The organism is Bacillus infantis (assembly GCF_008180445.1).
Taxonomy (GTDB): Bacteria; Bacillota; Bacilli; order Bacillales; family Cytobacillaceae; genus Bacillus_AB; species Bacillus_AB infantis_B.
The window spans coordinates 1-50,541 of record NZ_VTER01000020.1; the positions used below are offsets into that span (position 1 = coordinate 1).

Consider the following 50,541-nt stretch of genomic DNA (forward strand, 5'->3'; position numbering starts at 1 on the left):
AATTTGAGAGGAGCTGTCCTTAGTACGAGAGGACCGGGATGGACGCACCGCTGGTGTACCAGTTGTCTTGCCAAAGGCATCGCTGGGTAGCTATGTGCGGAAGGGATAAGTGCTGAAAGCATCTAAGCATGAAGCCYCCCTCGAGATGAGATTTCCCATAGCGTCAAGCTAGTAAGATCCCTGAAAGATGATCAGGTTGATAGGTCTGAGGTGGAAGCGTGGTGACACGTGGAGCTGACAGATACTAATAGATCGAGGACTTAACCACAWTTGATTACTYTGTCATTCTTCTTCTGCATTATCTAGTTTTGAGGGAACAAAACCTCATCTAAATAGTCTGGTGGCGATAGCGAGAAGGTCACACCCGTTCCCATACCGAACACGGAAGTTAAGCTTCTCAGCGCCGATGGTAGTTGGGGGCTCTCCCCCTGTGAGAGTAGGACGCTGCCGGGCTGTTTAAAAATTTTACTTTTATCGTCGCGGGGTGGAGCAGTTCGGTAGCTCGTCGGGCTCATAACCCGAAGGTCGCAGGTTCAAATCCTGCCCCCGCAATAATCCATTTACATAAGGGTGACAGCAGATTTACGCTCTAATGACTGCTATTACGGTCCCGTGGTGTAGCGGTTAACATGCCTGCCTGTCACGCAGGAGATCGCGGGTTCGATTCCCGTCGGGACCGCCATTTTAATAATTTTGAAGTTTACTAGACGGAACGGAGTTTCGTTTTTTTTATGCCTAAATATGAAGACCCGGCAACCTGCCGGGTCTTATTTTATTGCTGAAAACGTACTTAGGTATCAACAAAAAGGCTGCATCCGGTCTTTTTGCCCAATGCCTTAAAATCATGTACACTTATATAAGATGTAATATATAAGGTCCACCGAATAATTTTTCCGTTATTCATAAACAATTACTTTACTGATAAAGGTGACTATAATATGAAGCAGTTTGAGTTTGTTTCCGGCAGCCCGGAAACGACGATGGATTTTTCGAAAAGACTTGCAGAGCTTCTTTTGCCAGGCGATGTATTGACCCTGGAGGGGGACCTGGGGGCAGGGAAGACTACCTTTACAAAAGGCCTTGCCCAGGGACTGGGCATCCAGCGGAATGTAAGCAGCCCTACTTTTACCATCATAAAAGAATATATGGGCCGTATGCCGCTTTATCATATGGATGTCTATCGTGTAGAGGATTCCTTTGAGGATCTTGGGTTTGATGAGTATTTTGAGGGCAAGGGTGTAACCGTTGTGGAATGGGCCCACCTCATTGAAGATCAGCTTCCGGAAGAAAGGCTTCAGATTGATATCCGGCACGGTGAGGAAGGAAGCAGAAAGCTTATCCTCAATCCGTATGGCAGGAGATATGAGGAATTATGTAAGGAGATATTGGGATGAAGGTATTAGCGATTGACACATCCAATTATGTGCTGGGAATAGCCATAATCGATGATGAGAAAGTTATAGGCGAGTATATAACAAATTTGAAAAAAAACCATTCTGTCCGGATCATGCCTGCCATTGAAACCTTGTTAAGGGACTGTGATTTGACGGCTGCAGATATAGAAAAAGTTGTGGTAGCACAAGGTCCTGGATCTTATACAGGTGTCCGGATCGGTGTTACGATCGCCAAGACATTGGCCTGGTCCCTGCAGGTACCGCTTAGTGGTGTTTCGAGCCTTGCAGTGTCAGCCGTATCTGCAGGACGTTATTTTGACGGGCTTGTATCTCCTCTGACAGATGCCAGAAGGGGCCAGGTATATACCGGCCTTTATCGTTATGAAAAGGGCAATCTGGTGAATGTTGTGGAAGATCAGCTGCTATTATCTGCTGATTGGGCAGAGAGGCTGAAGCAATACGATGAACCGGTGCTATTTACAGGAAATGATGTTCCCCTCCATAAGGAAGTAATAGCAAAAACGCTTGGAGATCAGGCAAGGTTTGCAGGCATGACTGATTATAATCCGCGTCCTTCTGAATTGGCGCTGCTGGGAAAAGATAAAGAAAGCGCCGACGTCCATGCATTTGTGCCAAACTATATCCGCTTGGCAGAGGCGGAAGCAAAATGGCTGGAAAGCAAGAATAAGCCGGAAGCCGGGCAATAAGATCATGGGTTATTCATTTCGTTTTATGGCAGAGGAAGATATCGACCAGGTGCTCGTCATTGAGCACAAGTCATTTACACTCCCGTGGAGCAGGGATGCTTTTATCAATGAAGTGACTAAAAATCAGTTTGCGGTATATCTTGTACTGGAGGATGATGATGCTGTTATAGGTTACTGCGGCGCCTGGATAGTCGTAGATGAGGCACATGTGACCAATATAGCTGTCCTCCCGGAGTACAGGGGAAAGAAGCTTGGAGAGGCTCTGATGAAGAAGATGATGGAAGCAGCCAAAGAGCTGGGGGCTGTGACTATGACGCTTGAAGCAAGAGTTACGAATATTGCTGCACAGTCATTGTATCGAAAGCTGGGATTCCGAAACGGCGGCATAAGGAAAAACTATTATACAGACAATCAGGAAGATGCGATTGTAATGTGGGTGAAATTAGATGAATAAAGATACATTAATTCTAGGAATTGAGACAAGCTGTGATGAAACAGCTGTTGCAGTCATCAAAAATGGGACAGAAATACTGTCAAATGTAGTGGCATCGCAGATTGAAAGCCATAAACGTTTTGGAGGCGTTGTTCCCGAGATTGCTTCCCGCCATCACGTAGAGCAGGTGACACTTGTACTAGAGGAAGCCCTGGAGCAGGCCGGGATTTCCATGAAGGAAATAGACGCAGTTGCCGTAACGGAAGGACCAGGTCTTGTAGGGGCGCTGCTCATCGGAGTTAATGCTGCAAAAGCCCTTGCATTTGCCCATAACAAGCCGCTGATCGGCGTTCACCATATTGCCGGCCATATTTATGCTAACCGCCTGATCACAGAGATGAAGTTTCCGCTTTTATCGCTTGTTGTATCAGGAGGGCATACAGAATTGGTGTATATGAAAGAGCATGGCCATTTCGAGGTAATTGGGGAAACGCGGGATGACGCTGCAGGTGAAGCTTATGATAAAGTTGCCCGCATTCTGGGGATGCCTTATCCCGGAGGTCCCCATATTGACCGTCTCGCTCATGAGGGAAGTCCGGCCATCCAATTTCCGAGGGCCTGGCTGGAGGAAGGGTCTTATGACTTCAGCTTCAGCGGGCTTAAATCATCTGTCATCAATACCGTACACAATGCGGAGCAGAAAGGCATCAAAATTGCGCCTGAAGACCTTGCTGCAAGCTTTCAGGAAAGTGTCATTGATGTACTCGTAACTAAAACGGTAAAAGCAGTCAAAGAATACAATGTAAAGCAAGTGCTGCTTGCAGGTGGAGTGGCTGCCAATAAAGGGCTGCGGGCTGCACTGGAAGGAGAATTCAGCACACTGGAATCCGAGCTGGTGATTCCTCCGCTTTCACTTTGCACGGATAATGCAGCCATGATAGCGGCTGCCGGCACTATTTTATACGAAAAGGGGATCAGGTCAGACCTTGCACTTAACGCCAATCCAGGATTAGACCTCTCTCTTCATAACTAATGATATCTAAGCCGGTTCATAGCCTTTCAAAGGTGCTGAACCGGCTTTTTATGTCTTCAGCAGAAGTTATCAACAGATTTAAATGTCTGAATTATTGTTAACAGAAAGAGATGTGGATAACTGAGATAAATTCTGTTGAAACTGTGTATAATGTGGATAAAAACATCTTTAATTGTGGATAATGTGGAAAACCCTGTGGAATACAGTTAAATATGCACTCTGTCTGTGAATAAATATGTGAATAACAAAAATAAAGAACCAGGCAATGAACGCCTGGTTCTGTTGATTAAAATGAAAGCCTATTCAGCAAGCTCTGCCCATTCTTCCATTAGCAGTTCCAGTTCTTCTTTAGCCTCGCTGTTGTCTTTGGTGATGGCTAAAACTTTTTCATGGTCCTGATAGATTTCCGGCTCGCAAAGCTGCTGTTCATAATCTTCAATAGACGATTCCAACTGTTCAATCCGTGCCTCAATCTCTTCAAGCCTGCGCATTTTCTGCCTCTCAAGCTTCTTTGTCTCTTTATCCTGTATATATGACTGCTTATCTGTTTTTACAGGTGCAGCCTTCTCTGCTTTTGTTGTCTCCAAGGCCAGAAGCTCAGCCTGTTCCTGCTTTTTATCAACATAATAGTCATAATCCCCGAGGAATTCTGTTGCTCCGCTGTTTTCAAGCTCCAGCACTTTTGAGGCAATCCGGTTGATGAAATAGCGGTCATGGGATACAAATAGAATTGTGCCTGGATAGTCTATCAGGGCATTCTCAAGTATTTCCTTGCTGTCAAGATCAAGATGGTTCGTCGGCTCATCAAGGATCAGGAAGTTGGCTTTCTGCATCATCAGCTTCGCAAGGGCGAGCCGCGCTTTTTCCCCTCCGCTCAGAGCGGATACAGGCTTTAGGACATCATCGCCTGAGAAAAGGAAATTCCCCAGTACCGTGCGGATTTCTTTTTCATTATGGAGAGGATAGTCATCCCATAATTCATTCAGGACACGTTTGTTTGATTTAAGCTCAGCCTGTTCCTGGTCATAATAGCCAATCTCCACATTCGACCCGTAATCGATACTGCCGCCGATCGCCGGCAGTTTTTGAATGATGGTCTTCAGCAGGGTAGACTTTCCGACACCATTTGGACCCACAAGTGCAACGCTGTCTCCGCGTGACATGCGGAAAGAAATATTCTCTGAAACCATATTTCCGCTGTAACCGACCTCAAGGGAATTGACCTTCAACACATCATTGCCGGTCTGCTTTAAAATATCAAAGCTGAAGGCAGCTGATTTCTCATCGCCGAGCGGCCTGTCCATCAGTTCCATCCTTTCAAGCTTTTTCCTCCGGCTCTGTGCCCGCTTGGTTGTCGAGGCGCGTGCCAGGTTGCGCTGGATAAAGTCCTGCAGCTTGGCCACTTCCTCCTGCTGCTTCTCATACTGGCGCATATCCCTTTCGTAATTCTCAGCTTTTTTCTCTAAATAGTAGCTGTAGTTGCCAGGGAATTTGGAAATCTGCTGGCGTGTTATCTCATAAACCTGTGTGACCACCTTATCAAGGAAGTAACGGTCATGGGAAACGATGAGAATGGCTCCCTCATAGCCCTGCAGATATTGCTCCAGCCAGGATAGGGTTTCAATGTCCAGATGGTTGGTGGGCTCGTCCAGGATCAGGATATCAGGCCTGGTCAGCAGCAATTTGGCCAAAGCCAGCCTTGTTTTTTGCCCTCCGCTCAGGACAGATATGCTTGTATCATAACTAAAGGAATGGAAATTCAGTCCGTGCAGGATGGAGCGGATATCGGCCTCATACTGATAGCCTCCCTGTTCCTTGAACTGTACCTGCAGCAGATCGTATTCCTTAAGAATCTTTTCATATGAGCCAGGATCATTGAATGCGCCGGGATCTGCCATTCTTTCTTCCAGCCGGCGGAGCTCAGCTTCCATCTCCCTCAGCCCCTTGAAGACCGAAAGCATTTCATCCCAGATGGAAAGGGAAGATTCAAGCCCTGTATTCTGTGCCAGATAGCCGATGGATACATCCTTCGGTTTGATGATTTCGCCTGAATCATGTGACATATGCCCTGCTATTATTTTCAAAAGCGTCGATTTGCCTGCACCGTTCCTGCCCACAAGGGCGATCCTGTCGCGCGTTTGCACCTCAAGCTTTATATTGGATAAAATCATGTCAGCTCCAAAGTACTTTGACAGCTGATTTACCTGAAGTAAAATCATTGTTCTCACCTCTGTATTCTAAAGGTTAGTGTATCCTATTCATTCCCTCACAGCAATAAGATGAAATTTGTGAAACATCATACAATATAGCTTACATACCTATTTAAAATAGTGTATGATTCTTTAGAGAGGTGTTTATGAATGTCAGAATTCACACATTTTAATGATGAGGGCAGAGCCCGCATGGTGGATGTCAGCAGCAAGCCCGAAACTGTCCGGACTGCATCCGCTCACTCAAGTATAACGGTTAACAGTGAAATATACGAAAAAATAACCGGCAACAGCATGAAAAAAGGCGATGTTTTGGCAGTGGCCCAGGTAGCTGGCATCATGGCCGCCAAAAAGACGTGGGAAATCATTCCTATGTGCCATCCCATTCCGCTGACCGGCATCGATATTTCTTTTGGATGGGAAAAATCAGAGGAAGATTACCGGCTTAATATTTCTGCTCAGGTGAGGACAAAAGGGTCTACCGGAGTTGAAATGGAAGCGCTGACAGCCGCCAGTGCCTGTGCGCTGACGGTCTATGATATGTGCAAGGCTCTCGATAAGGGAATGATTATCGGACAAACCTATCTTGTTGAAAAGACAGGCGGAAAAAATGGGGACTTCAAAAAAGAATAGCAGACAAATACAATAGAAAATCAGCAGGGTGGGGGGAAAAGCTATGTCAAATGAAGCCATAAAAATACCGCAGGCAACGGCCAAACGACTGCCGCTGTATTATCGATTTTTAAAAAATCTCCACTCTTCAGGTAAACAGAGAGTATCCTCGGCGGAGCTCAGTGAAGCTGTGAAGGTGGATTCTGCTACAATCAGAAGGGATTTTTCTTACTTTGGTGCACTTGGGAAAAAAGGCTATGGCTATAATGTTAACTATCTGCTGTCTTTTTTCCGCAAGACGCTGGATCAGGATGAAGTGACAAAGGTTGCCCTTATCGGGGTAGGAAACCTTGGGACCGCTTTTTTGAACTATAACTTCCTGAAAAATAATAATACCAAGATCGAAGCAGCATTCGATGTTGATTCCGGAAAAGTAGGCACAGATATTGGCGGTGTGCCAGTTTTCCATATGGATGATTTGGAAAGAATATCTGAAGAGCATGGTATAAAAGTCGCCATTCTGACAGTGCCGGCGCCTGTTGCCCAGGCTATTACGGACAGGCTTGTAAAAGGAAGCATTAAGGGCATCCTCAACTTTACACCGGCAAGGCTCACAGTTCCTTCTGCCATCAGGGTCCATCATATCGACCTGGCTGTGGAGCTGCAGTCGCTCGTCTATTTCCTGAAGCATTATCCAATGGAAGCCCTTCAGGAAGTTGAAGCAGAAGAGTAAGGTTCCGGAATGTGACAATAATAGCAAAGTTAGCATTACGGATAGAATTATACAGGCGTTAGTGGTATCATCAATATGATAGATAAAGGGAGGTGAGGCGCAATGATGAATTTAGGAATGGGAAGCCTCTTGCTTATTGTTTTTGTCGCTTTGCTGATTTTTGGACCGAAGAAACTGCCTGAGCTTGGAAAAGCTGCCGGCAATACCCTCCGTGAATTCAAATCCGCTACCAAAGGGCTTATGAATGACGAAGATGAAGAGAAGAAAAAAGAAGTTAAGTAACATAAGGATGTTTTATGTATGAGTCATAAGGATATGACAATTTACGAACATATAGGCGAATTAAGAAAACGGCTTGTCATGACAGTCGTTTTCTTGTTCTGCGCGATGATTTTAAGCTTTTTCCTTGCTGAGCCCCTGATTGTGTATCTGCAGGGCGCCGATGAAGCGAAAGAGCTGACGATGAACGCATTCCGCCTGACCGATCCAGTCAAAATCTATATGCAGTTTGCTTTTATTATAGCTTTTGTTATGACATCCCCGGTCATCCTTTACCAATTCTGGGCGTTCATCAGTCCAGGTTTGTATGAGAAGGAACGGAAGGTCACACTGAGCTATATTCCTGTTTCTGTGATCTTGTTCATTGGCGGAGTGGCATTTTCATACTTTATTCTTTTTCCGTTTGTTGTGGACTTTATGACCCGGATCGCGGACAGGCTTGATATCAATCAGGTAATAGGGATCAATGAGTATTTTCAGTTCCTGTTCCAGCTGACCATTCCGTTCGGGATCCTCTTTCAGCTGCCGGTTGTCATCATGTTCCTGACCAGGCTTGGCATTGTTACACCGATGTTTCTGTCAAGCATCCGTAAATATGCGTATTTTGTGCTGCTTGTCATTGCGGCCTTCATCACGCCGCCTGAGCTGCTGTCGCATATGATGGTAACAGTGCCTCTTTTGCTTTTATATGAATTGAGTATTTTCATCTCCAGATTTTCCTATAAGAAAGTGCTGGAGGCTGAAAAGCTGCAGGCAAAGGAAATGGAAGCCAAATAAAAAATGAGCCTGGAATAAGGCTCATTTTTTTTGGTTATTTTTAATTTGTTTGATTTTATAGTGAAAGGCAATCATCCGAAGGCCTGAACCGAAATCAAAAGTTGCCAGAAGCACGAGCAGATACGTAAAAAATCCCCATTCACCGGTTTCATTTATATTCTGGATCGCAAAGTAAGTAAACAGCACGCCCAGGAATATATAGATGAATCCGGAAAACAGCGGTGACTGCCTCATTTAAAATCCCCCAATAAAACTTTGAATTTGTTCCATTTCTTCTATCCACTTTTGTAGTTTGTCCTGATTCATTTGAATGATGACTACCAAAGTATTCATCGATACATGCGCAAAAATCGGGACAAGGATCCGCTTGGTCCGCACATACAGGAACGCGAATGTGAAGCCCATTGCAGAATAGAGGAGCACATGCTCAGGTTCAAGATGTGCGAAAGCAAAAATCACTGAGCTGATCAGGGCCGCCAAAAAGAAGTTCATTCTTTTATGGAGGGCGCCGAAAATGACCTTCCGGAAGACGATTTCCTCAAGGATCGGGCCGATGATGCTGCTGACAATCACGACGAGCGGCAGGGTCTCGATGATCCTGATGATCTGCTGGGTGTTTTCAGAGCCCATTTCGATGCCGATCAGGTTTTCGATATTAGCTGCAAGCGACTGTGCAAACAATGCCAGGAAGACACCGGCAATTGCCCAGGCGAAGGAAGCAAGAGGGGACGAAGCACTCCGGTCAAGCGTCTCCTTTGATTTAAATTCTTTCCGCAGCAGGAATAGCACAAGTATCAGGGCAACTGTAAAGCTGAAAACAAGCCAGTAGGCGACAGACAGCGCCTGCACTTCCGCCGGACTCCCGCCGGATATAGTTCCGATCACTGCAAAAAGCGGAACTCCCAGATAGCTCGATAACTGCATGCCTATATAAACAATCAGGATAATCCAATATTCATTTTTCAAAAGCTTATTCTCCTTTATCTAAAAACATGCCATACATACCATTCTACTAATAATGAGCATAGATCACAAATAAGAGGGCGCAGCCTTGAATATGGAGAATAAAATCTTATTTCCTTCATATACTTAAAGGGTTGGCCATTTTTATATGGATTTGTTATTGGTCTATGTTCATTTTGGGCTCATTCGTGTGAAACTCTGTTTCACACGCCTTTCAGCAATATTTCACACAGCCTTATACATATAAGCAGCACATTTTTTACAAAATTTTTTATGCGTCCCACTTGCAAATAAAGTGAAGATTCATTAATATAATAATTGTGTTAGCACTCATTAGGTGAGAGTGCTAATAAATAACTACATAAAAGATTTGAGGAGGTTGTTTCACTTGTTAAAGCCACTAGGTGATCGTATTATTATCGAGCTTGTTGAAACGGAAGAAAAGACTGCAAGCGGCATCGTACTGCCAGACACAGCTAAAGAGAAGCCTCAGGAAGGCAAGGTTGTTGCTGTAGGTACAGGGCGCGTTCTTGAAAACGGCGAGCGTGTTGAGCTGGAAGTTGCTGCTGGCGACACGATTATCTTCTCAAAATATGCCGGTACAGAAGTGAAATATGAAGGCAAAGAATACTTAATTTTACGCGAAAACGATATTCTGGCAATTGTAGGCTAACAGCCCCCCGTAAGCCGGACACTATACACACCATAAAACTTGAGGAGGTTTTTTTACAATGGCTAAAGAGATTAAGTTTAGTGAAGAAGCCCGCCGCGCCATGCTGCGTGGAGTGGATTCCCTTGCAAATGCGGTAAAAGTTACTCTTGGACCTAAAGGACGCAACGTGGTTCTTGAGAAGAAATTCGGTTCACCTCTTATCACAAATGACGGTGTTACCATCGCAAAAGAAATCGAGCTTGAAGATGCATTTGAAAACATGGGTGCCAAGCTTGTAGCTGAAGTAGCAAGCAAGACAAACGATGTTGCCGGTGACGGTACAACAACTGCAACTGTCCTTGCACAGGCTATGATCCGTGAAGGCCTTAAGAACGTAACAGCTGGCGCTAACCCAATGGGAATCCGCAAAGGAATCGAAAAAGCGGTAAAGGCTGCTGTAGAAGAGCTTCAAGCCATTTCAAAGCCAATCGAAGGGAAAGAGTCCATTGCACAGGTTGCTTCAATTTCTGCTGCTGACAATGAAGTCGGACAGCTGATCGCAGAAGCAATGGAGCGCGTTGGCAACGACGGCGTTATCACAATCGAAGAATCAAAAGGCTTCACAACTGAATTGGATGTTGTAGAAGGTATGCAGTTCGACCGCGGATATGCATCTCCTTATATGGTAACTGATTCTGACAAAATGGAAGCTGTTCTTGAAAATCCATATATCCTGATCACTGACAAAAAGATCACAAGCATCCAGGAAATCCTTCCTGTCCTTGAGCAGGTTGTACAGCAAGGCAAGCCATTATTGCTTGTAGCTGAAGATGTGGAAGGCGAAGCGCTTGCTACGCTTGTAGTGAACAAACTCCGCGGCACATTCAATGCTGTTGCAGTTAAAGCTCCTGGCTTCGGCGACCGCCGCAAAGCTATGCTTGAAGACATCGCAGTACTTACAGGCGGTGAGGTGATCACTGAAGAGCTTGGACGCGATCTTAAGTCTGCAACAATCGATTCTTTAGGGCGCGCTTCTAAAGTTGTTGTTTCCAAAGAAAACACAACAATCGTTGAAGGCTCTGGAGACAGTGCTCAAATCGCAGGCCGCGTGAACCAGATCCGCGTTCAGCTGGAAGAAACAACTTCCGAATTCGACCGTGAAAAACTGCAGGAGCGCCTGGCTAAATTGGCTGGCGGTGTAGCAGTTGTCAAGGTTGGAGCTGCAACTGAAACTGAACTGAAAGAGCGCAAGCTCCGCATCGAAGACGCCCTGAACTCTACTCGCGCTGCAGTAGAAGAAGGAATCGTTTCCGGAGGCGGCGTTGCCCTTCTGAACGTATACAATAAAGTAGCTTCCCTTCAAGCTGAAGGCGATGAAGCGACTGGCATCAACATCGTGCTTCGCGCAATGGAAGAGCCTGTACGCACAATCGCCCACAATGCAGGCCTTGAAGGTTCTGTCATCGTTGACCGCCTTAAGCGCGAAGACGTAGGCACTGGCTTCAACGCTGCTACCGGCGAATGGGTAAACATGATTGAAGCCGGTATCGTCGATCCAACTAAAGTAACTCGTTATGCCCTTCAAAACGCTGGATCTGTTGCGGCAATGTTCCTGACTACAGAAGCTGTAGTTGCTGACAAGCCGGAAGAAAACGCCGGTCCTGCAATGCCTGATATGGGCGGCATGGGCGGAATGGGCGGCATGATGTAATCATGCGCTCGAACCCTTGATATATAAGGGTATTGAACTGACTTGCTGACAAAATGCTAACATAAAGTATTTAAAAGAGGCTTCTCATTAGTTTATTAAACTTTTTGAGAAGCCTCTTATTTATTTTACAGGCCGGCTGGTGGAAGATGGCTGAATTACGAGGCCCTGAAGTGAAGCTGTATAATGCTTTCGAATATGCTAAAATATGATTAGATATGAGTGGAAAGGGATGATTTAATGACCATTCCGGATAAAAAAGAGAAGTATTCTTATGCCGATTATCTAACATGGGACGAAGGTGGAAGATTCGAGATAATTGATGGGGAAGTTTTTAATATGTCTCCTGCTCCATCACGCAGGCATCAACAGGTTCTCCGGGAGCTCTCTACCGCTTTTTCGATTTTCTTGCGAGAAGAAGAATGTGAAGTTTTTTTTGCCCCTTTCGATGTACGGTTATTAGTGGAAAATAAACAAGATGATGTTATAAATAATGTAGTTCAACCCGATTTATCGATTGTGTGTGATCGGAAAAAGCTTGATGACAAGGGGTGCAATGGAGCACCGGATATGATCATTGAAATCCTTTCACCTTCATCTGTTAAGCTAGACCGTTGGAATAAATTTCAGCTTTATGAAAAAGCAGGTGTGAAAGAGTACTGGCTTGTTGACCCGGTTAATGAATCTGTAGAAATATATCTTTTAACAAATGAGCAATACAAGTTTCAAGGAGTCTTTACAAAAGCTGATAAAGTTTCTGTAAATGTTTTAACCGGATTAGAATTAGACCTGAATCAAATTTTCGAATAAATCAATGTGACTAATCCCAGTGTGTTAATGCTTTAGCGTCTGGAGATCACAGGCCGCTTTTTCCCTTTCAATATTTGTACAAAGACATCCTGGATAATTATGTGCCAGAAATCAGGGCTTGCCCCCAGTATACTAACGTATTAACGTGTCGGGGGTCAGGCCCTGCCTTTCAGAAGCAAACAACCCGGTTCCTTTTCAAAAGGAACCGGGTTTTATTTACTCTTATTCTTCTCCCCCGCCAAAAGCCTCCGGAATCATCGTAAATCCTTCAATCACTGTCTCTTCCTCCACCTCAATCATCAAATAACGTTTGCCGTCCACTACAATCTGCTTCACGTACCGCAGATCAGGGGGGCTGATGGAGATGTTGGCGACTTTGGTGCTGATTTTTATGGATTTTGATGTGAATTTCGGCAGGACGCTGCTGGCTTTAATTTCGTATTTGTCGTCGTCGATGATCTTTTGATAGGATGATTCGACTTTTTCGGTATCAATATCTTCAAAGCCGCTCATTTTGAGAACACGTTCTACGTCTTTTGAGTCGAGCTTTGGCGGCTCTTCTTCTCCATTTTCCACGATCATGCGGTTGATTTCCTCATAGACCGTGGAGAGTGCAGAGGTGCTCAGCTGATCTCCTGTAACGTCCTTGATAATTTCCTCAAAGACAATTTTATCATCCTGAGCTGTCATCGTTTCTTCCCCGTTAAGCACATCTTCTATGAACAGGTGATCCGGTTCGTGGACCTTGCCTGCAGAATAGAGAACATGGTTGACATCTGCTGCATTGTCAGTGAAACATGGAAATAAGAACCCTGAGAGCGGGGCATTGAGGTTGATGATCGGATCCATGACAAAGTGGTATCTGAATTCTTTTTCGACATAGTCAAAAAGCAGTTCCTTCTTCGGCTCCTGGGTGTTATTGATGCTGCAGAGAATGAATGGGTGGGAATAGACGGTATCCCGTCCGCTTTCCTCTGCTTCATCATTGCGGCGCTTCGTCGGTTTGTAATACTCCCCGCGGATGAATGTGATGACGATATCCTTTTCATATTGCCGGACTGCAAGCAGCTTTTCTACAATCTTAAGCATCTGCTCTGCCCAGCCTTCGACTTCGCTGCTGAGCAGCCCTTGATGGAGAATCAGCTGACTGCTGTTGTCCGCATCGCGCTGAAACTTCAATTCGAAGAGCTTTTCATCGAGCTGGCCGGCGAGCATTTTTTTAAAATTGTGCAGAAACAGCTCCTGCTGCTCCTGATCCAGCATTTCAAAAGGCTGGCTCTGATAATGAAAAATGTCGCTGGAATCCTTCATGATATACACATTAAAAATATCGGAGATTTTAAGCAGATCATTATTGATCTTGAACTGCTTCCGAATTTGGGCGATGTCTTTTTTATTCATGTTTTTTTACACTCCTAAGCTGCCTTCTTGGCATATGTACTAGGATATCAAATAAAGGGTCATAGTGAAATCCTATTATGCTCACTGCCTAAATAACTTTTAAAACCTTTTCCATTCTTCGTCGTCTAACGGTTGAAATTTTCCAAAGAGGAGGTGCTAATGGTTGAATTATGAGCTTCATTTATAGGCACAGGAAGAGGCAGGGGAAGAATACTGAAAACATCACGCTGAATGGAGCAGCAGGAGAAAGCGAAGGTGTTGCTTATATGCTTGATGGTGAAAGAACAAGTGAGCTGGAAAGATTTATTAAAAACGAATAGTGCTGGAGTCCGTCTGGGAGACGGGCTTTTTTTATTGGTTGGGGCCCTATCTGTCATTTATACTGAAATTAAAAAGGGGAAAAACGGTGAATGGATATGAACACTGAAATCTATTTTATCAGGCATGCTCACTCTGAATTTTCGCTGGAGCATGAAGAAACAAGGGGATTGTCTGTGAAGGGCTGGGCGGACGCCCGCAGGGTAGCTGATCTATTGGCAGCAGAGGAAATTCAGCATATTCTCTCAAGCCCTTACGTGAGAGCTATTCAAACTGTGGAAGGGCTGGCAAGAAATTTAGGAAAAGAAGTGGAATTGGACCCGCGTTTCCGGGAAGGGGATTTGGCATCGAGGAACCATCGTTTTGAAAAGCCGCTGGAAGCCTTGAAATATGTGTATGATAACCCTGGCTTTAAATATCCAGGCGGAGAATCAAACCTGGAAATCCAGGAACGGGGAATCAGCGCGCTAAGAGAAGCATTTTTAAAATACAGCGGCAGAAAAATCGCTGTCGGCATCCATGGACATATCATGACCTGCATGCTGAATTATTTTGATGAGAAATTCAATTTCGATTTTCATCAAAGTACGAACAAACCCGATATATACAAGCTTACCCTTGACGACGAATTTAATATGGCTGGTTTTAAAAGGCTCTGGAATCCTGCTTTAGTTTGAGCAAATGTTCAGGCAAACTGCCTGTTTGGAATACTGTAGCAAAAGCGCCACCCGCAATGTACAGGCTGGCCATTGACCTTCCTCATAAACAGTAGGGAGGTGGTGAAAATCATGGTAAAAATATTTATTGACCCGGGCCATGGAGGAGCTGACCCGGGAGGAGCGGGATCAGGGCTGCTGGAGAAAAATATAACGCTGGAAATTGGGACGAGAGTGCGGTCCATCCTGCTTAATGAGTACCAGGGAGTTCTTGTGAGGATGAGCCGGAGCGGGAATCAGACAGTGTCATTAAAGCAGCGGACAGATACTGCCAACAGCTGGGGGGCTGACTTCCTGCTTTCACTCCATGTAAATGCCGGCGGAGGCACCGGATATGAGGACTATACCTATCCGGGAATTGGGGCACCGACTTCCACCTATCAGACTATCATCCATCAAGAGATAATCAGGCAGACAAGCTTCGCCGACCGCGGGAAAAAGCAGGCCAATTTCCATGTACTCCGCGAATCGCGCATGCCTGCGCTCCTCACTGAAAGCGGCTTTATCGACAATCCGGCAGATGCCGCCAAGCTCAGGAAGGGCTCTTTTCTTGAAAGCATCGCCCGGGGACATGCCAATGGAATCGCAAGGGCATTCAATCTGCGGAAAAAGAATAAGCCAGTCTACCATCTGGTTAATGCCGGGGAAACTGTGTATGCATTAAGCAGAAGATACGGCAGCCCCATTCAGCAGATCAGAAGCTGGAACAGACTAGACAGTGCCTATACCATCTACCCTGGGCAGCGCCTGCGGGTAAAATAAATCAGATTAATCTTAAATCAAATATCCTTACTTCGAGATTGATTCTATATTAATAGAAGAAACTCGGAATAAAAGAAGGTTCCTTTAAACGGGAGCCTTTTTATTTATGCCTGGAGAAGGTGCTCCTTTCTGACTAAGAGAAGAAGCCGGCAGCGTTTTAAACCGACAAAATAATACTTGAAGAAACACAGACTTTTGGCAGACATGGAAATATTCTTAATGAGTCAAACAATTCCATAAAGTGAAAAATTACTCTTTTAAAACTTATTGAGTAGAAATTTGTACTGGTATCTCGTCGTCAAAATGGTTCCTAGATACATTTCCCTAAAAAACAATACCAAATACCTATAAAATTTAACAATTGTAAAATGAATAACCTAAAATATTACAATTTCAGGATGGTTATAAAACTCTTCACCTGCTCGCTTGCCCGACTTTTGTCTCGGAAAAAAATCTTGATTTAAAGAGATGCTAGGAAGAAAATTACAGACAAAATTCGACAAATCTGGTAGTGAGTTTGACGGAAATGTGAACGCATGATAGTTAATATATAGTATATAAAAAGAAAATTTTTGAAATTAAGCTGTTTTAAAATTGTTTAAACGAGGTAAAAAGTAGGGATTTAACAGGAAAGATTTTCTTGTGAAAATAAATATTACCTATAGGAGAGAAGCCGCAGGATGTTGGAGTCGAAGAGGAGAGCTATCATATTTATTCTTGTATCAGTTTTATTAGCAGCAGCAGCGGGATTTTTCGTATTGCAGAAAGTCAGCGCGTTAAATTCGGAACTGGGAGGGATGACAGAGGTTTACGTAGCTGCCAGTGATATACCTTCACGGACCCTTATTGAGAGGGAGCAGGTGAAAACTGTTGAAATCCCTAATCGGTATGTGAACAATTCCCATGTAACTAATGTTGAAGATTTAATTAATAAGGTACTAGTTGTACCGGTAGCTGCAGAGGATGTTATTACTAGAACAATGATTAAGCCTGTATCCAATGTCAGGGACGAGAATAATAGGCTTGTGATGATTCCGGAATCGGATAAAGTTAATTTCGATCAGCAGCTGGAAGCTTTAGATAGGGTTGACATTATCGTATCGCACAAATTTAATGACAAGCCCGTAACAGAGACATTTATGAAGGACGTTCCTGTAGCCGCGGTGCTTCAAAGCAATAAAAAGTTTAAGGGAATTGTTGTGGAGATTGCAGATAAAGACGCTCCTCAAGTCATTCACATGCAAAATTATGCAGATAGTATGAGGATTCTAAAAGCTAATGTAGGCAAAGAGGAGCCTGCAGAAGGGGAAGCCGCTGAGGCAGACGAAGCCCAAGCTTCAGAACAGAAGTCAGCAGAGCAGAAAGCAGCGGAGCAGAAAGCTGCTGCAGATAAGAAGGCTGCCGAGCAGAAGGCAGCTGCAGATAAGAAAAAACAGGAAGAGCAGCAGAAAACAAATGGCACGGGAAGTTAAAGGCCAATCAACCAGATAATTATGGAGGACGAACATGGGTGACGAAATTAAAATTCTGCTTGTAAGCGATGAAGAACAATCACTCACAAGTATCAGAGGTCTTTTCAGTGATTTCAAACAGGTAGAGACGATAAACCACAATGAGGTCAGGACTGAACTGGACCGCTTAGCGCCTGACCTGGTGTTTTTGATTGAGTCTGAGGAAGAAGCTACTGTGGATACCATTGATTATATCCATGCGGCAAACCCAATGCTACCGATCGTATTCATTGCCTTCTCGCAGGACTTTGACTTATTAAGAAATGTTACTAGAGCAGGTGTCGTGGACTATTTTGTCCTGCCGGATGAAAATACTATGCTGTATGGAAGGTTGGACAGTATCATACAGATGGCTGTTCAAAGAAAGCAGCAGCTATCAGAAACAGCTTCAACAAGCCAGTCGTTTAAGAGGGGGAGAGGAAGGATCTTCTCTTTTTACAGTGGAAAAGGGGGAAGCGGCAGAACAATAATATCCAGCGCATTTGCTCAAACTTTAAAGCTGGAATCTACTGCCCAGGTCATCTTAATTGATTTGAACCTCCAGTTCGGCGGAGTAGAAACTTACTTATCTATTGAATCAAACAGGTCATTGGCTGATCTGCTCCCTGTAATCGATGAACTAAATGAAAGCCATATCCGAAATGTTTCAGAAAAAGAAATATATTCTAAGCTGGAAATTCTGCTGAGCCCGCGCGATGCCGAAGTTGCGGAAAATCTGCCGGAAGGCTTTGTTTCCCGTTTATTGCGGACTTGCCGGAGAAGTTATGATTTTGTGCTTGTAGATTTGCCTGCAGTCATGAATGAGCATACGTATTCTGCGTTAGAAGAGTCTGACAAAATTTACTATACTCTTAATTTGGATACACCATCAATAAGCATGCTGAAGCAGGTAGAGGGGTTATTTTTAAGGCTCGGGATAGAGACAGAAGGCAGAATGGAACTTCTTCTTAATGAGGTCGGACGCGAGAATGAAATTAAGCCCGCTGATCTGAAAAATATCATTCAATATCCGATAGCCTATAAAATCCCTCGGGATATAAAAGGGGTTCAGGCGCATATCAATAAAAGCGAGCCATTCAGGAAAGAAGCTGTAGAAAAGAAGCTTATCCCGTTCACAAAATCCATTAAAAAATGGGTTAGCCAAATTTTAGAGTAAAAGGGTTGATGACCTGTGTCACTATTTGAGAAAAAAACAGAAAAAAAGGCAAGCCGATCATCTTCCAGAACGCTATTGGAAAATCATTATATCTCTGAACTGGTAGACCATTATAAAACTAGGATATTGAAGGAGGCTAATCTCGAGGTCCTCACGAATTTGCCGCAGGGTGAAATGAGGCTGAGAATTGAACAGCTGATCAGCCAATACATGAGTGAGGAGAAAATTATCCTTCCAAGACATGACAAGGAACTGCTGCTTACGAGAATCATTGACGAATCTATAGGTTATGGTCCCCTGGAGCCGCTTCTGAATGATGCAACCATTACAGAGATACTAATTAACGGACCGAAAGAAATATATATTGAGAAGCTCGGCAAGCTGCAGCCTGCACCCATCTCGTTCCGGGATGACAGTCATGTACGCCATGTGATTGACCGGATTGTTGCTCCGCTGGGCAGAAGAATTGATGACAGCTCGCCAATGGTCGATGCAAGGCTTCCGGATGGGAGCCGTGTGAATGCAGTCATTCCCCCAATCAGCTTAAATGGGCCTCTTGTTTCTATACGTAAATTCCGGAAAGACCCTTTCAAAATGTCAGATCTCTTAAAATTTGAAACTTTAAATGATGACATGTCAGTATTCTTGGATGCCATCGTAAAGTCTAAGCTGAATGTACTGATTTCCGGCGGAACAGGAAGCGGGAAGACGACACTCCTGAATGTACTTGGAAAATCGATACCAGCTAAGGAAAGGGTCATCACTATTGAGGATTCAGCTGAACTTCGGTTGGATAAGCCAAATGTTGTAGGAATGGAAGCAAGACCGGAAAACATGGAAGGCGAAGGAGAAATCACTATTCGTCACCTAGTGAAAAACTCTCTGAGGATGAGGCCGGATCGAATTATTGTCGGTGAGGTCCGTGGAGCTGAAGCATTTGATATGCTGCAGGCTATGAATACCGGACACGAAGGCTCCATTACTACAGTTCACGCCAATACCCCATTTGATGCCCTCAGACGGGTAGAGGGGATGGTTATTATGGCAGGAATGGATCTTCCTTCAAGCATCATCCGTGAATATATTGTCGGTGCCCTAGATATTATTGTTCAAAGCTCCAGGCTGACAGACGGCACAAGAAAGATCACCTCTATCTGCGAAATTTACCGCAATGAGAACGGTGAAATCACCATAAATGAAATCTTCTCTTTTAAAAGGAATGGACTGAAGGGCAATGGCCAGGTGGACGGCTATTTTACCCCAACGGGCCATCTGCCGAAGTGCCTGGAAAGAATAAAGATCTTTGGAATTGATATTCCAGATACACTATTTACCGCATAGGAGGTGAGCCTGATGGAAAGTGCCGTCTTATTCGGGGCAGCTGTGCTGCTGTTTATTTGGGGGATGTACAACTACCTAGGGTACAGGAAAGAAAAGAAGGAAATCCAAAAGAAATATGAAAAGCTCTTCAAAACAGAAAACCAGCGAAGCAGTTTTATAGCAAAAGTTGGGGACCGGTTTGATCAAACAGATTATGCAATGGATTTGAAAAAGAAGCTGGTTCAGGCTAATATCCCTATTTTGCCTTCCGAGTTTTATGCAATCCTCATATTTATCGGGTTCCTGATGTCGATCTTATTATTTGGCTTTTTTAACATACCGTTAATCATTAGTGCTGGAATATCTGCCATGGGGGTGATTGCAGCATACTGGTTCATATTCTTCATCAGAAAAAATAAGTATACGGAGCAATTAAATAATCAGTTATCAGAGGCATGCAGACTGCTTGGAAATGCCACCAAATCAGGAATGACCATTACTCAGGGACTGGAAGTTGTTGCTTCAGAAATAAATTCCCCCGCAAGAGAGGAATTTAAAGTGTTAACGCAAAATCTCAGGCTGGGGCTGGATTTTGAACGTGCTCTTGCCGAGATGGAAAAAAGGATTAAAACGAGAGAATATAAGCTATTTATTTCCGCATTAATGATCCAAAAAAGATCAGGCGGAAACTTAACGAAAGTACTTTATGAAATGGCGCAGACACTTGAGGAGCGGAAAATTTTGCGGCAAACCATTAAAACAGCAACAGCAGAGCAGCGTTTTGTCTCATATATTCTGCCTGCGATGCCTATCTTTCTATTATTCATGCTGAATAATATTATGGATGGATTTATCGATCTTATATTCACAGTTCCAGGGGCTATTTTAATGACAATCTTTATAATCGGGATGGCAGTAGCTCTTATTCTGGTAAGAGCTGTTACCAATATCAAGGTGTAGCTATGGATTCCATCATTTTGATTACTGTTATACTTTGTTGGCTGACGCTAGTCCTCGGATTAATTAACCTTTACCAGTTTGCTAAAAGAAAAGAAGTTTTAAAGCTTCATATTGATGAAATCGCCGCTTCCTCTGCGTTTGACGTTTCCAAGAAGAAGAGCGGGTCTGAAAAAGTCATTACTTTCTTAGCGAGATATGCTGACGATTTTTCTACAATTGGAGAGAGAGTAAATTTATTAAGCGAGTCCGCTGAAATTCAAACTCTCCTTAGGAAAGCAGGCAATCCATTTGAGATGACAGTTGGCCGTTTTCAAGGGTTTAAGATTGTATGTGTGATTATTGGATTCATTGCTGGATTGTTCGCGGTATTATTAGGGCTGCCTTTATCCAATATAGCGTTTGTAACACTCCCTATTTTTGGCTTCTTTGTTCCTATACTCCTGGTCCGTTCTAAGGCGAAAAAACGCCAGCAGCAGTTAAGGAGTGATCTGCCAGATTTCTTGGATACCGTTAGTGTAAGCTTGCAGGCGGGCTCCAATATGGATAGTGCTTTAAAGGAAGTCATTAAATATTTTTCAGGCCCAATAAAAGAGGAGTTTTCCATATTCCTGCAGGAAATCGACTTAGGGGTCCCCAGGGAAAAAGCCTATGGCGGCCTGCTCGAGAGAAATGACAACGAAGAGTTTCAAAGCTTTATAAAGTCATTAATTCAAGCAACTAGATTAGGAGTTCCAATGGCCTCGACATTAAAAAGCCAAGCAGAGGATATAAGGAAAATCAGCTTGGAGCAGGTGAAAGAAAAGGCAGCAAAAGCATCGCCTAAAGTTACAATGATCACATCATTCATCATTGCTCCATTAATCATGCTGCTGATTATCGGGCTGGTGCTGCTGAATATGATTTATGGTGAAAATAGTTTGTTACAGTTCTTCACCACGTAGTATCCTTCATGCCGACACTTGGAAGGGGTGATGCCGAAAACTATTCGTTCCGGATAAATGTGCTAAGGATTTAATAGATAACTAAAAATTAGGAGGAATTTATGATGAAATCGATGTTAACAAAAATCAACAATTGTGTGATTGGGCTATATGCTAATGCAAAAAGCAAGGTTCAAAATGAAGCAGGTGTTTCAACAATTGAATGGGTTGGGCTGGCAGCAGTTGTTGTAGCCTTAATGTTTGCAGTTGCCGGAGCGATGAGTGGACAAGGAAGCGGGCTCGCAAGTGCTATCGTTACGAAAATCTCAGATATGATCGATTCAATTGGAAATTAATTTTGTTTTAGTAAGCTTGGAGGACATCTATGCGTAAATTATCTAGAATTCTCTTTGCTCCTCTTCTCATAGGGAGTATCATTTCCGGGTGCTCCGCAAGCGGAGGAGAAGAAGATAAGCAGGTTCAAAAACAAGAAGTCCAGAAAGAGAAGGCTGATGCTGATCAGGCTGTTGGCACTGCTGACAACCAGTCAAAGCTTGAAAGCCCTCCTTTGCCCGTATCATTGGAGGAGATCTTCTCTTATCCTGAGGGTTCCTTTTCCAGTGAGGATTTAAGCATAGACACTGCAGATACAGAGGCTGCGTTGAATGCAGTTCCTGCAGTGCCAGAAGATGCATCTGATGAAGAGGTTAGAGAGGTATTTGGGTACCTGTATTCTCTGTACAAAATGAAATATCAGGATCCAAGGGCTATCATGGAATCAGCATCTGAGGTGAAAGGACCTGAATCAGAGGGCGGATCCCAGGAATCACCCGCCAGTTTTAATGTTGAGATTGTCCTGGATGCCAGCGGAAGTATGGCTAATAAACTAGGTTCCAAGACCCGGATGGAGTTAGCGAAAGAATCTATAAAAGAATTTGCTTCCTCCCTCCCTGAAGAAGCAAATATCAGTTTAAGAGTATATGGGCATAAAGGAACAGGGTCAGATTCAGATAAAAAAATGTCCTGCTCATCCAATGAGCTGGTGTATTCGCCCCAGCCTTATAATGAAGGTGAACTGAACAGTGCACTGGATAAATTCAATCCAGCGGGCTGGACGCCGCTTGCACAATCCTTGATAGAAGCCCAGAAGGATTTGGCCCAGTTTGAAGGGCAGGATAATAAGAATATGGTTTATGTGGTCAGTGACGGGATTGAAACATGCGACGGTAATCCGGTGGAGGCTGCAAAAAATCTGAAAGATTCCGGTGTAGCCCCTGTTGTCAATATCATTGGGTTTGATGTTAAGGGGAAGGATCAGCAGCAGCTGGAGGAAGTAGCAAAAGCTGCAGGAGGAACGTATCAGAATGTTACCAGCCAGCAGCAGCTGCAGAATGAACTGAATAAAGCTGTAGAGGAATCCCTAAAATGGCGAACTTGGTACTACGAAGAACGAATGAACTCCCTGGAAGACTTCAATACTCAGAAACTTGATATCCGTTCCATTAAAAATGACTGGGTGAAGAATCATAATATTGAAAAGGCAAAAATCACCACATCATTAAGCCAAATAAAGCAAAAGGGAAAAATAACTGATGAGCAGCTTTCGCAATTAACTGACTTCAGAGATGACTATTACAAAAGCCAAAGGCAAGTAATTGATGATTTGGCAAACGTATTAATTGATGCAAAACAATCTGATATGGAAAGTATTAGGCAGCAAATAGATGAATTATATGAAAAAAATGTATCCAATTAAACAGCAAGGAGGGGGCACATTGTGAAGAAGCTAAAAAATGAACAAGGATCGGCCACCATTGAATTCCTCGCAATGGTGCCCCTAGTTTTGTTGATATTGATGATTTTTGTTCAATTTCTGGTAGCAGGATACGCTGTCATGGTGGCTCAGTCTGCAGTGAATGAGGCAGCGAAGGTTTATTCAACCTCAGGAGATATGGGCGAAGCTAATACTGCAGCAAGCACTGTCTTATCTAACGCAGGAGGGAATCTGAATTTCAACGGAGTCGTTGAAAGCGGACGAAATGGCAATAACTTTACACTTACACTGAATGTAGATTTAAGACTGATTTTTATTCCTGAAAAATATACAGGATCACTGCCGAATATATCATTTGCCAGGTCGATCAATGGCAGGGTGATAGGGGTGATGGATTAAGTGGAACAGTTGAAAAATGAAAAAGGCAATACTACTTTATTTATGATTAGCTTTTTTGGGATTTTTGCCCTGATTTTTATGATGATTGCAAACTTTGCGAATGTACTAATTGAGAAGCAGCATGCCTCCAACAATGCGGAACAGGCGAGTCTCGTAGCCTCAGGGATTATTTTGGAAGCACTTGATACATCAATAACTGAATACGATAAAGAGGTTGTTAGGCGCCTTCTGGAAGAACCTGATTTGGATCTTGAGAAGCTGCGCAAAAAGGTTGAAGATGAAATTAATGCTCTGCCAGCCGACTACAAGCAATATGAAAAGAAACATATTGCGATTAATAATGTCCTCAAACAAGAACTGCCAGGCAATGGCCTGCTTCAGGAAAAGGTTTTGGCAGAATTGAATGACGCGGAGAGTCTGATTCCTTTTGAAGTCGGCGCAAATATTTCAGGAAATAACGGAAAGGTTGAAGAAACAACCATCTTCCTAAACGATAAAAACAGGATTGAGGTAGAAACCTCTACACGATATAAGGCAGTTAAATTCGACGAATATTTTTCTGAGAATCAGCGTTACATCAAACAAAAGGGGCAGGGCCCGAGTTTTGATTTTGCAGAAGCAATGAGTTGGAGTCTTAATCTGTCGCCATTTTAATAAGATTGGAGGGTAAAGAATGAAGAGTACCAAAAGGATATTTGTTTCCCTTCTGGCATTGGCAGTATTATTTTTCATGAATCCCGGATTTCTGGCTATAAATGCACATGCCTGGGAAACGTGGAACTCAAATCCCGGCTGGAATAATAATCCGACCTGGAACAGTCCTGGCTGGGAAAGTCCTCCTGAGTGGACGAATCCAGGGTGGGAAACAGCCCCTGATTGGCAAACAAAGCCCGACTGGACCAAACCTGCGTGGGAGACAGCACCTGAATGGAACAATCAGCCTGAATGGAACACCAAACCTTGGGAAACTAAGCCAGAGTGGAATTCAGGTCCAGGCAATAATAACCCAAATGGGCCTTCCAGCAACCCGAATGGAAACAATCCAGGAAACAACCAAGGAAGCAATCCCAACAACCCTTCAACAGTGCCTGGCGGCAATACCAATAATCCCCCGCCTGGTCCGCCTTACAGCCAAGACTATAAAAACCCCGGATTGGAAACTCTTGACCAGCTGAATCAGACAAAAAATCCACAGTCAAACAACAACAGCAGTACGTCTGAAGATTCTTTTTTAACCATTAATCCTCCTAAGCCTTACGATGCCGCTAAATTTTCTGCTAAAGATATAGTGGGAGGAACTATCAATCTCACTGATAAAGTATTGAGAGGCAACGAGCTTGAGCTAAAAGATTATTTAGACTATAAAAAAGGTATGGCAGTTAACGGCTTTAAGACATTTACAAAGGGAGATCCTACCTTAGATGCCATTTATGATTCACAGTCTTTTTATAAAAATTCAAAGGATCTTTACCAAAAGTACAAGACCTTCGAAACATTTAGAGAAATAAACAGATTAAATAATGCAGGAGATATTTTAACGGCCGCAGAGAAGTTTGACGATTTATATCGGGCAGGCAAAACTTTTTCGCCGGGCAATGCGGTAGTTTCTGCTATTACACTGCCTTTCGCTGTCAATGATACAGTGAATAATGTGAAGAAGTTTAACAGTGCTGGAACCTCTGAAGAAAAATCGGCAGCTGCATGGGACCTGGTGGGCAACTCAGGTGAAATTATAACTGGTTTGGCACCAGCTGTAGCCCTCATCCCGGGAGCACAGCCGATTGCGGCAGGTATGGTTGTTGTAGGAGGAGCACTTAGTCTGGCAAGTCTCGGCCATAAGCTTTACAGGAACAGAGAGAAAATAGTTAAAGATGTTAAAAAGAAGTTTACGAAGGCTAAAGAGAAGGTAACCGGTTTCTTTAAATCTGTGTTTGGATAATGGGGTGCAAGAATGATTAATGTAAAGCCAACGAAAGAGCATATGAAGAACATCAAGAAACACAAGAAGTTTCTGGAAAAGTGGGAAATGTGGGATTACGCCTATTATGACGGGCACAAACACTATTTTCTAGTAGTTTACAATTCAATAACCGGTGGCATCACCGGTTATTTAATTTTAGGTGAGATGGGCGAGGAGGTTCCCTATAGTGAGGCGAAGGAGCCAGCTTATTATCTGAATCGCTACAATACAATGGTCCATTACACGATTAATGGAATAGTACCAAGAATGAACAAAAATATGAAGCCTTATGAAGATATGATTGAACTTCTAGGGAAGCATAAGGCTGACCTTGTTCAACAAGAGCCAGATTTAAATAGCGCAATAGACCAAATCGTTGAGTATACGCAAAAAAATGTTCAGGAAGCCTCTTATGTAAGAGATATCGTGTACACCCTGGGAGGCTATCAGAGAGAAATTACGAGAGAAAGAGGCTACTTTGACAGAGAATTTTTGAAAGTAATGGAAGATGAGTATGGGCGGTACAGTGAGATTATGTATACTTACGGTCTTCGGGAAAGGGAAATGCAGCCTGATTATAAAAGAATGTACCGTTTGTTGGAATCCGGAAAAGTTTCGGCACCAAAACTGAGGAGCCTGCTAAAGGCAGCCATCGAGACAAACGAAAAGGAGCTTGAGAAATCAATGGCTACCTTTGAAAAGGATGACCAAGGTAATAGCTTGGAAATCGACAAAAATAATATAAAAGGATCTTTAAGCGATAACAAAACAAAGCTAGGAAGAAAAGATTTCGAGAAGCTCATAGTACCATTTGTGAGAAATCCTGAGTCAGGAGAGGCCAATGAGAAAAATCTTCTCTAATTCATTCAGCCTGTATGCGCAAGAATTCTATAAAATCATTCTTTTATCATTGCTGACTTATGTGCCACTGCTTCTGGCACATGCATTTATTGTCAACTATATATACGAACAAACCTTATACACGGATTACCCTAACTTAATAGGTGATGTAGCCAACGGTGTATTTATGCTTATATTTTTAACTATAGCCCAAATTCCGTTCATCAAATATACCCTGCTGGAGGATGAAGGGGAAGATAACCCGTTAAAAAAAGCTCTTTCATTCTCTCTTGAAAAGGCAATCCCTATTTACATTTTTGCCTGTCTTTACGCACTGCTGATTTTTATTGGAGGACTTTTCTTTGTATTGCCTGGCCTGGCAGTACTGCTTCTATTTTATTTTGTACCGTACTTTCTTACTGATAGCGTGAAAAGTTTTAAAGTAGCAATCAAAAAATCAGTCAGCTTTATGAAGAAAAATTTTTTCAAGGCGTTTTTCTTAATTATCCTGCTTTCTCTAACTCAATTGTTTTTTGAAAATGTTTTGATAACCCTTTTGACTTTTTATACAGATGTATATTTCACATTACTCATTGTAAAGATCCTGCTCCTTATGCTGCTGCTTCCGCTCCAGACCATCATTGTAACTAATCTATATAATGAGTGGAAGGCAGTCTAAACGATTCGTATTCAAGAAAGGAATGGGTAAAATCGTTACAAAAAAAGAAAGAAAGTGGAAATGGATCTATCTATTGATAATGTTGTTTACCTATCTTATATACATTCCCGCATTCTTATTAGATTGGCTGGTGCTGGATGGGAAGTTCCCTCTTATCCCCCTATTTATAGGAGCAGCCATTCCTTTTATGAGGAGGAATCATCTTAAGAAAATAAGATTTGAGGACTAATGATATAAGCGCAAATATATAAGACCCGGAATATTGTATCCCGGGTTTTATTTAATGGCCTTTTTATAAAAATAGTCGGGAATTTGAAGCGAAAATATAGTGAAAGGGGATATGCTGATGCTCGACTACAAAAAACTGCCAGACCATATCAAAAAAGTAGCCAAAGAATATGACCCCTCCAGCAACAGGATCGACTGCCTGCCTTCAAAGTTTCACTATAACGGGCAAAAATACTACGCGATAAGCTACTATCCAACCCTTCAGGACCTCTATATCAGGGAGGATGGCTCTGTCCCTCCTTACGAAGAAGTGAATAGAGCAACTCTCATCGTCCATGTTTATCAGACAGCAGGCTCAACTATAGTCACAACCGGAGCAGAGTGGGCGCTGTCTCCTTCAGCCAAACTGTACCGAAGATGGGAAAAGGTCCTCACATCGCTGAAGAACAAGCTTCAGGCCACTGCTCCTCCGGAAATGATGGAAAGCATAAACCGCTGCCTGGACTCTGCCAAAAGATTAAGGGAAGATCAGGCTATCATTTTTAACAGCGTCGAAAAAGGAACGGACCTGCTGGTAGAGGCCAATGATACAGAGATCGTAACAGAGGAAACCCAACGGCAAGTAAGGGCCTGTGTGGTGGAAATGGTAAGGGCAGCCGTCCGGAAAAATGATGAACAGCTCAAGACAGAAAGAGACCGGAAGGAGATTCTAGCCTACTTACATACCGTATTTTTTAAAAAGCCATTCTCCTTCTGGATTATCTCTGGTTCATGAGAAATGAACCCCATATGCTGAGCAGCGATTCTGAAACAGGGAGGGAGATGCCTGAGCTCAGGGAAATGGTCAAGGAAGATACTCCAGTGGATGAGCTGGATAATAAGGAAGAGCTTTATAGGCTGCTGATGAATCCGAAGTGATTTTTAGAAGTGTTAAAGAAGAATATCAAGTACTACTTTCAACTGAAATGGCAGTGATAAAGATTATCTTATTAAAAAAGCAAAATGCAGTGCACAAATATAAAATAGAAGGCTGGTCTGGAGGTCTAAAATGAGCAATTTTATTAAAAAACTCACTATTCTATTCCTATCAATATTCATCATCACAGCATGTTCAAAAGAAAGTGGGAATAACACTGAACAAAAACAGTCAAAAGGCAATGATGCAGCGGCTACCGGGCAAGTCGACGAATCTGAAGACACTGAAAACGCTGAAGACGCTAAGGAACAAATAAATCTAGCGGAAAACAAAAAAATCCCAGCCAGTCTGGAGGAAATCATCAGCTATCCAAAAGGTCCATTTACTGCTGAAGACACACAGATTAAAGACCCAGAGGTACAGCAAGCCTTGAGCAAGGTCCCTGAGCTTCCGGAAGAGGCATCCGAAGAGGAGTTAAATGACCTGTTTGCTTACTTGTATTCTCTTTTTAGAAAAGAGTACCGTGATCCGAGAGAGGCTATTGCTTTTTTAACCGTAAGCGGGCCGGAATCAGAAGGAAGTTCCGAAGAGAAGGGAAGCTTTAATGTTGAAATCATATTGGACTCCAGCGGGAGCATGGCAAATAAAATGGGATCTCAAACACGTATGGAGCTGGCAAAAGCGTCGATACAGAAGTTTGCATCGGCACTGCCTGAAGAAGCAAATGTCGGATTAAGGGTGTATGGCCATAAAGGAACAGGTTCGGATGCCGATAAAAAATTGTCTTGTGCATCCAATGAGCTTGTATACGCCCCTCAGCCATATAATGAGGCGGAATTAAATACAGCTTTAAATAGATTTAAGCCTGCAGGCTGGACTCCGCTGGCTCAATCACTGGTGGAAGCCAAAAAGGACCTGGAAGCTTATAAAGGCGAAAAGAACAAGAACATCGTTTATGTGGTGAGCGATGGAATAGAAACCTGCGATGGCAATCCGGTCCAGGCGGCAGCAAGTTTAAAAGACTCAGGAGTGGCACCAGTCGTCAATATTATCGGATTCGACGTAAACGGAAAAGACCAGCAGCTGGAAGAAGTCGCAAAGGCCGCTGGCGGGACATATCAAAATGTCAAAAGCCAGGAGCAGCTTGATAATGAGCTGGAAAAGGCTATTGAGGAATCAGGAAAGTGGACTAAATGGTATGTAGATGAAACAGGGAAAAATGTTCAAAATAATATCCGGCAAAAAGATGAGCTTCTTTCTATATCAAACGATTGGATTTTTAATCAAACGTTTGAAGAATATAGAATAATCTCAGCTTTATCTTCTTTGGAATACGAAGGTAAAATTACTAGTGACCAAGGGTTGAAGGTATTGGAAATAAGGGATGCATACTATAGCAGCCAGAAAGAAATTTTTGACGAGCTTGAGACTGTTCTAATGGATATGATTGAACAAGGCTACGATGACAATGAAAAAAAGATCAATGAGCTGTATGACAAAAACATCAATTAATCTTGCAATATTACGGCTATGATTGGCTTCTAATAGGGTGCCTGTGATTTGAAGCAGTACACAATAGCCGCAGCTCATAAGCTTTTCTTCTATTTACTTTACTGTTCGAAATCTGATGGACTGCAAAAAGAAAGCCGAGAGCACCTTGAGAGCATTAAAAAGAAGACGTTGTTATTAAGTCAGAACTCTAGAAAAGCGGTAGAGGCCAACAATGAGTAGGGCTGTAAAGTGAAGGAATAAACAATCCGAAAATCTATGATTTTAGAATGAATTAGTTTAGAAAGTTAAAAGCTGCCAATAACATTAGAAGAAACCTATACCTATCCAGAGGACCCAATTTCATCAATAAATACAGCAGCAATAATCCAGCGGTCCAGAAAAAGCCAAAGAATCTAGGGAAGGACAAATAAGTCTTAAGCTATAAATACCTTTATAAACTATGAAAAATGTAACAAAAGAATTTGATAACTCAAGCAGAAAACTGCATGAAAAGGTAATCCCTATGCTACAAGGGTCTTATAACAGAGAAGAAGGCTAGGGGAATGCCTTATACTCCCCGCGATGAGCTAGAAAGGCATACAATCATTACTCCCGTATGAACTGTAGACTATCCGAATATTAGTAGAATAGGAATGGTTCAATTTTGTTAATTTTAATTTTTAAGGGGTGTTTTTCCACTATGGGAAAAAAGTTTCGGAACATTTTTGTTATTTCTATAGTCATGCTCACTTTGCTGACAGCATGCAGCGATAAACAGACGGACACAAAACAAGATGATCAAAAAGAAACCTCTGCTATGAAAGAAGCTGAAGATAACAAAGACAGCAAAGATGAACCCTCAATGGAGGAGATGTTAGCTTCATTGCCAGAACCAACAAAAACCACTGTTGAGCTAGCCAATGCAGAAGCGGGCATGTTTTCCGGGCAGGATTATGATGAGCTAACTCCTGAACAGCAAAAAGAACTGTTAAAACAATTAAAGGAGCTTCCTGAGCTTGGTGAGGAACCGACCGGCGAAGAGATTGAATTGTATTGGAGAAAGTTGCTTTACTTATTCCACGAAGACTATCCTAATCCGGCAGAAGTATTGGATGAACTGGAGATGGAATCGTTTGGCAGTCCGGATATTAAGGACGAGCGCTACCAGTTTAAAGAAAACCTGAATGTAGAGATTCTTCTGGATGCCAGCGGAAGCATGGCGAACCAAATTGATGGTAAAACCATGATGGACATCGCTAAGGAGTCTATTGGAGAGTTTGCTGAAGACCTCCCTGAAGGAGCGAATGTTGCCCTAAGGGTTTATGGACATAAAGGTACAGGTTCTGACCAGGACAAAGAGCTTTCCTGTAAGAGCAATGAACTCATATATGAAATGGGTGACTACAACGGCGAAAAACTCAATAGCACTTTACAGACTGTTAAGCCTGCCGGATGGACTCCGCTTGCCGCTGCAATAGAGGAAGCAAAAAATGATTTGCTGTCCTATAAAGGAGATAAGAATACCAACATTATCTATCTGGTCAGCGATGGAGTTGAAACCTGTGATGGCAATCCAGTGGAACAGGCAAAGAGCCTTGGGGATTCTGACATCCAGCCGATAGTCAATGTGATTGGTTTTGATTTAGATGCGGAAGGGCAAAATCAGCTGAAGGAAGTAGCCAAAAGTGCAAGAGGGATATACAGCAATGCACGCAATCAGAGTGAGCTGAAGGAAGAACTGGATAAAGCCAAACAGATAGCGAAAAAGTGGGATCAATGGAAAAATAGCGCCATAGAAGATGCTTCGAGCCAGAGGTACGATTTAAAACTAAAGAACATCCCAACCTTCGGCATTGAATGGAATCAGGCAAACCGTTACGAAAACCTCAATATCCTAAAAACACTTACAGCCTTGAGAGATGAAGAACAAATTACTAGAGAAGCACATAGCCTCCTGTCAGATTTGGCTGATGAACGATTTAGCTTTGTTTCAGACCTAAACGACGAACTTAGGCTCGAACTTCGAAGCCTAGCCGATTCAAATTTTGAAAGTGTAAAACAGGAAATTGAAAAGAAGTACAATGAAAACCAACATAATTAGTTAATGCAATCAATAGTATTGGTAACGGCATTTGTTTAGATAAGGACTAACAACCTATTTTAAACTTATAACCTTGTAATCTCTAAAGAGGCTGAATAGGAAGGTGCAGGGGAAGAAGGACTTCAAGGAAAAAATCGTGCCTATCATCAGGAATTATTTCAATAAGTGAAATATGCTGCTGCGCCTTTTCTCAACAAAACGAAACCCCATCGCCCCTCATCCGTATACATACTATGCATCAAGAAATACTAACTCCTGAAAGGGGAAGCATATGGGAAGCATTTTTATATTTTCGATTATAATCGGTCTGGTGATAGCAGTTCTGCTTGTGCCGCTTCAAGGCGGCAGGAGCGGGAAAAAGGATAAAAAAGAGAAGAGCCGCTTCAGCCCCGTTGGCATGATAGTGGCGGCGGTCATTTCAATTGTTGCCGCATTCGGTTTTTACTATTTAACCAACCTGGACCGGAATTTTTCTTCCGTGTGGCTGGTTCTGATCCTGGCTTCAGGTGTCGGCGCCTTTTTGGCGGCAGGGAAGGAGCGTCTTGTTAAAAGCATTGTGTTCCTGGTATCCCTGCTGGCCGGAATTTACCTTTTGACCGCGTTCGTTTTTAACGCGGATGAAAAGTATGAGTCAGCGAAGATGGATGTAAAGACGGAAATCGAAGCTTTTGATGAAGAAAAGACACCGGCAAGCGTACCGCCGAAATTTGCCCGCAATAAGATGAAAAAGGCATTTGGCCAGGTGCCGGATACGAGCTATTATGAGCTCGGCAGCCTGCAGATCCAGAAGGTGAACGGCGATTATGTCTATATTGCGCCAGTGGAATTCTCCGGATTCTTCAAGTGGATGAAGGGCGATGAAACGCCGGGCTATTTTACAATCAGTGCGACGGATTCGAATGCCAATCCTAAGTTTATTAAGGAAAAGATGACCTACACGCCTTCGTCTTATTTTAACAAAAACATAGAGCGGCACATCCGGAACAACTATCCGAAGAGGATATTTAACGGCGACGTGCAGCTTGAAGTGGATGATAACGGGAAACCTTATTATGTCCGCACTTACGGAGAGTTTATCTCTGCAAGGAATGGCTTTGATGCAGAGGGAATCGTTGTGGTCGATCCGCAAAACGGTAAAATGAAGTCGTATAAGCTGGCAGATGCGCCTGATTTCATCGATGGCGCGGTATCACCTGAAACCGTCAGCCTGCAGAACAGCTATTACGGAAATTATGTCCAGGGCTTCTGGAACAGCGTCTTCGGAAAATCTGAAGTGAAGCTGCCTTCTGACGAAGGTACAGAGGTGAACGTTAGCCCAATCTTCGATGAAAACGGGGATATGTATTATTTCACAGATTTCACTTCTCCGAAAGAAGGGGTGGACAGCATGCTTGGCTACTCCCTGACAAACTCAAGGACCGGTGAAGCGACCTTCTACACAGGCAATCTGGAAGAATCCTATATGGATTCACAGGGCAATCTGCAGATCATTGAAAAGAAATTCATTGAGAAAAAATGGAGCGGAGAAATGCCGATCCTGTACAACTTCTACGGCGAAGCCAGCTGGCTGACGCCGGTGCTGGATGCGAACGGATTCCTGCAGAACTACTTTATCGTTTCAGCGGCAAACCCGGAAATCTCCGCCTATGCCAATACGCCAAACCAGGCGCTCAAGCTTTATAAAACAGCCCTGCAGCGCGGCGGCGGAAGCGTCAATGGCAGCTCCAAGGCCGAAGAAAAGCAGATCAGCGGCACAGTCGTACGCGTCTATAAAGAAAAAACCGGCGACTACACAACCGTCTACTTCCTGCTCGAAGGCGGAAAAAGCTATATCGTCTCATCAGAAAACAGCCCGATGAGCATCTATCTAGAGGAAAACGACAAAGTAAACGTCACTTACCTCGACACAGGCGAAAGCTCTTTGCCGGTAAGGGGAATGGAGATAGAGGGGCTGCAGTAGGCGGGGTTGCATAATAGGTACTGACTATTAGGTGCCAGGTACCATCCGTGGACAGAAAGCAGGAAAGTGTCTTTTGATGGTGCCAGGTACCACTCGTGGAAAAAAATGGTTAAGTGTCTTTTTATGGTACCTGGCACCTCACATAACCGCCAATAACAAAAAATAAGAAACCCTCACAAAAACCTTGCTCCACTAAGGCTTTTGTGAGGGTTTCTTTGTTTATTCGTCCGGAAACAGATCCATATTGAATAGGTTGTATTCTTCTTCCGCAGCATCTTCTTTTGGTTCTTCAACAGGATCCTGCCTGCGGGCCTCGGCTGGCCTCTGCCCATGCCGGCGCCTGTTTACATCCTTGAACTCCATTTCAAGATAATCCGCCTGATCGTGAGAAATCTTGATGGTCACTTCATTGCCGGATTCATCAGAAGCCTTCAGCAGGACATAGCTCTCAGCCGCATCCCTCAGCGTGACATTGCTCAATGTCAGGTTCATATCATTCAATTCATAGCGTGCTCTCATCGCAAAGCCTCCATTGCCTTTCTCGCTTACCCCATAGATGACTCTATTCTACTGGTTATGAGGGGAATTATCAAAGCAGGGATTCATAAATGTGAGAAAATCTGTGTTTGAAAACCCGGAATGGGAAATTAAAGAAATATCCCTTCCTTAAGTAATAGTCTGGCCGTGGCAAATAAGAGATATTATTAATGATCTGCATTTATTGAACCGAATGTACTGTACTTAAAGTTCTTACCGTTGCTTCTTCTGGACCTGGTCTGCATTTACTATATTTGGTATATTTATAGGGGGGGAGTCCAGAAGCCAATAATGCTTTTGCCGTGGGTGTGTGCTAAATACCTTAAAAGACGATAGAATGCAGGTCTGAATCTACTTTAAGCACAGATGGTCCCAAGAGGTGAGATATTGAAGAAAACAACACTCAACATCATTAAACATACCTATGTGGCGGTGCTCTTTGCCAGCTTCCTCGTATACTATTACAGGGTGCAGGAGGATGGTCAGATTGATATCGGAAAATACAAATATGACCTGCTGCTGTTTGGTTTTCTTTTCCTGATAGGAGCGATATTGGCCGCCATTGATATAGCTTCTTTACGGGATAAAGGCAGCAATATCAGTAAAAAGGCTGTTTATGTAGGAGTGTCCTTAGCAATCTTCTTAGTTGTCTGGAGGCTCGCAGTTTATTTTATTTGAAAAGCCTGGTCTGGCTGTATCATAGAAATGGGAGCTTCCTTGTGGAGCTTCCCTTTTTTAAGCCTCCAGCTCCAACAGCTCATGATGGGAGGGAGAGGATCATGAAAAAGAAGACTTTCACTTTTATCTCTGTGTCATATACCATATTGGTCTTAGTTAGCTTTTGTATATATGCCTATTTTGTTCAGGAAGGCGGGTCTATCGACACCGAAGAGCATTTTTATGAATTATTGCTGTTTGGTGTCCTTGGCTTTGTTGGTCTATTCCTGGCATCAGTCGATGCTGCGGGTGAAAGGGAGAAAGGCAGGAAGCTGAATAATAAAGCACTCTGCACTGGGGCGGTCATCGCGGTACTCTTTCTCCTTTGGCGCATAGTATGAGCTTTTAGGGGGGAATTCAATGAACAAAAAAACACTTTCCCGTATTGCAGCGATTTACACGGTAGTGGTACTCGGAGGCTTCATCATCTATGCCTGCACAATCCAGGAAAACTGGATTATTGATACCCAAAAGTACTTCAGCCAGATTGTCACATTTGTTGTGTTAGCTTCAATCGGACTTATTCTTGCTGGCATAAGCGGGGCCTCTCTCAGGGATGAGGGGAAAAGGGTAAGTAAAAAAGCAGTATATGGCGGCATTTCAATTGCAGTTTTCTTTCTTTTGTGGCGGCTTTCAATGGGGCTGCTATAAGCTGAATAAGGTAAAGTAAGAGTTTTCCCGTGGAGAACTCTTTTTTATGTTTAATCGGCAGGTAAGAGGGAATATAAGTTTGATTTTACAAATGGAAAAATTATCCAAAATGAAACAATACATCTTAAGGGAGCTGATATTATCAAGAAAAAAAATCTTGCCAAATTCAATCTTTTCTTCTTTCTTGCCGTTATCATTTCTTTTGGCATATATGCCTATACAGTATCCGAAAACTGGCTGATTGATTTTCAGGAGCAAAAATATAATCTGCTGTTTTTTTGCTTGCTGTTCATCTGCTGCCTTGGTGTTGCTGTAATAGATGGGACAGCTGGGAGGTATGAGGGGGAAAGGGTAAGTGGAAAAGCGGTTTTGGCAGGGATCAGAATCGTGGGGGTGTTTATGCTGCTAATGGCAGCAGGGGTGATATTGAGAATGCTTTAGGGTGAAATAGCATTCCTGGGGGGACCTGGCTTAAGGCAAGAGATAATACAGCGCATATCGTGACTTGATAGGTCTAAATCACCAATAGAAATTCAGAAAACAGGACCAAAAACCCAGGAACGAAACTGAGTGGCAAACGTAAAATTATGGAAGGCAATGATCATATACCATTATTAATCGCATCAACATAGGAGTTGGATTGAGTGAAAAGGACAGCGGAGTTTGTGTTAGGGCTGGTGGGCGGCATCATCGGCATTTTGTTATCGTTTATAGGTTTTGTTATTGCTTTTGTGGCAGCTGCCTCAGACGACCAGCAGGCGGCAGGCATTATCTTTATTGTCACGCTATTATTTTTTGTGATCCAGTCAGGAGCATTGATTGTCGCCTGTCTGGTAAACAGGATGGATCACAAGCTATTTGGGGGGCTGATGATCGCATTTGGCGTTTTGAGCTTTCCGATTTCGATCTTTCTGATGTTCGTGCCAAGTGTTTTATATATCATCTCGGGTGCCTTAGGCTTCAGGGTCCCGCAGGAAAGGCAGGAACATTCTTTAACGCTTGAAAAAGAAATATGATCAGGAGGCTGAAGGATGCTAAAAAAATACATGCTGCTGATGCTGGCCGTCTTGTTTATACTGGCTGGCTGCTCTGGTGAAAAGAAAGTGGACAAGGCGGAATCAGCCCAGTCCGATGCCGGTTCGGCTGGTCAAAAAGAGTCCGGGAAGGACAAGGAAGAAGAAGGCAGTGAAGTCACAGATGAAATCAGCACGGTTGTGATTCCTTCTACGGTGGAAGAGTTCCGGAATGCAGAGCCGGGCCTTTTAACAAAGGACTTCAGCTATAAAAAGGAAACCGCGCTTTGGCCCGATTTCAATACGCTTTCAGGGATCAGGGAGGACTTTGAGGGCCATATGCAAAAGGTCACAAAGGAAACGGATGATCCGGATATGATGTTCAAGGCACTGCTTTATTATCTTGGCAACAGTGCCTATCGGCAATCCATCGGAAAAATAATGGATTATGAACCGCAATTTGATGAACCGCTCCTGCCTGAGCCGGAGCAGGCAGCAGAATCTGAACCTGGAAAAGAACAGGAAGACGGAAAGGCTCTTCTTCTCCTTGATGCCAGCTCCAGCATGCTGCTTGATGTAGACGGCAAGCAGAAAATGGAGATTGCCAAGAGTGCAGTCAGAAGCTTTGCCAAGACCATTGGCGAAGAAAATGATGTTTCCCTTTATGTGTACGGGCATGCTGGCACACAGGAGGACAAAGATAAACAGCTTTCCTGTACGACGATTGATGAGGTTTATCCGCTTCAATCCTATAACGAAGAGTCTTTCTTCAAGGCTGTTGAAGGGGTGGAGGCGAAAGGCTGGACCCCGCTTGCTGGCGCCATAAAGGCTGCAAGGGAGGCAAGCATGGACTACGAGGGGGATATTACCCTTTATATAGTCAGCGATGGAGCGGAAACCTGCGACGGAAATCCGGTGGAGGAAGCCAGGCTGTTTGCTGAAACCAATGAAAGCCGGAAGGTGAACATCATCGGCTTTAATGTGGATAAGAAAGCAGAGGATCAGCTCAAGAAGGTGGCTGAGGCAGGCAAGGGCGAATATATCGGCGCCGACAATGCCGATCAGCTGAACAGCAGCATCTCCAATGAGTGGGTGCCTGGGCTGATAGACATAATTGGCGTTAAGTGGTCTACTCCCAAAAATACATTTGCCGTCTCATTCCAGAAGATGGACATTGATCAGATGGGCATGGGGCTTGGATATGCAATCAGGAATGAGGCCGGGCGCATCCGGGACGCCATTGCGAACCTGAAGGAAAATGAACTGATCGATGCCGCCATGGAAGAGGAGCTGCTCAAAAAGACAGAAGAGCATGAAAAGGTATTGGAAGGGCTTCAGGAAGAAATTATCAATAGCAAGCATCAGGAAATTGATGATGAGGTAGACAGGATCGACCAGAAGATCAATGACTGGGCTGAACGGATGGAAAAGCTAAGGGAAAATCGTTAATCAAACGTTTGATTAATTGTACGTGAAAGCATGCCCTGCCTATTGCGGGCATGCTTTCATTAGTTTCTGATATTGCACAATATTAAGCTTGTAATCACCTGGGCGGGAAGATAAATTGAAAAATAGAATTCTTTAATTCCTCACTAATCCTAAACGTTTCCGGCACTGCCGGAAATCTTTCCATTTTACATATTTTTGAAAATTACCTACAATAGATATGCTGGCCTTTCGTTAATATTTTCCCAGGTCCGTATTTTTTACAGGTTTTTAATAGAATCTGTCGAATATAAGTTATTAGTATCATAATTCAAGAGAAATTCATGTTAAGCACACGCCTTTTGGCCTGCTTAATAGACATAATACAGGAGGGATATAGATGCGCGATCAAATGAATCCCGCGGCTGAAAGGATTTTGCATAATATCGAGAAGGTTATGATCGGAAAGCGCAATGTCGCTGAGCTCAGCCTTGTGGCACTGCTGGCAGGCGGGCACGTTCTGCTTGAGGATGTCCCTGGTGTTGGAAAAACAATGATGGTAAGAGCGCTGGCCAAATCGGTGGGCGCCAACTTCCGCCGGATCCAGTTTACTCCCGATCTGCTTCCATCAGATGTGACAGGCGTTTCTATATATAATCCAAAAGAGATGGAATTTCAGTTTCGTCCGGGGCCGATCATGGGGCATATCATCCTTGCTGATGAAATCAACCGGACTTCGCCTAAGACTCAGTCTGCCCTGCTTGAGGGGATGGAAGAGAGCAGTGTGACCATTGACGGGGTGACGCACAGGCTGGAGAAGCCGTTCTTTGTTATGGCAACCCAGAACCCGATTGAGTATGAAGGGACATATCCTCTGCCGGAAGCCCAGCTGGACCGTTTCCTGCTGAAAATGAAAATGGGCTATCCGGAAGTCGCCGAAGAAATGGAAGTGCTGAATCGTGCGCAGAAGGTGCCGCCGATCGATGAGCTGGAGCCAGTCATTGACCTTGAAGAATTGAGGGAGCTTCAGCAGCAGATTAAAGAAGTGCATGTGAATGAAACCATCAAGAGATATATAGTTGATATCTCCAACAGGACTAGGACCCATAGCAGTGTATATCTTGGAGCGAGCCCGCGCGGATCGATTGCGCTAATGAAGTCGGCCCAGGCTTTCGCTTTCATGTATGGCAGGGATTATGTCCTTCCGGATGATATCCAATACCTGGCCCCCGCTGTGCTGGCACACCGCATCATCCTGAAGAGCGAGGCCAAATTTGAAGGCATATCTGCCGAGGAAGTTGTGGACCGCGTGATTGCAAGAGTGCCGGTCCCTGTCCAAAGGCTTGTGAAGTAAGATGAAGCAGCTGATAAATCTGGGCAAAAATGTCTGGAAGCTGATTGTATTATTTCTCCTCATTCTGATCACGTTTTCTTATGCAATGTTCCAGGGCGGATTTGTGAGCTGGTTCCTATTTTACAGCTTCCTTCCTTTTGCCCTGTACGGGCTTGCTTTGTCCTTTTATTCGGTCGGCACCTTCCGTGCTGAAAGGGATCTTGTAAAGACTGATTATAATGCTGGTGAAAAGCTTAAGGTAAAAGTGACTTTGAAGCGGGACAACTCTTTCCCGCTGTTTTTTCTCATTGCAGAAGACTGCCTGAATGAGGCGCTGTCTTTTTCCTCAAAAGGGAATAAAGCAAAATCATTCGTATTTCCGTGGTTCAAACGGGAGGTTTCTTTTGAGTATGAAGTGGATGGGCTGCCGCGCGGTGAGCATATCTTTGAGGCTATCCGCCTGAAAACGGGTGATCCGATCGGTTTGATTGAAAAAGAGAAGCTTGTGGAAGCGGAGGGCCGGATCATGGTTTATCCCGCTTATGAAGAGCTTATCTATAAACCGGCCGACAACCATTATGACCAGGGAATGACTGCATCAAAGGAACGGGTCCAGAGGGATACTTCCATGGCAGTCGGGATCCGGGAATATCAGCCAGGAGACCGTTTTTCCTGGATCAACTGGAAAGCGACCGCCAGGCGGAATGACATCATGACGAAGGAATTTGAGCAGCGGAAATCTCATGACGTATATATTATGATGGATTGCGCTCCTGACGAAAGGTTTGAGGGGATTGTATCCTTTACGGCCTCTGTCATCAGGGGCATCCTCCGCAAGGGCGCCCAGACCGGCCTGATCACGATGGGTATGGAAAGGGCGGCATTTCCAGTCAGAGGCGGGGAAGGGCAGCAGCAGCAGCTCTTTTATCACCTCGCAAAAGTGAAGGATGACTGCCCGGTTTCCTTTGACCGGGTGCTGGAAACGGAGAATTTCCTCGCCCAGCAGAATGTCTCTCTTATGCTGATCGCGGCTCAGATGACGAAGCGGCTGGTGGAAAAGGCCAGCTTCTATGCTTCCCATAAAAGTGCCGTCACCATTTTTCTGCTGAAGAATGAGCGTGAGGCCGCAGCCAAGGAGGAAATTGCACTGAGGGCTTCTGCCAACGCGCGCGGGGTCAGGGTCGTGCTTGTCCATGAAGGCCAATTTTCTGAGGCTTTTTCGGAGGTGAATAGAGGATGAGGGCAGATGAGAACAGGCACACCATGACTTCTGTCATTTTATATATGTTCGGATTCCTGCTTCTGTGGGAGTGGATGCGCCCGCTTGAGCAGCTGACAGATACGTCTAACATCCTTGTGTTTATTTTGTTCATTGTTCTTGGTCTTGTAATGTATTATTTCCACGTGAATATGGTGGTCAGCGGCTTTGTTAAGTGCCTGTATATCCTGTATTCCCTGCATTTTCTTTATTATGAGGGAGCTTTTTTTTCACCGGAATGGGTACTGCCGTTTTTCATGGATATTCAAGAAAATCTGGGCTTTGTTTCGGCAGCCGAATGGCCGCAGCTCACAGACTTGTTCAGAAGCCTTCTGTTCTTTGTGCTGATTTGGCTGATGACCTATCTGCTTCAATATTGGCTGATCAATAGAAGGCAGATCTTTATTTTCTTTTTTATGACACTGACCTATATTACTGTGCTTGATACCTTTACTCCATATCAGGCAGACGGCGCCATTGTCCGTACTGTAATCGCCGGTTTCGGCGTGATGGGGATCCTGACATTCCACAGGCTTATGGAGCGGGAGACAATCTTAAAAAAGAGGACTTTCTCGAGAAAATGGATGGCCCCGCTTGCGGTGATGATTGCCCTGAGTGTGGCGGTCGGCCTTGCTGCTCCCAAGGCAGCGCCTATTTGGCCCGATCCAGTTCCGTATATAAAATCATATGGACAGAACAGCGGGGACGGACCAGGCGGTTCTGTTGCGAGGGTAGGCTATGGAGTCGATGATTCCAGGCTTGGCGGACCCTTCATCGGAGACAACCAGGTTGTTTTCCGTACTGAAGTGAAATCGCGCCATTACTGGAAGGTTGAAACAAAGGATGTGTATACAGGCAAAGGATGGCTTGCTTCTGAAGAAGGGGAAGAGCGCATTCCGTTCACTGAGGAAGACGAGGTGCCGATTTCCTCTTTCTCAGGAGAAGGGATGACAACCAATCCGGAAACAAGTTCAGTATATTTGTATCAATCATCTCCGCATATTGTATACCCGCTTGGTGTTGAGGGCATACAGCCAAAAGGGGATGTGAGCTTTGAACTGGATCCGGCGATTGAAAAAGTTTATGCTGTCCAGCCGATTCCCCTGAAGGAATACAGTGTGAGCTATGAGGTGCCGAAATATAGTGTTTCTGCACTCCAGGAGTCCGGGGATGGCCAAAATCTGGACGGCAGTTTCCTTGAGAGGTATACCCAGCTGCCTAATAATCTTCCGGCAAGGGTGAAAGAGCTGGCAGAGGAGATTACGGCCAATGAATCCAGCTGGTTTAATAAGGCCAGGGAGATAGAACGCTATTTCCGGATGTCCGGCTTTGCTTATGACCAGACAGATGTGGCCGTTCCCGGTGCCCGCGATGATTATGTAGATCAATTCTTGTTTGATACAAAAAGGGGCTATTGCGATAACTTCTCTTCCTCGATGGCTGTTCTTGTACGAAGCCTCGGTATCCCTGCCAGATGGGTGAAAGGCTATACAGAAGGAGAATATCAGGCAAGGGAAAGTGAAACAAGCAGGACCTTTGAAGTCACAAATAACAATGCTCATTCATGGGTGGAGGTTTACTTCCCTGAAATTGGCTGGGTTCCTTTTGAGCCGACACAGGGCTTTTCAAATAATATCCAGTATTCCTATGACACTCAATCGTCAGACACTGCTGAAACGGATGCGGAAGAAACTGCGGCCCAGCCGGAAGAAGAGCCGGCTGCACCAGATTCCCCGGAAGAAAACAGTGATACGGCATCATCCTTTACGCTGGCTGACCTGGGTGTAAAGGCAAAGGAATTCTTCACTGGCTCCTGGAAGGCGATGTCTCTGATCTTACTGCTTCTTGCCGCGGCCGCTGCGGCTGCTTACCTGAAAAGGTCCAAATGGCTTCCAGCCTATTTCATCTGGAAGTTCAGGCGGATGAAGAAGAAGGACGGCCGCTTTGTTTCAGCGTATCTGACTCTGCTTAAACAGCTTGAACGCTACGGCCTGAAGAGGAAGCAGGACCAGACGCTGAGGGAATATGCTGCATATATCGATCATTTCTTCTCTACACAGGAAATGAGCAGGATCACTGCCCAGTATGAGCGGGTCCTGTACAGAGGCAGCCAGGAAGAAGGACGCTGGGAAGAGACCAGGGAATTGTGGGAAAATTTAATTAAAAAGACAATAGCTTGACCAAAAAAATGACCTGTTGATACAATGTTCACGAGAATCATAATTTAATATGCACCTTCATATATCCTCGATAATACGGTTCGAAAGTCTCTACCAGGTCACCTTAAATGACTTGACTATGAAGGCAGGTCATTCTATATAGTGTTTTATGGCATTTATGCTTAAAAACCGGAATTCTGCCTTCAGCGTATTTGCGGAGGAGAGTTCCGGTTTTTTTGTTTGATTTGGCTTGTGCTTGGACAGGCATGCGGCAAGAGCCGGCCAAAAATAACCGGATATATGGAGCTGGAGATAAGGGATGCTGTTTCGGAATGCGGTTAAAGTATAGGCCGGGAGAGCAGGATAAGAAAAAATAACATAACCGAGGTGGACAGATTTGACGGGGAAAACAGAACTGCAAAACCAGGAAATGATTGTCGTGCTAGACTTTGGCAGTCAGTACAATCAGCTGATAACTAGAAGGATCCGCGAGTTTGGGGTATACAGTGAGCTTCACCCCCATACAATCACAGCAGAAGAAATCAAGGAAATGAATCCGAGCGGCATCATTTTCTCCGGCGGCCCGAACAGTGTATACGGCGAAAATGCCTTCGGCTGCGATGAAAGAATTTTTGAGCTGGGCTTGCCTATTTTCGGCATCTGCTACGGCATGCAGCTGATGACTATGCACTTCGGAGGCAAAGTTGAGCGCGCGAAGCACAGAGAGTATGGCAAAGCTGTCCTGACACTCGAACATGAGTCCAAGCTTTTTGCCGGACTTCCGAATGAGCAGACAGTCTGGATGAGCCATGGTGACCTTGTTACAGAAGCGCCTGAAGGTTTTTCTGTTGATGGAATCAATCCTTCCTGCCCAATCGCTGCGATGAGCAATGAAGAGCGCGGGCTTTATGCGGTTCAATTCCACCCGGAAGTCCGCCATTCTGTATACGGAAACGATATACTGAAGAACTTTGTCTTTGGCGTCTGCGGCTGCAAAGGCGAATGGTCAATGGAGAACTTCATTGAAATTGAAACAGAGAAAATTCGCCAGGCTGTAGGCGACAAGAAGGTTTTATGCGCACTGAGCGGAGGGGTGGATTCTTCTGTTGTCGCTGTCCTTATTCATAAAGCGATCGGCGATCAGCTGACATGTATTTTCGTGGACCATGGCCTGCTCCGGAAAGGAGAAGCCGAAAGTGTCATGAAGACCTTCTCTGAGGGCTTCAACATGAACGTTATTAAAGTTGATGCAAAAGACCGCTTCCTTAGCAAGCTGAAAGGTGTCAGCGATCCGGAACAAAAACGGAAAATCATCGGCAACGAATTTATATATGTGTTTGATGATGAAGCGGCCAGGCTGGAAGGAATTGAGTTCCTTGCCCAGGGAACTTTGTATACCGATATTATTGAAAGCGGCACGGCAACTGCCCAGACAATCAAGTCCCATCATAATGTTGGGGGATTGCCGGAGGATATGCAGTTTAAACTGATTGAGCCTTTGAATACTTTATTCAAGGATGAAGTCAGGGCATTGGGGACTGAGCTTGGTATCGCTGATGAAGTGGTTTGGAGGCAGCCATTCCCTGGACCAGGTCTCGGAATCCGTGTACTCGGAGAAATCTCAGATGAAAAGCTCGAAATTGTCCGTGAATCAGACGCTATTTTACGGGACGAAATCAAGAAGGCAGGTCTTGACCGCGATATCTGGCAGTACTTTACCGTTCTTCCTGATATCCGCAGCGTAGGGGTGATGGGTGATGCCCGTACCTATGATTATACAATCGGGATCCGCGCGGTAACCTCTATTGATGGAATGACTTCAGACTGGGCAAGGGTGCCATGGGATGTGCTGGAGATCATATCCACCCGAATCGTCAATGAAGTGGATCATATCAACCGTGTTGTATACGATATTACAAGCAAGCCGCCTGCAACAATTGAATGGGAATAAAAATACGAACATTAAAAAAGCGAACATGAAAAATGTTCGTTTTTTTTATTGACTGAAAATAGCGTTCCTGCTAAAATGAAGAAGAACTGAATATGTCGTATTACGTCGTATAATATCAGGGATATGGCCTGAAAGTTTCTACCGAGCTGCCGTAAATAGCTTGACTACGAGGTAAATGTTTATAGGGATCATTTTACTGAACTTATTATAAATTCCCCCTATAGGCAGGAACCTGTTGTCACGCTCCCGGAAACCGGCGGGCGTTTTTTATTTGGTTTTTACACTAGGGGGGAAAAGAATGAAAAAGTATTTCCAGTTTGAAGAGCTTGGCACGAATTACCGCCGCGAAATCATTGGCGGATTAACTACCTTTTTATCAATGGCCTATATCCTGGCCGTCAACCCGCTCACATTGTCATTGCAGTCGGTTCCGGATCTTCCTGACAGCATGAGGATGGATCAGGGTGCAGTCTTCGTGGCGACAGCCCTTGCTGCTGCCATCGGGTCGATCTTAATGGGCCTGATTGCTAAATATCCGATCGGACTTGCGCCGGGGATGGGCTTGAATGCGTTTTTCGCCTATACAGTCATATTGACGATGGGAATCTCCTGGCAGCATGCACTCGGCGGAGTGCTCATTTCCGGTCTGATTTTCATACTTCTCACGCTTTCAGGCATCAGGGAAAAAATAATCAATGCCATTCCTGCTGAACTGAAGTTTGCAGTAGGAGCTGGAATCGGGCTGTTCATCGCCTTTATCGGGTTCCAGAACGCCGGGATCATTGTCAATGATGATGCCGTCCTGCTCGGGCTTGGCGATCTTTCAGACGGAAATGTCCTTTTGGCCATCTTCGGTATTATGATTACGGTCATCTTAATGACAAAAAACGTCAAGGGCGGCATCTTCATCGGGATGGCAGTGACTGCTCTAGCCGGTATGATTTTCGGATTGATCAATGCTCCTGAAAGTATTGTAGGGGCTGTACCAAGCCTTGAGCCAACATTTGGAGCTGCTTTTACAGCATTTGGCGACAGCTCATTCTTTTCGACAGAAATGCTTGTCGTTGTTCTGACGTTCCTGTTCGTAGACTTCTTTGATACAGCAGGAACACTCGTCGCGGTCGCTAACCAGGCGGGTCTTATGAAAGGGAATGTCCTTCCGCGCGCAGGCAAAGGACTGCTGGCTGACTCTTGTGCCACTGTAGCGGGAGCCATACTAGGAACTTCAACAACAACATCTTATATTGAATCATCTGCTGGCGTGGCTGCCGGAGCAAGGACAGGATTCGCTGCCATTGTGACGGCTGCGTTCTTCTTGCTTTCGCTGTTCTTCTTCCCGCTGCTCGATGTAATAACAGCGCCAGTTACAGCTCCAGCGCTGATCATTGTTGGTGTCCTGATGGTCTCGTCGCTTGGGCAGATTGACTGGAAGAGATTCGAAATTGCTGTTCCAGCCTTCCTGACGATTATAGCTATGCCGCTCACATACAGCATTGCAACCGGAATCGCAATCGGCTTTATCTTCTACCCAATCACCATGATTGTAAAAGGCAAAGCTAAAGAAATCCATCCGATCATGTACTTCCTGTTTGCTGTGTTTGTCCTGTACTTTATTTTCTTGAAATAATCATTTCGGGAGCCTCCTTATACCGGGGGCTTTTTTTTGTGTGTATGGGATTGTCTTATGCTTGAGGCCCACAGGAAGTGGGTCATGCAGGCGTTGCCACAGGATGTGGCGTACTTAGCCTGCGTTCCTTAGTGAACAGTCGCCTCCGCTTTTCTTCTTGTCCAGCTCCGGGCGCTAGCCCCTCGAGTCATAAGCCAAACAGATCAAAAGGTTAAAGAGCAAACCTTTCGCTCTGTTCGTCTTATGCTTGTCGGGGCTGAGCAAGCGCCCTCCGCTTTTCTTCTTGTCCAGCTCCGGGCGCTAGCCCCTAGAGTCATAAGCCAAACAGATCAAAAGGTTAAAGAACAAACCTTTCGCTCTGTTCGTCTTATGCTTGTCGGGGCTGAGCAAGCGCCCTCCGCTTTTCTTTTTATTGACTTCCGATTTTGTCTTTTATAACATGAAACTACTTGATGGAGACTGAAAAGAGGAAGAGGATATGAAAACGCTTGAAGTGAAAAAGGCACTAAACAATAATGTACTGATCGGCCATCACCAGGAACATGGCGAGGTTGTCCTCATAGGAAAGGGGATTGGCTTCAGCCATAAGAAAGGTGATTTCATTGATGAAGCTTCCGTAGAAAAACTTTTTATCCTGAAGAATGAAAAAGAGCAGGAAAACTATATCAAGCTTCTCCCGCATGTGGACAATGAACTGCTGGATGTTATTATTTCCTCTCTTGAACTGATTAAGCAGCGGACTAACTCTGAATTGAATGAGCATATCCATGTGGCGCTGACCGACCACCTGATGTTCGCTGTCAGCAGGCTGTCCATTGGCATGGAAATGCGAAATCCCTTCCTGATTGAAACGAAAGCGCTGTATCCTTTCGAGTATGATGTCGCTAGAGATGTTGTCCAGCTGATTGGAGAAAGGGCGGGGGTGCACCTGCCTGAAGGGGAAGTTGGATTCATCGCCCTCCATATCCACAGTGCCGTCATGAACCGGAATCTTTCCGAGGTTAACCAGCACTCGCAGCTTGTGACCCATCTGGTTAATATGATTGAAGAACAGCTTGATATAAAAATCGATAAAGAAAGCATTGATTATATGAGGCTTGTCCGGCATCTAAGGTTTACAATCGAGAGGGTCCATACCGGCGAGCAGGTGGAAGAGCCAGAAAAAATTGCAGACCTCTTGAAGTCAGAGTATCCTGTGTGTTACAATCTTTCCTGGAAGCTCATTAAAGTGATGCAGCAAGCATTGCGAAAAAAGGTTTTTGATGCAGAAGCGGTGTATTTGACGATGCACCTGCAGAGGCTTCAAAAGAAAATCAAATAGATATCATAATTACGTGTTACTGATACGATCAGGCATGAGTGATTAGATAATTGAAAACAAGTTTTATGGGTAATATACACCTGTACAGCTTTTTTCGGTTATTTTTTCCCTCATGCCTTTTTTGCTTTCTGCTTAATTGTGCTCAGTATTGGAAACGCTTTATGAGCTTATAAAAAAAGGAGGAATTCACATGTTCAAAAAAGCTTTTGGTGTCTTGCAAAAAGTCGGCAAGGCATTAATGCTCCCGGTAGCGCTCCTTCCGGCTGCAGGTATCCTGCTAGCCTTTGGTAATGCTCTGCAAAACCCTGCGCTGCTTGATTTAGCACCATTCCTGGAAAATGGCGGAGTGGAAATGGTTGCTTCCGTCATGGAAAACGCCGGTAATATAGTCTTCAGCAACCTTGCCCTCTTATTTGCAGTTGGCGTTGCGGTTGGCCTTGCAGGCGGAGAAGGTGTAGCTGCCCTGGCTGCCATCATCGGTTACCTCATCATGAATGTAACGATGGGTACTGTATTGGGCATTGAAGCAAAAGACCTTGAAGGAAGTATGGAATATGCCAATGTACTGGGAATACCGACCCTCCAGACGGGTGTATTCGGCGGTATTATTGTAGGTATTCTCGCAGCATCCATGTATAATAAATTCTTTGAAATTGAGCTTCCGTCTTACTTAGGATTCTTTGCAGGAAAGCGCTTTGTACCTATTGCGACAGCTGCAAGTGCAGTAGTCCTTGGGCTTCTGATGATTATCATCTGGCCTCCAATCCAATCTGCACTTAACGCTTTTTCTCAAAACATGGTCCATGCCAACCTGACATTGTCAGCGTTTGTGTTTGGTGTTATTGAACGCTCTCTTATTCCTTTTGGACTGCACCATATCTTCTATTCACCATTCTGGTATGAGTTTGGGCAATATACAACAAATGCAGGTGAATTAGTGCGTGGTGACCAAAGGATCTTCATGGCAGAAATCAAGGACCGTGTCCAAGATCTAACAGCAGGTACTTTCATGACTGGTAAATTCCCGTTCATGATGTTCGGACTTCCGGCAGCTGCTTTGGCGATCTACCATGAAGCCCGTCCGGAAAGAAAAGCGATTGTCGGAGGCCTGATGGCTTCAGCAGCTTTGACTTCATTCCTGACTGGTATTACTGAGCCGCTGGAATTCTCATTCCTATTCGTTGCTCCTGTACTTTTCGGTATCCATGCTATTTTTGCCGGATTGTCCTTTATGACAATGCACCTATTGGACGTAAAAATTGGCATGACCTTCTCCGGAGGATTGATTGATTATATCCTGTTCGGTCTGATCAACCCTCAGACAAACGCATGGATTGTCATTCCGGTAGGTATTGTTTTTGCAGTTATCTACTACTTCGGCTTCCGTTTTGCGATCCGCAAGTTCAACCTTAAGACACCTGGACGCGAAGATGTTGAAGAAGAAGAGGAAGAGGCAGGAGGAGCAAGCAAAGGCGGAGATCTTCCTTACGAGATCCTTGAAGCAATGGGCGGACAGGAAAATATTTCGCACCTTGATGCTTGTATCACCCGACTGCGTGTATCTGTAAATGATATTAAAGATGTAGATAAAAACCGACTGAAGAAACTCGGCGCCTCTGGTGTACTTGAAGTCGGAAACAATATTCAGGCAATCTTCGGTCCAAGATCTGAAACGATTAAAGGCCAAATGAAGGATATTATGAGCGGCAAAAAACCGCGTCCGGTAGAAAAGGCTCCTGAAAAGGGCGTTGAGCAGCAAATCGAGGAAGTAAATCCAGAGGCGCTGCAGACAGAGCATAAGGGTGAAGATGTTTTCGTTTCTCCTATTAAAGGCGAAATCAAGCCGATTACAGATGTACCTGATGCTGTATTCTCCGGAAAAATGATGGGCGATGGCTTCGCGATCGTTCCAAGTGAAGGTACTATCGTTTCTCCGGTTGACGGAAAGATCGTCAATCTGTTCCCAACGAAGCACGCTCTTGGCCTTCTTTCAGATTCAGGCCGCGAAATTCTGATCCATGTCGGCATCGACACAGTCAACTTGAAAGGTAAGGGCTTTGAAACACTCGTTAAAGAAAATGACAGAGTGGAAAAAGGACAGCCTCTCTTGAAGGTCGACCTGGACTTTGTAAAAGAAAATGCACCATCCATAATGACGCCGATTGTATTTACTAATCTGGCTGAAGGCGAAACGGTTGTTATTAACAAAACCGGCAGCGTAGATATAAAAGAAGAAGATGTTATTACGATTAAGAAATAACCTTTTATAATATAATGGTAATGTAAGGCCGGCCGCAGACAGCGGCCGGCCTTTATAAATGGGATAAATTTCATGTATAAAAACATCTATTGTGATGTTGACGTGTATACAGGATCGGTGTTACTATAGGTGAGCAGTCGTTTTCGCCAGAAGCTTTCAACTTAATTGTTGAAAAAAAGTTGTTGACGAAGGCTGCGAGAAATGTTATTCTAATATAGTTGCTTTAAGAGAGCGACTGAGATTGTTCTTTGAAAACTGAACGAACAAAAACGTCAACGTTAATCTTATTTTTATCAGAGCTAAATCTTACTCTTATATGGAGAGTTTGATCCTGGCTCAGGACGAACGCTGGCGGCGTGCCTAATACATGCAAGTCGAGCGGACGGATGGGAGCTTGCTCCCTGAAGTCAGCGGCGGACGGGTGAGTAACACGTGGGCAACCTGCCTGTAAGACTGGGATAACTTCGGGAAACCGGAGCTAATACCGGATAATGCATATCCCCTCATGGGGATATGCTGAAAGATGGTTTCGGCTATCACTTACAGATGGGCCCGCGGCGCATTAG

Annotated in this window: 48 protein-coding genes, 2 tRNA genes, 3 rRNA genes and 2 riboswitches; of the genes, 48 read left to right on the plus strand and 5 right to left on the minus strand. The window is 44.3% G+C overall.

The window, feature by feature from the left end:
- The 8 genes from FZD51_RS24440 to tsaD form a co-directional block, all read left to right on the plus strand.
- Positions 1-268: ribosomal RNA gene (locus tag FZD51_RS24440) — 23S ribosomal RNA — on the plus strand; the annotation flags it as partial.
- 68 nt (positions 269-336) lie between these two features.
- A 5S ribosomal RNA gene (gene rrf / locus FZD51_RS24445) occupies positions 337-453 on the plus strand.
- Positions 454-478: 25 nt separating this feature from the next.
- Positions 479-552 (plus strand) — tRNA-Met (locus FZD51_RS24450).
- A 54-nt stretch (positions 553-606) separates the two neighbouring features.
- Positions 607-682: transfer RNA gene (locus tag FZD51_RS24455), tRNA-Asp, on the plus strand.
- Positions 683-938: 256 nt separating this feature from the next.
- Positions 939-1,394 carry a tRNA (adenosine(37)-N6)-threonylcarbamoyltransferase complex ATPase subunit type 1 TsaE gene (tsaE, locus tag FZD51_RS24460; protein ID WP_148977060.1) on the plus strand — a complete coding sequence of 152 codons (456 nt, stop codon included), beginning with the start codon at positions 939-941 and terminating at the stop codon, positions 1,392-1,394.
- Entirely contained in the window at positions 1,391-2,101 is a 711-nt protein-coding gene (tsaB, locus tag FZD51_RS24465) for a tRNA (adenosine(37)-N6)-threonylcarbamoyltransferase complex dimerization subunit type 1 TsaB (RefSeq protein WP_148977061.1), read from the plus strand. Before tsaE ends, tsaB begins: the two co-directional genes overlap by 4 nt.
- Before the next feature lie 4 nt (positions 2,102-2,105).
- Complete coding sequence (rimI, locus tag FZD51_RS24470) at positions 2,106-2,555, plus strand: ribosomal protein S18-alanine N-acetyltransferase (RefSeq protein WP_148977062.1); 450 nt, start codon at positions 2,106-2,108, stop codon at positions 2,553-2,555.
- Positions 2,548-3,567: a tRNA (adenosine(37)-N6)-threonylcarbamoyltransferase complex transferase subunit TsaD gene (tsaD, locus tag FZD51_RS24475; RefSeq protein WP_148977063.1), complete on the plus strand. Its 1,020-nt coding sequence runs from the start codon at positions 2,548-2,550 to the stop codon at positions 3,565-3,567. The genes rimI and tsaD overlap by 8 nt, the downstream gene beginning before the upstream one ends.
- A gap of 299 nt (positions 3,568-3,866) precedes the next feature.
- Here tsaD and FZD51_RS24480 read toward each other — a convergent pair whose 3' ends face one another.
- Entirely contained in the window at positions 3,867-5,786 is a 1,920-nt protein-coding gene (locus tag FZD51_RS24480; protein ID WP_148977064.1) for an ABC-F family ATP-binding cassette domain-containing protein, read from the minus strand.
- Between the two features lie 141 nt (positions 5,787-5,927).
- Between FZD51_RS24480 and moaC the strand changes: the two genes are divergently transcribed.
- The 4 genes from moaC to tatC all read left to right on the plus strand — a co-directional run bounded on the left by moaC (position 5,928) and on the right by tatC (position 8,178).
- A complete protein-coding gene (gene moaC / locus FZD51_RS24485; RefSeq protein ID WP_009795805.1) occupies positions 5,928-6,410 on the plus strand; it encodes a cyclic pyranopterin monophosphate synthase MoaC in 483 nt (160 codons plus the stop codon).
- A 43-nt stretch (positions 6,411-6,453) separates the two neighbouring features.
- A complete protein-coding gene (locus FZD51_RS24490; protein WP_148977065.1) occupies positions 6,454-7,122 on the plus strand; it encodes a redox-sensing transcriptional repressor Rex in 669 nt (222 codons plus the stop codon).
- A 102-nt stretch (positions 7,123-7,224) separates the two neighbouring features.
- Positions 7,225-7,404 (plus strand): twin-arginine translocase TatA/TatE family subunit, encoded by a 180-nt coding sequence (locus FZD51_RS24495; RefSeq protein ID WP_009795807.1) that lies wholly within the window; start codon positions 7,225-7,227, stop codon positions 7,402-7,404.
- An 18-nt stretch (positions 7,405-7,422) separates the two neighbouring features.
- On the plus strand, positions 7,423-8,178 hold the full coding sequence (gene tatC, locus FZD51_RS24500) for a twin-arginine translocase subunit TatC (RefSeq protein WP_148977066.1): 756 nt from the start codon (positions 7,423-7,425) through the stop codon (positions 8,176-8,178).
- Positions 8,179-8,199: 21 nt separating this feature from the next.
- Here tatC and FZD51_RS24505 read toward each other — a convergent pair whose 3' ends face one another.
- Positions 8,200-8,412, minus strand: coding sequence for a YdiK family protein (locus FZD51_RS24505; RefSeq protein ID WP_009795809.1), 213 nt, complete (start codon positions 8,410-8,412; stop codon positions 8,200-8,202).
- Positions 8,413-9,144 carry a CPBP family intramembrane glutamic endopeptidase gene (locus FZD51_RS24510; RefSeq protein WP_148977067.1) on the minus strand — a complete coding sequence of 244 codons (732 nt, stop codon included), beginning with the start codon at positions 9,142-9,144 and terminating at the stop codon, positions 8,413-8,415.
- Positions 9,145-9,529: 385 nt separating this feature from the next.
- Between FZD51_RS24510 and groES the strand changes: the two genes are divergently transcribed.
- The 3 genes from groES to FZD51_RS24525 all read left to right on the plus strand — a co-directional run bounded on the left by groES (position 9,530) and on the right by FZD51_RS24525 (position 12,311).
- Positions 9,530-9,814 (plus strand): co-chaperone GroES, encoded by a 285-nt coding sequence (groES, locus tag FZD51_RS24515; protein ID WP_101552863.1) that lies wholly within the window; start codon positions 9,530-9,532, stop codon positions 9,812-9,814.
- Positions 9,815-9,872: 58 nt separating this feature from the next.
- Complete coding sequence (groL, locus tag FZD51_RS24520) at positions 9,873-11,504, plus strand: chaperonin GroEL (protein ID WP_148977068.1); 1,632 nt, start codon at positions 9,873-9,875, stop codon at positions 11,502-11,504.
- A gap of 237 nt (positions 11,505-11,741) precedes the next feature.
- A complete protein-coding gene (locus FZD51_RS24525; RefSeq protein ID WP_148977069.1) occupies positions 11,742-12,311 on the plus strand; it encodes a Uma2 family endonuclease in 570 nt (189 codons plus the stop codon).
- Between the two features lie 222 nt (positions 12,312-12,533).
- Here the strand turns inward: FZD51_RS24525 and FZD51_RS24530 are convergent, their stop codons facing one another.
- Positions 12,534-13,712, minus strand: coding sequence for a DUF4317 domain-containing protein (locus FZD51_RS24530; RefSeq protein ID WP_148977070.1), 1,179 nt, complete (start codon positions 13,710-13,712; stop codon positions 12,534-12,536).
- 170 nt (positions 13,713-13,882) lie between these two features.
- Between FZD51_RS24530 and FZD51_RS26350 the strand changes: the two genes are divergently transcribed.
- From FZD51_RS26350 to FZD51_RS24620, 20 genes are all read left to right on the plus strand, one after another.
- Positions 13,883-14,032 carry a hypothetical protein gene (locus FZD51_RS26350; protein WP_187445885.1) on the plus strand — a complete coding sequence of 50 codons (150 nt, stop codon included), beginning with the start codon at positions 13,883-13,885 and terminating at the stop codon, positions 14,030-14,032.
- Positions 14,033-14,122: 90 nt separating this feature from the next.
- Positions 14,123-14,707, plus strand: coding sequence for a histidine phosphatase family protein (locus FZD51_RS24535; protein ID WP_148977071.1), 585 nt, complete (start codon positions 14,123-14,125; stop codon positions 14,705-14,707).
- Between the two features lie 111 nt (positions 14,708-14,818).
- Complete coding sequence (locus tag FZD51_RS24540) at positions 14,819-15,508, plus strand: N-acetylmuramoyl-L-alanine amidase family protein (RefSeq protein WP_148977072.1); 690 nt, start codon at positions 14,819-14,821, stop codon at positions 15,506-15,508.
- Positions 15,509-16,188: 680 nt separating this feature from the next.
- Positions 16,189-16,980 carry a Flp pilus assembly protein CpaB gene (gene cpaB, locus FZD51_RS24545; protein WP_148977073.1) on the plus strand — a complete coding sequence of 264 codons (792 nt, stop codon included), beginning with the start codon at positions 16,189-16,191 and terminating at the stop codon, positions 16,978-16,980.
- A 34-nt stretch (positions 16,981-17,014) separates the two neighbouring features.
- A complete protein-coding gene (locus FZD51_RS24550) occupies positions 17,015-18,175 on the plus strand; it encodes a CpaE/TadZ family protein (protein ID WP_148977074.1) in 1,161 nt (386 codons plus the stop codon).
- A gap of 15 nt (positions 18,176-18,190) precedes the next feature.
- The gene (locus FZD51_RS24555) at positions 18,191-19,516 is read left to right on the plus strand and encodes a TadA family conjugal transfer-associated ATPase (protein ID WP_148977075.1); all 1,326 of its coding nucleotides are present in this window, start codon (positions 18,191-18,193) and stop codon (positions 19,514-19,516) included.
- A 12-nt stretch (positions 19,517-19,528) separates the two neighbouring features.
- Positions 19,529-20,455: a type II secretion system F family protein gene (locus FZD51_RS24560; RefSeq protein ID WP_148977076.1), complete on the plus strand. Its 927-nt coding sequence runs from the start codon at positions 19,529-19,531 to the stop codon at positions 20,453-20,455.
- A 2-nt stretch (positions 20,456-20,457) separates the two neighbouring features.
- The gene (locus FZD51_RS24565; protein ID WP_009795823.1) at positions 20,458-21,396 is read left to right on the plus strand and encodes a type II secretion system F family protein; all 939 of its coding nucleotides are present in this window, start codon (positions 20,458-20,460) and stop codon (positions 21,394-21,396) included.
- 101 nt (positions 21,397-21,497) lie between these two features.
- Positions 21,498-21,731, plus strand: a complete 234-nt coding sequence (locus FZD51_RS24570) for a hypothetical protein (protein WP_148977077.1) — start codon at positions 21,498-21,500, stop codon at positions 21,729-21,731.
- Between the two features lie 29 nt (positions 21,732-21,760).
- On the plus strand, positions 21,761-23,131 hold the full coding sequence (locus tag FZD51_RS24575) for a vWA domain-containing protein (RefSeq protein ID WP_148977078.1): 1,371 nt from the start codon (positions 21,761-21,763) through the stop codon (positions 23,129-23,131).
- A 21-nt stretch (positions 23,132-23,152) separates the two neighbouring features.
- Complete coding sequence (locus tag FZD51_RS24580; RefSeq protein ID WP_009795826.1) at positions 23,153-23,548, plus strand: TadE/TadG family type IV pilus assembly protein; 396 nt, start codon at positions 23,153-23,155, stop codon at positions 23,546-23,548.
- The gene (locus FZD51_RS24585) at positions 23,549-24,202 is read left to right on the plus strand and encodes a hypothetical protein (RefSeq protein ID WP_148977079.1); all 654 of its coding nucleotides are present in this window, start codon (positions 23,549-23,551) and stop codon (positions 24,200-24,202) included.
- 76 nt (positions 24,203-24,278) lie between these two features.
- Positions 24,279-25,487 (plus strand): hypothetical protein, encoded by a 1,209-nt coding sequence (locus FZD51_RS24590; protein WP_148977080.1) that lies wholly within the window; start codon positions 24,279-24,281, stop codon positions 25,485-25,487.
- Positions 25,488-25,499: 12 nt separating this feature from the next.
- Positions 25,500-26,369, plus strand: coding sequence for a hypothetical protein (locus FZD51_RS24595; protein ID WP_148977081.1), 870 nt, complete (start codon positions 25,500-25,502; stop codon positions 26,367-26,369).
- Positions 26,350-27,027, plus strand: a complete 678-nt coding sequence (locus FZD51_RS24600) for a hypothetical protein (RefSeq protein WP_148977082.1) — start codon at positions 26,350-26,352, stop codon at positions 27,025-27,027. The genes FZD51_RS24595 and FZD51_RS24600 overlap by 20 nt, the downstream gene beginning before the upstream one ends.
- Before the next feature lie 346 nt (positions 27,028-27,373).
- The gene (locus FZD51_RS24605; protein ID WP_148977083.1) at positions 27,374-28,030 is read left to right on the plus strand and encodes a hypothetical protein; all 657 of its coding nucleotides are present in this window, start codon (positions 27,374-27,376) and stop codon (positions 28,028-28,030) included.
- Entirely contained in the window at positions 28,027-28,173 is a 147-nt protein-coding gene (locus FZD51_RS26355; protein ID WP_187445886.1) for a hypothetical protein, read from the plus strand. Before FZD51_RS24605 ends, FZD51_RS26355 begins: the two co-directional genes overlap by 4 nt.
- 130 nt (positions 28,174-28,303) lie before the next feature.
- Positions 28,304-29,683, plus strand: coding sequence for a VWA domain-containing protein (locus tag FZD51_RS24610; RefSeq protein WP_148977084.1), 1,380 nt, complete (start codon positions 28,304-28,306; stop codon positions 29,681-29,683).
- A 679-nt stretch (positions 29,684-30,362) separates the two neighbouring features.
- On the plus strand, positions 30,363-31,763 hold the full coding sequence (locus tag FZD51_RS24615) for a VWA domain-containing protein (RefSeq protein WP_148977085.1): 1,401 nt from the start codon (positions 30,363-30,365) through the stop codon (positions 31,761-31,763).
- A 271-nt stretch (positions 31,764-32,034) separates the two neighbouring features.
- Positions 32,035-33,723: a sulfite exporter TauE/SafE family protein gene (locus FZD51_RS24620; protein WP_148977086.1), complete on the plus strand. Its 1,689-nt coding sequence runs from the start codon at positions 32,035-32,037 to the stop codon at positions 33,721-33,723.
- Positions 33,724-33,942: 219 nt separating this feature from the next.
- Here the strand turns inward: FZD51_RS24620 and FZD51_RS24625 are convergent, their stop codons facing one another.
- A complete protein-coding gene (locus FZD51_RS24625) occupies positions 33,943-34,242 on the minus strand; it encodes a hypothetical protein (RefSeq protein WP_148977087.1) in 300 nt (99 codons plus the stop codon).
- Between the two features lie 405 nt (positions 34,243-34,647).
- On the opposite strand from FZD51_RS24625, the gene FZD51_RS24630 reads away from it, so the two are divergent.
- The 13 genes from FZD51_RS24630 to FZD51_RS24690 form a co-directional block, all read left to right on the plus strand.
- A complete protein-coding gene (locus FZD51_RS24630) occupies positions 34,648-34,938 on the plus strand; it encodes a hypothetical protein (protein ID WP_148977088.1) in 291 nt (96 codons plus the stop codon).
- Positions 34,939-35,039: 101 nt separating this feature from the next.
- Positions 35,040-35,318 carry a hypothetical protein gene (locus tag FZD51_RS24635; RefSeq protein ID WP_148977089.1) on the plus strand — a complete coding sequence of 93 codons (279 nt, stop codon included), beginning with the start codon at positions 35,040-35,042 and terminating at the stop codon, positions 35,316-35,318.
- 19 nt (positions 35,319-35,337) lie between these two features.
- Positions 35,338-35,628 carry a hypothetical protein gene (locus FZD51_RS24640; RefSeq protein WP_148977090.1) on the plus strand — a complete coding sequence of 97 codons (291 nt, stop codon included), beginning with the start codon at positions 35,338-35,340 and terminating at the stop codon, positions 35,626-35,628.
- 644 nt (positions 35,629-36,272) lie between these two features.
- Positions 36,273-36,644: a DUF4064 domain-containing protein gene (locus FZD51_RS24645; RefSeq protein ID WP_148977091.1), complete on the plus strand. Its 372-nt coding sequence runs from the start codon at positions 36,273-36,275 to the stop codon at positions 36,642-36,644.
- 15 nt (positions 36,645-36,659) lie between these two features.
- Positions 36,660-38,090, plus strand: a complete 1,431-nt coding sequence (locus FZD51_RS24650; protein WP_148977092.1) for a VWA domain-containing protein — start codon at positions 36,660-36,662, stop codon at positions 38,088-38,090.
- Positions 38,091-38,466: 376 nt separating this feature from the next.
- Positions 38,467-39,420 (plus strand): AAA family ATPase, encoded by a 954-nt coding sequence (locus tag FZD51_RS24655; RefSeq protein ID WP_148977093.1) that lies wholly within the window; start codon positions 38,467-38,469, stop codon positions 39,418-39,420.
- Position 39,421: 1 nt separating this feature from the next.
- Positions 39,422-40,639, plus strand: coding sequence for a DUF58 domain-containing protein (locus tag FZD51_RS24660; RefSeq protein ID WP_148977094.1), 1,218 nt, complete (start codon positions 39,422-39,424; stop codon positions 40,637-40,639).
- Entirely contained in the window at positions 40,636-42,837 is a 2,202-nt protein-coding gene (locus FZD51_RS24665) for a transglutaminase TgpA family protein (protein WP_148977095.1), read from the plus strand. The genes FZD51_RS24660 and FZD51_RS24665 overlap by 4 nt, the downstream gene beginning before the upstream one ends.
- Before the next feature lie 37 nt (positions 42,838-42,874).
- Positions 42,875-42,976: riboswitch (purine riboswitch) on the plus strand.
- A gap of 270 nt (positions 42,977-43,246) precedes the next feature.
- Complete coding sequence (gene guaA / locus FZD51_RS24670; RefSeq protein WP_187445887.1) at positions 43,247-44,767, plus strand: glutamine-hydrolyzing GMP synthase; 1,521 nt, start codon at positions 43,247-43,249, stop codon at positions 44,765-44,767.
- An 85-nt stretch (positions 44,768-44,852) separates the two neighbouring features.
- Positions 44,853-44,954: riboswitch (purine riboswitch) on the plus strand.
- A 111-nt stretch (positions 44,955-45,065) separates the two neighbouring features.
- Positions 45,066-46,394: an NCS2 family permease gene (locus FZD51_RS24675; RefSeq protein ID WP_148977097.1), complete on the plus strand. Its 1,329-nt coding sequence runs from the start codon at positions 45,066-45,068 to the stop codon at positions 46,392-46,394.
- A gap of 478 nt (positions 46,395-46,872) precedes the next feature.
- Positions 46,873-47,715 carry a glucose PTS transporter transcription antiterminator GlcT gene (glcT, locus tag FZD51_RS24680; protein WP_009791724.1) on the plus strand — a complete coding sequence of 281 codons (843 nt, stop codon included), beginning with the start codon at positions 46,873-46,875 and terminating at the stop codon, positions 47,713-47,715.
- A 190-nt stretch (positions 47,716-47,905) separates the two neighbouring features.
- On the plus strand, positions 47,906-49,975 hold the full coding sequence (gene ptsG / locus FZD51_RS24685) for a glucose-specific PTS transporter subunit IIBC (protein ID WP_148977098.1): 2,070 nt from the start codon (positions 47,906-47,908) through the stop codon (positions 49,973-49,975).
- Between the two features lie 313 nt (positions 49,976-50,288).
- Positions 50,289-50,541: ribosomal RNA gene (locus tag FZD51_RS24690) — 16S ribosomal RNA — on the plus strand; the annotation flags it as partial.

Excerpts from the sequence above, each read along its gene's own strand:
- tsaE (WP_148977060.1), top strand. The coding sequence starts at position 939 with ATGAAGCAGTTTGAGTTTGTTTCCGGCAGCCCGGAAACGACGATGGAT.
- tsaB (WP_148977061.1), top strand. The coding sequence starts at position 1,391 with ATGAAGGTATTAGCGATTGACACATCCAATTATGTGCTGGGAATAGCC.
- rimI (WP_148977062.1), top strand. The coding sequence starts at position 2,106 with ATGGGTTATTCATTTCGTTTTATGGCAGAGGAAGATATCGACCAGGTG.
- tsaD (WP_148977063.1), top strand. The coding sequence starts at position 2,548 with ATGAATAAAGATACATTAATTCTAGGAATTGAGACAAGCTGTGATGAA.
- FZD51_RS24480 (WP_148977064.1), bottom strand. The coding sequence starts at position 5,786 with ATGATTTTACTTCAGGTAAATCAGCTGTCAAAGTACTTTGGAGCTGAC.
- moaC (WP_009795805.1), top strand. The coding sequence starts at position 5,928 with ATGTCAGAATTCACACATTTTAATGATGAGGGCAGAGCCCGCATGGTG.
- FZD51_RS24490 (WP_148977065.1), top strand. The coding sequence starts at position 6,454 with ATGTCAAATGAAGCCATAAAAATACCGCAGGCAACGGCCAAACGACTG.
- FZD51_RS24495 (WP_009795807.1), top strand. The coding sequence starts at position 7,225 with ATGATGAATTTAGGAATGGGAAGCCTCTTGCTTATTGTTTTTGTCGCT.
- tatC (WP_148977066.1), top strand. The coding sequence starts at position 7,423 with ATGAGTCATAAGGATATGACAATTTACGAACATATAGGCGAATTAAGA.
- FZD51_RS24505 (WP_009795809.1), bottom strand. The coding sequence starts at position 8,412 with ATGAGGCAGTCACCGCTGTTTTCCGGATTCATCTATATATTCCTGGGC.
- groL (WP_148977068.1), top strand. The coding sequence starts at position 9,873 with ATGGCTAAAGAGATTAAGTTTAGTGAAGAAGCCCGCCGCGCCATGCTG.
- FZD51_RS24525 (WP_148977069.1), top strand. The coding sequence starts at position 11,742 with ATGACCATTCCGGATAAAAAAGAGAAGTATTCTTATGCCGATTATCTA.
- FZD51_RS24530 (WP_148977070.1), bottom strand. The coding sequence starts at position 13,712 with ATGAATAAAAAAGACATCGCCCAAATTCGGAAGCAGTTCAAGATCAAT.
- FZD51_RS26350 (WP_187445885.1), top strand. The coding sequence starts at position 13,883 with ATGAGCTTCATTTATAGGCACAGGAAGAGGCAGGGGAAGAATACTGAA.
- FZD51_RS24535 (WP_148977071.1), top strand. The coding sequence starts at position 14,123 with ATGGATATGAACACTGAAATCTATTTTATCAGGCATGCTCACTCTGAA.
- FZD51_RS24540 (WP_148977072.1), top strand. The coding sequence starts at position 14,819 with ATGGTAAAAATATTTATTGACCCGGGCCATGGAGGAGCTGACCCGGGA.
- cpaB (WP_148977073.1), top strand. The coding sequence starts at position 16,189 with ATGTTGGAGTCGAAGAGGAGAGCTATCATATTTATTCTTGTATCAGTT.
- FZD51_RS24550 (WP_148977074.1), top strand. The coding sequence starts at position 17,015 with ATGGGTGACGAAATTAAAATTCTGCTTGTAAGCGATGAAGAACAATCA.
- FZD51_RS24560 (WP_148977076.1), top strand. The coding sequence starts at position 19,529 with ATGGAAAGTGCCGTCTTATTCGGGGCAGCTGTGCTGCTGTTTATTTGG.
- FZD51_RS24565 (WP_009795823.1), top strand. The coding sequence starts at position 20,458 with ATGGATTCCATCATTTTGATTACTGTTATACTTTGTTGGCTGACGCTA.
- FZD51_RS24570 (WP_148977077.1), top strand. The coding sequence starts at position 21,498 with ATGATGAAATCGATGTTAACAAAAATCAACAATTGTGTGATTGGGCTA.
- FZD51_RS24575 (WP_148977078.1), top strand. The coding sequence starts at position 21,761 with ATGCGTAAATTATCTAGAATTCTCTTTGCTCCTCTTCTCATAGGGAGT.
- FZD51_RS24590 (WP_148977080.1), top strand. The coding sequence starts at position 24,279 with ATGAATCCCGGATTTCTGGCTATAAATGCACATGCCTGGGAAACGTGG.
- FZD51_RS24595 (WP_148977081.1), top strand. The coding sequence starts at position 25,500 with ATGATTAATGTAAAGCCAACGAAAGAGCATATGAAGAACATCAAGAAA.
- FZD51_RS24600 (WP_148977082.1), top strand. The coding sequence starts at position 26,350 with ATGAGAAAAATCTTCTCTAATTCATTCAGCCTGTATGCGCAAGAATTC.
- FZD51_RS24605 (WP_148977083.1), top strand. The coding sequence starts at position 27,374 with ATGCTCGACTACAAAAAACTGCCAGACCATATCAAAAAAGTAGCCAAA.
- FZD51_RS26355 (WP_187445886.1), top strand. The coding sequence starts at position 28,027 with ATGAGAAATGAACCCCATATGCTGAGCAGCGATTCTGAAACAGGGAGG.
- FZD51_RS24610 (WP_148977084.1), top strand. The coding sequence starts at position 28,304 with ATGAGCAATTTTATTAAAAAACTCACTATTCTATTCCTATCAATATTC.
- FZD51_RS24615 (WP_148977085.1), top strand. The coding sequence starts at position 30,363 with ATGGGAAAAAAGTTTCGGAACATTTTTGTTATTTCTATAGTCATGCTC.
- FZD51_RS24620 (WP_148977086.1), top strand. The coding sequence starts at position 32,035 with ATGGGAAGCATTTTTATATTTTCGATTATAATCGGTCTGGTGATAGCA.
- FZD51_RS24625 (WP_148977087.1), bottom strand. The coding sequence starts at position 34,242 with ATGAGAGCACGCTATGAATTGAATGATATGAACCTGACATTGAGCAAT.
- FZD51_RS24635 (WP_148977089.1), top strand. The coding sequence starts at position 35,040 with ATGAAAAAGAAGACTTTCACTTTTATCTCTGTGTCATATACCATATTG.
- FZD51_RS24640 (WP_148977090.1), top strand. The coding sequence starts at position 35,338 with ATGAACAAAAAAACACTTTCCCGTATTGCAGCGATTTACACGGTAGTG.
- FZD51_RS24650 (WP_148977092.1), top strand. The coding sequence starts at position 36,660 with ATGCTAAAAAAATACATGCTGCTGATGCTGGCCGTCTTGTTTATACTG.
- FZD51_RS24655 (WP_148977093.1), top strand. The coding sequence starts at position 38,467 with ATGCGCGATCAAATGAATCCCGCGGCTGAAAGGATTTTGCATAATATC.
- FZD51_RS24660 (WP_148977094.1), top strand. The coding sequence starts at position 39,422 with ATGAAGCAGCTGATAAATCTGGGCAAAAATGTCTGGAAGCTGATTGTA.
- FZD51_RS24665 (WP_148977095.1), top strand. The coding sequence starts at position 40,636 with ATGAGGGCAGATGAGAACAGGCACACCATGACTTCTGTCATTTTATAT.
- guaA (WP_187445887.1), top strand. The coding sequence starts at position 43,247 with ATGATTGTCGTGCTAGACTTTGGCAGTCAGTACAATCAGCTGATAACT.
- FZD51_RS24675 (WP_148977097.1), top strand. The coding sequence starts at position 45,066 with ATGAAAAAGTATTTCCAGTTTGAAGAGCTTGGCACGAATTACCGCCGC.
- glcT (WP_009791724.1), top strand. The coding sequence starts at position 46,873 with ATGAAAACGCTTGAAGTGAAAAAGGCACTAAACAATAATGTACTGATC.
- ptsG (WP_148977098.1), top strand. The coding sequence starts at position 47,906 with ATGTTCAAAAAAGCTTTTGGTGTCTTGCAAAAAGTCGGCAAGGCATTA.